The following is a 57,671-nucleotide window of genomic DNA, read 5'->3' as shown; positions in this document are numbered from 1 at the left end:
ACAGCGGCAGGTTCACGTTGCGCACGCCCGGCAGCTCGACGTCGGGGCCCTCCAGTTTCTGGTCGGCCGCGTTGCGGAAGTCGAAGATCGTGTGCAGCCCCAGGGAGGCGAGGAACGCGGCGTCCTCCTCGGTCGCGTGCGCGAGGTGACCGCTGCGGAACAGCACCCCGTGGCGCACCCGACGCCCGTCCACCGTCGGCAGGCCGCCCACATCGCGGAAGTTGCGCACTCCGGCCAGCTCGGGCTCGGTCGACGGTATCTGCTGCGTCACGGGGGCTCCTCCCAGTCGGCTCCGCCGTCGCGGCTCGTCGACGGGCACCTCTCGACGATACGACACGGGTTCCTGAGGCAATGAGTTGTCCACAGGCGTTGCCGACAGGGCCCGCGGACGTTGATGATGTTGCTGCGTGATCGCACCTGTTCGAAACTGTGGGGGTTCGATGCTGGAGATCTCCGACGACGGCCGTACCTGGGTTCTTTCCGGGCCGGCCAGCAGTTACGCCGTCCACCTCACGGCCGACGACGAGCTCCTGCACCTGCACTGGGGGCCCCGGATCGCCCTGGCGGACGCGGAGGCCCTGGCCGTCCGCCCGCTGCCCGACTACCGGCCCTTCGAGTCCCCGCTCGACGGGCGCGAGGAGTACCCGGTCGAGGGCGGCGCGCGCTTCACGCGCCCCGCGCTGTCCGTGCGCACCGAGGAGCGGCGCGGCACCGAGTGGCGCTTCGAGGGCCACGAGGAGGACGACCGGGAGGGCGAGGGCGACGGCCTGCGGCTGCGCTTCCGGGACGACGGCCTGACGATCACGCTGCACTACCGCATGCGCGGTGACGTCGTCGAGCGCTGGGTGCGCCTGGACAACCAGGGGCCGGCCGTGGAGGTGCTCCGGGCCGACGCCGCCACCTGGACCCTGCCCGACCGCGAGGGCTGGCGCCTGTCGCACCTGCACGGGCGCTGGGCCGCCGAGTCCCGGCTGACCGGCGCGCCGCTCACCCACGGCGAGAAGGTCCTCGGCAGCCGCCGCGGTCACACCGGCCACCAGCACCTGCCCTGGGTCGCCCTGGACACCGACGCCACCGAGGAGCGCGGCGAGGTGTACGGCTGCGCGCTCGGCTGGTCCGGCTCGTGGCGGATCGCGGTGGCCCAACTGCCCGACGCGCGCGTGCAGATCACCGGCGGCGCCGGCTACGACGACTCCGGCCTGCTGCGCCTGGAGCCGGGCGATTCGTACGAGACCCCCGTCTTCGCCGGCCTGTGGAGCGAGGGCGGCTTCGGCGGCGCCAGCCGGGCCTGGCACGCCTACCAGCGCGCGTACGTCATCCCGGACGCGGAGCGGGACCGGCCCGTGCTGTTCAACTCCTGGGAGGCGACCGAGTTCGACATCTCCGAGGAGCAGCAGGGCGTCCTGGCGCGCCGGGCCGCGGCGATCGGCGTCGAGCTGTTCGTGGTCGACGACGGCTGGTTCGGCAAGCGCACCAGCGACCGGGCCGGCCTCGGTGACTGGACGCCCAACCCCGACCGCTTCCCGGGCGGCCTCAAGCCCCTCGCGGACTACGTGCACGCCCTCGGCATGCAGTTCGGTATCTGGGTCGAGCCCGAGATGGTCAACCCGGACAGCGACCTGTACCGTGCGCACCCCGACTGGGTGCAGTTCCAACCGGGACGAAAGCGGACGGAGTTCCGCAACCAGCTCGTTCTGAACCTCGCCCGCGAGGACGTCCAGCAGTACCTCTGGGAGCAGCTCGACGGACTGCTCTCCAGCGCCCCCGTCGACTACGTGAAGTGGGACTTCAACCGCTGCTTCACCGACGCCGGCTGGCCCGGCGACGCCTACCCGCAGCGCCTGTGGGTCGACCACGTCCGCGCCTTCTACGCTCTGCTGGACCGGCTGCGCGCCGCCCATCCGCACGTCGCCTTCGAGTCCTGTTCGGGCGGCGGCGGACGCATCGACCTCGGTGTCCTCGGCCGTACGGACCAGGTGTGGACCTCCGACAACACCGACCCGCTCGACCGGCTCGCCATCCAGCACGGCTTCAGCCAGATCCATCCCGCGCGCGTGATGGCCGCCTGGGTGACCGACAGCCCGAACACCCAGCTCAACGGGCGGGGCAGCTCGCTGCGCTTCCGCTTCGTGAGCGCCATGGCCGGCGTGCTGGGCGTCGGCGGGGACCTGTCGCGGTGGACGGAGGAGGAGCTCGCCGAGGCGGGGGAGTGGGTGTCCCTCTACAAGGAGATCCGGCCCCTCGTCCAGCACGGCGACCTCTACCGCCTGCGGCCGCCGCAGGGCGGGCTGAGCGCCGTGCAGTACGTCCGCGGGGACGAGACGGTCGTCCTCGCCTGGCTCCAGGCGCAGAGCTACGGCGAGCCCGTACCGGCGCTGCGGCTGCGCGCCCTCGACCCCACGGCATCGTATGAATGCCTCGAAACGGGCGAAACCCACAGGGGTGCCGTCCTGCTGCATCACGGACTGCGGACCGGGCTGCGCGGCGATCTGGATGCGACGGTTCTCCGGCTGCGCCGCATCTGAGCGTTCTGTCCGAATTGGCGCCTTGATTGGATTTCATTCCAACTCGCTCTGGAGTAAAGGACGCTGGAGCAGCGTCACGTGAGGAGCGTCATATCCGTGACCGTGCGTGGCGCGTCATGTTCACGTAATCCGCGCGGTTTTTCAGGGTGATTGGAAAAACGACCATGACGCTGATTCACGGAGGGTGACCGCGAATTCCCGAAAGGGATCAAGGGAAAGGCATTCACAGGGAACCGTCACTTGTCCCTTTGCGTCGTGGTCGCTTACGTTCGCCACCAATCCGGACGGACGCCCAATCCTGCCGCCGCCCGGAGACCGCACCACTCACCCGTGACGGCAGGAGCGGGGGACCCACAGGTACGACCGCCTGTTCCGGTTCCCGGAACGGCTAGGGGTTAAGCCGCGTCCAGGCGCGGCCGGGCATCTCCAGCCCGCACCCGACAGCTCACCTCGCAGGCGCCGGAGAGGAATTCGTCATGCCCGCGAAGGGTAAGCACCGCCGTCCGAAGACCCAGCGCCTCACCCGCTCGATAGCCGTCGCAGGCACCGGCGGGGCCGCGCTCGCCCTCCCCCTGATGGGGGCCGCCGGCGCCCACGCCGCCACTTCCCAGTCTGTTTCGGAAAAGGCCGTCCAGGCCCTTCCGGCGACCCAGAAGGCGACCGCCGAAAAGAAGCAGTCGACCGCCGGCTCCGGTGTGCGCACCTATTCCGTGCGGACCGGTGACTGCCTCGCGAAGATCGCCGACGAGCAGCACGTGGCCGGCGGCTGGAAGAAGCTGTACGCCGACAACCGCCAGGCCGTGGGCGACGACCCCTCGCTGATCCACCCCGGTCTCAAGCTCAGCATCGGCAAGAAGGCGACGACGGGCACCACCAAGTCGTCGACCCCGTCCTCCTCTTCGTCTTCGTCGTCCTCCTCGTCCTCGTCCTCCCGGACGTCCTCGAAGGACACGACCACCACGCAGTCCGCCCAGTCGACCAGCTCCTCCAGCGGCTTCACGCTGCCGGTCGCGGGCGGCACCATCGGCACGGGCTACCACGTGGCCGGCAGCATGTGGTCCAGCGGCTACCACACCGGCGTCGACTTCGTCGTGCCGACCGGCACCACCGTCAAGTCCGTCGGCGCGGGCACGGTCGTGACCGCCGGCTGGGGCGGCGCGTACGGCAACCAGGTCGTCGTCCGGCTCGCCGACGGCTACTACGCGCAGTACGCCCACATGTCGCAGCTCTCCGTCTCGGTCGGCCAGACCGTGACCGCGGGCCAGCAGCTCGGCCTCTCCGGCGCGACCGGCAACGTGACCGGCCCGCACGTGCACTTCGAGATCCGCACCACGCCGGACTACGGCTCCGACGTGGACCCGGTCGCCTACCTCCGCTCCAAGGGCGTCGCCGTCGGCTGACCCCACCGACCGAGCGCCTGACACGCTGCCGAAGGCCGGACCCCGATCCCCGGGTCCGGCCTTCGGTGTGCTCGCGGTGTCGACAGACGGGGGCGGGTGAGGGGAGAGTGATCCCCACCCGAGTGAAAGCGCTTGCTATCCGCGCTCGCTGTCCTCTCCTCCGAAGGAGCCGTCCGACGTGACGACCACGCGCAGAGCCTTCGCCGCCCTCGCCACCGGCGCCGCCCTGACCGCCCTCGCTCCCGTGCCGGCCGCGCACGCCGCCCCGCGCCGCCGGGGCCGGCTGATCGCCCACGACGACTTCCGGCACGGCCTCGGCCAGTGGGTGACCGAACTGCAGGACGGCGGCACCGTCACCGCCTCCCGCGGGGTCCTGGAGATCGACGTGCCCAGCGGCGCGACCGTCTGGTTCAGGAAGCGGCTCGAAGGGCCGTACGTCCTCGAATACACCGCCACTCCCGTCTCGGCGGGCGGGGCCGACGACCGCGTCTCCGACCTGAACAACTTCTGGAACGCGACCGACGTCCGCTCCCCGGACGACCTCTTCGCCATCCGGCGCGGCGGGGCGCTCGACGAGTACGACTACCTGAGGACCTACTACGTGGGATACGGCGCCAACTACAACACCACGACCCGGCTGCGCCGTTACGTCGGCGAGGCAGGCGTCCGCCCGCTCGTCTACGACTACACCGAGCCGCTCCTGGCAGCCAACGAACCCAACCGCGTCCGCATCGTCTCCGACGGCTCCACGGTCCGCTGGTGGAACAACGGGCGGCTCGTGTTCGACTACGCGGACCCCGAGCCGTACACCGGTGGGCACTTCGCCTTCCGCACGGTGTGGAGCCACTTCCGCATCACCGGGTTCCGGGTGTGGTCGACGCCTCAACAGCCCTGACAGGACACCTATTCCTGGCTTGGTGAATCTTTTGTCAGTGGCTTATGTCACCACTCGTCAAGCCCTCCTTACGGTCGCGTAGGTCACATTGAAAGGTGAATCATGACCTGCTGTGGCAGACGATTCGAAGAGTGACAGCAGAGCAGTGATCGGGTCGTACGTCGCGGTGGGGGACAGCTTCACCGAGGGCGTCGGCGACCCCGGCCCCGACGGGGCGTTCGTCGGCTGGGCCGACCGGTTCGCGGTGCTGCTCGCCGACCGGCGGCCCGAGGGCGACTTCAGCTACACGAACCTCGCCGTGCGGGGCAAGCTGCTCGACCAGATCGTGGCGGACCAGGTCCCGCAGGCCATCGACCTCGCGCCGGACCTGATCTCCTTCTGCGCGGGCGGCAACGACATCATCCGGCCCGGCACCGACCCCGACGAGGTCGCCGAGCGCTTCGAGCGGGCGGTCGCGCGGCTCACGGAGGCCGCCGGCACCGTCATGGTGACGACCGGCTTCGACACCCGGGGCGTCCCGGTGCTCAAGCATCTGCGCGGCAAGATCGCCACCTACAACGGTCACGTCCGGGCCATCGCCGACCGGTACGGCTGCCCGGTGCTCGACCTGTGGTCGCTCAAGACCGTCCAGGACCGCCGGGCCTGGGACGACGACCGGCTGCACCTCTCGCCCGAGGGGCACACGCGCGTGGCGCTGCGCGCGGGGCAGGTCCTCGGCCTGGAGGTGCCGGCCGACCCCGACCAGCCCTGGCCGCCGCTTCCGCCGCGCGGCACGTTCGAGGTGCGGCGGGACGACGTGCACTGGGCGCGCGAGTACCTGGTGCCGTGGATCGGCCGCCGGCTGCGCGGTGAGTCGTCGGGCGACCACGTCACGGCGAAGGGCGCGCTGTCACCGGACGACATCAAGATGCGGATCGCCTCGGTGGCGTGAGCGGGAACGCGCGGGGGTGGGGTGAGACGCGGGTGCCCAGCGTTTCGCGGGCTGTCAACGCCGCTTACGGCAGTCCCAGTTCGCGGGCGAGTGCCTCGTCCACCCACTCCTGTGCCCGGGTTCGTGAGACCGCGCCCGCGTAGGACGTCAGCTGCACGGCGAGACCGTCGAGCAGGGCCGTCAGCCGCAGGGCCGTGGCGGCCGGGTCGGGGCAGTGGAACTCGCCCGCGGCGACGCCCTCCGCGATGACCTCGGCCAGCGCCGCCTTCCACCGCCGGTCGAGGTCCCGTGTGACCTCCCGCAGCGCCGGCTCGCGCAGCGCCGCCGCCCAGCCCTCGATCCACAGCCGCCAGCCCTTGGCCTGGCCGGTCGGCGCGTACCAGCGCACCGCCGAGCGCAGTCTGCGCAGCGCCGTCGTGCGGCGGCCGAGCAGCTTGCGCAGGTGCGCGAGGTCGTCCTCGGCCGCGTAGGTGAAGGCGGCGGCGACCAGCTTCTCCTTGGTCGAGAAGTGGTAGAGCACCAGCGCGTTGCTCACACCGAGCGCCGAGGCCACGTCGGCGATCCGCACCGCCGCCACGCCGCGCGCCTCGATCTGCTCGATGGCGGCCCGCAGCAGCTCCTCGCGCCGCTCGGCCACGCTCAACCGCACTCTCGCCACGCCGTCACCCTATTGCGTCCCCGCCGGGGCCGCCGTGGCGGGCAGCGCCCCGGCGCCGACGGTCAGACGAGGTCGACCTGGTACAGGTCGGTCCGCTCGACGGCCGCGTCCCGTTCACCGGCCAGCGCGGTACGCCGGTCGTCGGCCATGAAGGCGTCGTACCCCGCCCGCGTGGCGAACTCGATCAGCTGGACCTCGTCCGGCCGTCCGTCGGCGCCGTCCGCGCGGGCCCGCTGCACCAACCGACCGCCGTGCTCCGGCAGCAGCGCCGGCACCTTGTCCTCGTACGAGGCGAGCGCCCGGGCGGCACCGGGCCGCGCCCACAGCAGCACACAGAGCTGAACCGTCATGCCGCCGGACTCCACTGGTGGCCCGACAGCACGGCGTGTGCCTCCATGCCGAGGGCTGCGTCGGCAGTGGGCTGGTCCCCGGCCGGGGGCCAACATGGTGTCCCCCAAGGGCGGTTCGGCCGTCACCGGTACCAGCCGAAGCGCTCGGCGATCACCGGCAGCCGGTCCGCGGCGATGGCGTGCGCGGCGGCCCGCGGAGTCGTCCCGTCGGCCTCCGCGCGGGTCAGCATCCGCTCGGTCAGGGCGCGCATCGAGCGGCGCGTGTGGGCGAACGCCTCGTCCGCGTCGGCGCCGATGTCGCCGAAGAGGGTCCACCACCACCAGGCGTTCGTCCCGGAGTTGACCACCACGTCCGGCAGCACGGTCACCCCGCGCGCGGTCAGCAGCTCCTCCGCCTCCGGCAGGACGGGCATGTTGGCCGCCTCGGCGATCCAACGCGCCCGCACCCGCGCCTGGTTGCCCGTGTCGACGGCGTACGACACGGCCGCCGGCACCAGCACCTCGGCCTCGGCGGACAGCCAGGCCTCGCCCGGCAGTTCACGGTCGCCGGGGCGCAGCGCCGAACGGTCCACCGTGCCGTACGCGTCCCGCGCCGCGAGCAGCGCCTCCACGTCGAGGCCCGCCGGGTTGGCGATCGTGCCCTTGATGTCGGCGACCGCGACGACCGTGAGGCCCGCCCGCGCGAGGAACCGGGCCGTCGCCCCGCCCATCGTGCCCAGGCCCTGCACGGACACGCGCGTGCCGGCGTACGGCCTGCCCGCCCGGTCCAGGGCGGTCAGCACCGCCTCGGCCACCCCGCAGCCGCCCACCAGCTCGTCCAGCCCGATGCCGTCCACCTCGACGGCGAACGCGTCCGCGAGCCGCCGCCGCGCGGCCTGCTCGTCGTCCAGCAGCGGATACACCGCCTGGACCGACGACACCAGCCCGGCCTCCGCCGCCGCCCGGTCCACCAGGTCCTGGGTCAGGCCGAGGTCCTCGCCCGTGGTCCAGAACGTCTCCACGTACGGCTTCATCGCGCGCAGATAGCGCACCAGCAGGCCGTACGCCCCCGGGTCCCGCGGATCGCAGTCGATGCCACCCTTGGCGCCGCCCAGGGGGACGTAACGCCCTTCGGGGTTGTAGTGCAGTGCCTCCTTCATCGTCATCCCGCGCGCCAGACCGGCGACCTCGTCGAGCGTGCAGCCCGCCCGCATCCGCAGCCCGCCGCTGGAGACGCCGCGCACCAGCCGGTCGACGACCAGGTAGCCGTTGCGTCCGGTGGCGTGGTCCGTCCAGGTCAGCGACAACAGGGGCGCGGTCATGCGGTCTCCTCGGTCGTGCGGGCTTCTCGGCGGTGCGGTGTCTTCGGCAGCGGACTGCGGGCATGTCCGCCGGCACATTCTTACTGAACCGCTGGTCAGTATGGGAAGGCGGGTGTGTCCGTCTCCTCTGGCTCCCGCCGGCTCCTCCTTTGGGTTTTCCTTGGAATCCGCACGCCGGGGCGGGGACGATCGGGTGTTGTCAGAGGGGCGGACCATAATGGAATGCCTCACCGACTCCACCTGGAGGTACCGTGTCCGGTTTCCGTTCCCTGAGCTCCGGGCTCCGCGCGCTGCAGCCCGCGGCCTTCGGCGCGGACCCGAGCGGCGAGCGCATGGCGCGCATCCGCAGATCACCGCACTTCAAGGACGGGGTCTTCCAGAATCCCGGGGGCACCGCGCGCACCCGGCCCGACGGCTCCATGCTCGACTTCGCGAAGGTCTTCTTCGACAAGGACGAGCGTCCCCGCCGCGGCCCCCAGGGCACGGTGCCGGTGCATCCGACGACGCTCGCCGACATCGCCCGGCCGCCCGCGACCGGACTGCGACTGACCTGGATGGGTCACTCCAGCGTCCTCGCCGAGATCGACGGGCAGCGCGTGCTCTTCGACCCCGTCTGGGGCGAGCGCTGCTCCCCGTTCTCCTTCGTCGGACCCAAGCGGCTGCACCCCGTTCCGGTGCCGCTGGCCGCGCTCGGCCCGGTCGACGTCGTCGTCATCTCGCACGACCACTACGACCACCTCGACATGCCCACGATCAAGGCGCTGGCCGGCACGGACACCCTGTTCGCCGTGCCGCTCGGCGTCGGCGCCCACCTGGAGCACTGGGGCGTGTCCGCCGACCGCCTGCGCGAGCTGGACTGGCACGAGGAGACCAAGGTCGGCGGACTCACCCTCACCGCCACCCCGGCCCGTCACTTCTGCGGCCGCGGCCTGCGCAACACCCAGCACACCCTGTGGGCCTCCTGGTCCGTCGCCGGTGCCGAGCACCGCATCTACCACAGCGGCGACACCGGGTACTTCGAGGGCTTCAAGGACATCGGCGCCGCGCACGGCCCGTTCGACGCCACGATGATCCAGATCGGTGCCTACTCCGACTTCTGGCCCGACATCCACATGACGCCCGAGGAGGGCATGCGGGCCCACCTCGACCTCCAGGGCGGGCAGCCGCACGGCGTGATGCTCCCCATCCACTGGGCCACCTTCAACCTGGCGACCCACGCCTGGGCCGACCCCGGCGAGGGCACCGTCACCGCCGCCCGCGCGGCCGGCGCCCGCATCGCGCTGCCCCGTGCCGGCGAGCCCTTCGAGCCCACGGCCGAGTCGGTTCCCGCCACCCCGTGGTGGCGCGAAGCAGCCAAGGCGCCGGCGGGCGGCTGGCCCGTGACGGACGCGGTGGCGGGCGCGGCCCTGAAGGCGACGGCGGACTCGGCGTCACGCGACCAGGCCGACACGGCGGAGGACACCGGGGAGCCGGAGACGGTGGCGGCCGGCTGACGCAGGCCGTTGCCTGGTCGGTGCCGCGGCCGCCACGATCCGGTGCGCCGGGCGTCCGACCGGGGTGGGGCGGTCGGCACGGCGTTGTGGTGGAGGCTTGCGGGGTGGTGGTGCGGGAGAGCGTGACGGTCGGGGTCGATCTCGCCGCCAGTGCGCGGCGGACGGCCGTGTGCCGGCTGGGCTGGGCGGCGGACGGGAGTCTGTCGGCGGTCGAGTTCCCGGTGCCGGACGGGGACGAGGCGCTGCTCGACCTCGTGCGGGCGGCCGACAAGACCGGCCTGGACTGCCCGCTCGGCTGGCCGTCCAGCTTCGTGGCCACCGTCCTCGCCCACCACGAGGGCCGCCCGCTGCCCTCCCCGGCGCGCTTCGGGGAGCGCGCGGACGGCAGACCCGGCCTGGACGCCCTGCGGTTCCGGCTGACCGACGACCTCACCTGGAAGACGACCTCGACACGGCCGCCGCTGTCGGTCTCCACCGACCTCCTCGGCGTCGTGGCCCTGCGCGCCGCCCGCCTCCTGGACGCCCTCGGGGCGAGCGGCACTCCCGTGCCCCGGGACGGCTCCGGAGCGGTCGCCGAGGTGTACCCCGCCGCGGCCCTGCGCCTGTGGGGCGTCCGGCTCGGCCGCAGCTACAAGAACGGCACTGCCGAAGCGCGCGCGGTACGGGAGGAGGTGCTCCGTCCGATCGAGACGGGCCTCGCGTGCCCCCTTCCGCCGTCGGCGCGGTCGCGGTGCCTCGACAGCCACGACCATCTCGACGCGTTCGTCTGCGCCCTGGTCGCCCGCGCCGTCCTGGTCGGCGACACCCGATGGCCGCAGACCGGCGACGAGCGTGCCGCCGCCCGGCAGGAGGGGTGGATCCATCTGCCCGGACCGGACCTCGCCGCACTGCGCGGGAACTGACCACTCGCCGGCCGACGTTCTCGCCGGTCTTCTTCCGCTGGAGGTCTCGGTTCCTCCGTTGAAGCGACCGATTCCCGGTCAACACGCTCAGTGACGTTCAGGGGAAGGCCAGTAAGAGGGCGAGAGGCGCCGAAAACGGTCCCGGAAGGGCCGCGAGCGGACAAGCGACGGTCGTCGACGAGGAGCGGCGCCGCCGGTCTCCGTCCTCTCCGATGCCCGCTCGCGACCGCTTCTGACCAGCTCTGATCGGCGCACCGTCCGACAGGATCGTATGCCTGCGCGGTTTATCGGTCTGTCGTGCGAGCTCTCATACCAGAGCGGGACGCTCTCCGGGGGACTTTGTCAACTGCCCACCGCACGTGATGCCTTGGCGACTACTGTGAGTGTCCGTTGGGCGACGGGAGGCCGAATTCCCGGCTCCGGCGACCGACACCGCGACGCATGCCCGAACGGCGCAGACCGCGCCCCGGCACCGACGGACCAGTACGAGGACACCGATGTCTCACCTCCGCGCACCGGCCGCACGCGCAGACCGCCGCGAGGGCGGCCGGCACGGACGGCCGGTCGCCCACCCCGCTCCCTCGCTGCCCGAGGCCCGGATACGGCCCCAGCTGCTCCGGCTCGCCGTACTGCCGCCGGTCGCGGTCGCCCTCAGCGCCTGCGCGGCCGTCCTGTTCACGGTCCGCTCCACCGGGGCCCGGCCCGGCCTCGCCCTGTGGGGCGTCCTCACCGGTGCCGTCACCGTGACCCTCGCCGGCATCGTCATCGCGGCCGTCGCCGCCGATCGCGCCGCCCGCTGCGTCAGCGACCGCATCGGCGCCCTGCGCCGCAGCACCGCCCGCGGCGAGGCCGACCTGCGGGCCCTCGTCGAGGCGCTGCGCCGGGGCGAGGGCCCGCCGAAGCGCAAACCCCGTGGCGGACCGCCCGAGGACGCCGACGACTTCGAGCTCCTCGCAGCCGACCTCGCCCGCGCCCACGACGGCGCCGTCAGCGCCGTCGTCCAGGCCACCCAGCTCTCCAGCCAGGCGGGCAGCGAACAGAAGCTGGAGGTCTTCGTCAACCTCGCCCGGCGGTTGCAGTCGCTGGTGCACCGCGAGATCTCCATCCTCGACGAGCTGGAGAACGAGATCGAGGACCCCGACCTGCTCAAGGGCCTCTTCCACGTCGACCACCTCGCCACCCGCATCCGCCGCCACGCCGAGAACCTCGCCGTGCTCGGCGGCGCCGTCTCCCGGCGGCAGTGGAGCCACCCCGTCTCCATGACCGAGGTGCTGCGCTCCGCCATCGCCGAGGTCGAGCAGTACTCCCGGGTCAAGCTCGTGCCCCCGATCGACGGCGAGCTGCGCGGGCACGCCGTCGCCGACGTCATCCATCTGCTGGCCGAACTCGTCGAGAACGCCACCGTGTTCTCCGCCCCGCACACCCAGGTCCTGCTGCGCGCCAACCTCGTCACCTCCGGACTGGCCGTCGAGGTCGAGGACCGCGGGCTGGGCATGCCCGTCGGCGAGCAGAGCCGGATGAACGCGCTGCTCGCCGACCCGGACCAGGTGAACGTCGCCAGCCTGCTGGCGGACGGCCGCATCGGGCTGTTCGTGGTCTCCCAGCTCGCCCGCCGACACGGCATCACGGTCCGGCTGCAGACCAACATCTACGGTGGTGTGCAGGCCGTACTCGTCGTCCCGCAGGGCCTGTTGGGCACCGGCCCCGATGTCCCCGGCGCCCTGCCGCAAGCGCACGGCGGCAGCGGCGGGCCGGGACAGCCGCGGCCCGGCGGAACGCCGTCGCCCCCGCTGCCCTACGCCCCACCCGGCCCCGGCACGGGCAGTCAGCCCGTCGTCACCCCGCACAACGGGGCATCCGTGCAGAACGGCGCCGCCCGCCCCGGCGGCGCACCGGCCCCGCCGCTGCCGGTGCGCGGCACGCACGAGGGCCGGCCCACCCCGGCGGAGGCGGTGCCCGGCATCAGGCCCGACGACCGGCGTCTGCTCGCGCAGAACACGGACGCACCGCCCATGCCCCGCGCCGGCACCGTCCGCGGCACCATGGGCAAGCCGCAACTGCCCCGGCGCCGCGCCCAGGAGCACATCGCACCCCAACTCCGCGACGGCCCGGCGCCCCGCCAGGACTACGAACCCACCGCCGGCCACGACCCCGGCCTCATGGCGGCCTTCCAGCGCGGCATCACCCTCGCGGAGGCCCAACAACACATGGAGGCGGACCACATGGTGGCGGACCACGCGGGGGCGGACCACATGGAGGCGAGCCACGTAGAGGCAAGCCACGTAGAGGCAAGCCACGTAGAGGCAAGCCACATAGAGCCGCCCCACACCGCCGCCTCCCGCCACCCGGATCCGGACCCGGCCCCGGACCCGGACCACATGTCCGCACCCCCCATGTCCGCATCCCCCATGCCCCCGTCCCCCACGTCCCCGTCCCCCATGTCCCCAGCCCCCACCTTCCCGTCCCCACCGCTGTCCTTCACCCCCATGCCCGCGCCCGCCGGGCACGAGGCCCGTACCGCGCACGACACCGCTCACAGGCACGACAACGCGCCCGGTACCGACCACCCCATCCGGCACGACGGGAGCACACCGGCCGGATGACCAGCCCCGTTCCCACCCCCGCCCCCAGCGCTCCCGCAGACCTTCGTAACCCAAGGAGTCGATCCACCATGGCGAGCGATGCGCCGACCGGCCATGTATCCGATCTCGACTGGCTGATGAGCGGCCTCGTGCAGCGCGTCCCGCACACCACCAGCGCGGTCCTCCTCTCCTGCGACGGACTGGTGAAGTCGGTCCACGGACTCGACGCCGACAGCGCCGACCACATGGCCGCGCTGGCCTCCGGCCTCTACTCCCTCGGCCGCAGCGCCGGAGTCCGCTTCGGCGACGGCGGGGACGTCCGGCAGGTCGTCGTCGAGCTCGACTCGACCCTGCTGTTCGTGACCACCGCCGGCTCCGGCACCTGCCTCGCCGTGCTCGCCGGCCGCGAGGCCGACGCCGCGGTGCTCGGCTACGAGATGGCGATGCTGGTCAAGAGCGTCCGCCCCTACCTGGTGACCGCGCCCCGCCAGCAGGCCGTCGAACCCACGGCGATGAGGCCTTGAGCGTGGCGGCGGCCGGCGACGGGCCCTGGCTCGACGACGCGGCCGGACGGCTGGTGCGCCCCTTCACGGTCAGCAACGGCCGCACCCGGCCCACCATCGCGCTGGACCTGATGTCGCAGGTGATGGCCACCGGTGTCACCCCGCTCGGTTATCTCGGCCCGGAACACGCGCAGGCGCTCGACCTGTGCCGCGCGCCCGTCCCGGTGGCCGAGGTCGCCGCCCATCTGAAGCTGCCGGCGGCCGTCACCAAGGTGCTGCTGTCGGACCTCGTCGACTGCGGGGCGCTGACCACCAAGCCCCCCGCGTTCCACGACAACCCCACTGACCGGGCTCTTCTGGAGGCAGTGCTCGATGGACTACGACGACAGCTCTGACCCGTTCCCCACCGCGCTGAAGATCCTGGTCGCGGGCGGGTTCGGGGTGGGCAAGACGACCTTCGTGGGCGCGGTCAGCGAGATCGCGCCGCTCAGTACGGAGGAGCTGCTCACCACGGTCAGCGCCGCGACCGACAGCCTCGACGGGATCGAGAACAAGCTGGAGACGACGGTGGCCATGGACTTCGGCCGCATCACGCTCGATCCGGAACACGTCCTGTACCTGTTCGGCACCCCCGGACAGGAGCGGTTCTGGTTCATGTGGGACGAGCTCTCCGAGGGGGCGCTCGGCGCGGTGATCCTCGCCGACACCCGGCGGCTGGAGGAGTGCTTCGCCGCCGTGGACTTCTTCGAACAGCGCGGCCTCGGCTTCATCGTCGCGATCAACGAGTTCGACGGCTCGTACCGCTACGACCCCGAGGAGGTCCGCGCCGCCATAGACCTGCCCCCGGACGTCCCCGTCGTGCGCTGCGACGCCCGGATCTCCAGTTCCGGCGTGCAGACCCTGCTCACCCTCGTCCGGCACCTCATCGCCCACGCCCCGGCGCCCGCGCCGAGCCACGGCGCCCACATGTGATCCCCGCACACCCGCCACGGAGCCCGTATATGACACGCGTCCACAGGGACGGAGCCCGCGCATGAGGTACGACCCGTCGCGCCCGGCCGGTCGTCTGCTGCTCACCCCGGAGGACAAGGAGGCCCCCGCCCGCACCGGGCGCCTTGGCCAACTCGGCCTCGGCGGACGCCCGGACCCGGACCTGGACGGCTACGCGGACCGCCTCGCCGAGCTGACGGGAGCGCCGTACGCCATGGTCAACTTCATCCACGAGGACCGGCAGTTCTTCGCGGGCCTGCATGTCCCGGAGGGTGGGTCGCCGGTGGTGCGGACCGACGGCACGAGACCGGAACTGGGGCGCGAGCTGCCGCGCGACCATGGGTTCTGCCCCCATGTGGTGGTCCGACACAAGGCGCTGGTCCTGGAAGACGTCTTCGACTACCCGCGGTTCGCGGGCAATCCGGTCGTCGACGAGTTCGGGATCCGTTCCTATCTGGGCGCGCCGCTCATCGACAGCACCGGGATGGTGCTGGGCACCGTGTGTGTCGCCGACGTACGGCCCCGGCCGTGGGGGAAGGCCGGTCTGGAGACCATCAAGGCGGCCGCGGCGGAACTCGTGGCGCGGTTGGAGCGCCGGGCGGCGGACGGGCTGCCGCTGTGAGGCGGCCTGCCGCCCTGATACGGACCCGCCGTACGAGCGGACTAGTCGACCGGTCTAGTACGACCGTAGACTCGCGGGCATGGGACGCACGAGTGACGCCAAGGAGAAGATCCTCGGCGCCGCGCGCTCGCTGATCGAGGAGCGCGGCTACTCGGCCCTCGGCGTGGCCGAGATCTGCAAGGCGGCCGGCGTGCCGAAGGGCAGCTTCTACTACTTCTTCGAGTCCAAGGAGGCCCTCGCGCTCGCCGTGGTCGACGAGCACTGGGCGGCCCAGCGGCGCGAGTGGACCCGCGCCCTGGGCGGTGACGCGGGGCCGCTGGAGCGGCTGCGGCGGCTGTGTGAACAGACGCAGGCCGCGCAGCGGGTGGTGCGGCAGGGCTGCGGCACCGTGTCGGGCTGCCTGTTCGGGAACCTGGCACTGGAGCTGAGCACCCGGACCGAACCGGTCCGCCGGCGGTTGCAGGAGATCTTCGACGCGCAGGTCGACCTCGTCGAGGCGGTCGTCGCCGAGGCTCGCCGGCGCGGCGAGGTGACCGTCACCGATCCGCGTGAGGCGGCCCGCGCCGTGGTCGCCCAACTGGAGGGCCAGGTGATGTTCGCCAAGCTCTACAACAGCACCGGGCCCCTCACGCCGCTGTGGGACAACTGCCGCGCCCTGCTGGGCGCCACCACCGCCTGAGCGCTCCGACTGCGAGTGCCGCGACCGGCGATCGCCCGCCGGCGGAAGCGTCACAGCCGATCGCGCCCGCGCGGCGGCGGCCGTGAACCGCCGCGGTCCCGCCCCCTCAGGGCGCCGCCGGAACGCGCAGCGGAGCCCGCCGCAGCCGCCTAGTAGCCGCGCCAGACGTTGTCGAACGCGGCCTCCTCGATCTGGCGCCGCTGCCGTACGGCCTCCAGCTCCATGACCGCGTTGCCGACCGCGGCCAGCACCGTGGTGACCGCGTCGCCGGCCAGGGCCTCCGGGGCCTCGTCCGGTTCGTCGCCGACGCCGGCCGCCGCCGCGAGGGCGACCAGGACGGGGTCGCCCGCCGCCCAGCGTTCCTCGGCCCGGCGCCGGGCGTCGGACTCCACCAGCTCCGCCCGCCCGCCGCGCAGCGGGATCAGGCGGCCCCGCGGCCGGTCCGCCAGGCCCACCCGTTCGAAGTCGTCGACGTAGGCGGTGGCCAGCCCACGGCCCCGGCGCCACAGCCAGTCCTCGACCGTCTCGTACGGCTCCCGCCGCAGCAGCGCGGCGACGGCCTCGTCCAGCAGCCGGTCACCCGTGGGGGCCTGGGCGTTGGGCAGGAGACGGTCGTCGTCCAGGGTGACGGCCTTGGCGTCGACCAGGTCGAGCACCTCGGCGCCGGCGAGCGCGAGCGACAGGTCGCCCTGCTCGAGCGGACGCTCGGACGTCACACCCAGCGCGACGATCGCGAGATCCCTTGCGTTGTTCATCGGTGGCTCCCCTTGGTGGGCCGGGAACGGACGTGCCTACGCCGATTCTCGCTGGCGGGCGAGGCCGGCGGGGCGCACTGCGCGCATGTGGTGCGGGAAGCCGATCCGCAGCACGGCGGCGGCCGCCGCGGCTGCGAGCACCACGAGGGCCGCCAGCGCCAGCGCCGGCCGGTAGCCGTGGTGCAGCAGCGGGGCGACGGCCGGCGGGCCGAGGATCTGCCCGACGGAGTAGCCGGCCGTCAGCAGCGCCACCGAGCGCGGGAAGCGCAGCTCCGCTCCCGTGGCCAGGGCGAGGGTGCACACGCCCAGGAAGGTGGCGCCGAACAGGACCGCGCAGACCAGGGCCGCCGCCACCGAGCCGGTCAGGGCGGGCAGGGCGATGCCGACCGCCTGCACCACCAGCGCCGCGAGCAGCAGGCCCGGCCGCGACCAGCGGTGTCCGAGCCGGGCCCACAGCGCCGACGACGGTACGGCGGCCAGCCCCACCAGCACCCACGCGCCGCTGCCGATCCAGCCGGGGGAGCCCTGCCCGACGGCCGCCACCAGGAAGGTCCCGGCCACGATGTAGCCCACGCCCTCCAGGGTGTAGGAGAGCAGCAGCACACCGAACCGGCGGCGCGTGCGGGCGCTCGCCCCGGCACCGGAGGCCGGTGCGGCCGAGGGCGCCTCCTCCGGCCGTAGCCGCCAGGCGACGGCCGTCAGGACCGCGGACAGCACGGCCGACGCCCACCAGGCCGCCCGCCAGTCGGCGACCGGACGCACCGCGAGTACCAGCAGCCCGGACAGCGTGATCCCGGCGCCGACACCGCCGAACGCCCAGCCCGGCAGGTGCGCCGGCCGGTCCCGCAGATGGTGCAGGAGGGAACCCGCCGCGACGACGAACACCAGGGCGCTCGCCACCCCGGCCAGCAGCCGCAGCGCGATCCACACCGTGGTGACGCGGGTCGCGGGCATCGCCGCGAGGGTGGCGGTCAGCACCAGCAGCGAGCCGCGCAGCACGGCACGCGAACGCACCAGCGCCGGTGCCAGGATGCCCGCGAGTGCCCCGGCGAGGTAGCCGGCGTAGTTGGCGGTGGCCAGGTCCGCGCCGGCGCCCGTAGACAGGCCCGCCTGCGCGTGCATCAGGGGCAGGATCGGCGTGTACACGAAGCGGCCGATCCCCATGCCCGCCGCGAGCGCCGCCGCGGCCCGGGCGACATGGGTCCAGGCGGAGCGGGCGTTCACCGGGCGCCGGCGACCCGGCCCGGGTCGTTGGGGTGGGACTCCAGCGGGGTGACGCGCACGCTCATCCACGGCCGCAGGGGCAGCGTGCCCAGCACCTTCTCGTGCAGCTCCGCCTCGTCGGCGGCCCGCCACACGCCGATGCTGCGCTTCTCGCCCACCGGCCGCCACAGCCGCGCCAGGTGCCCGGCGGCGGCCGGTTCCGCGGCCCGCACGGCCTCGGCGGCGCGCCGCCGGCCGGCCTCGTCGGGGCCCGTGCCCTCGGGGACGGTGGTGGTGATCTCGACCAGGAACTCCCGCATGACGCCTCTCCGTTCGGTCGTCGCCGGTGCTGCGTCCTCATCGTGCGTCTGCCACCAGCGGCGATGCCACGACCGGCTTCCTCGCTGCTGAGAGGCGCAGCCTCCCAGCGCGCGTACCATGACGGGCGTGGAGCTGCGTCAGTTGCGGTACTTCGTCGCCGTCGCCGAGGAGCTGAACTTCGGCCGGGCCGCCGAGCGGCTCCTGATCGCGGGTCCCTCGCTCTCCCAGCAGATCAAGGCGCTCGAACGGGACCTGGGCGTCCGGCTGTTCGACCGCGACCGCCGCTCGGTCTCGCTCACCCCGGCCGGCGCCGCCCTGCTCCCGCACACGCGGGCCCTGCTGGAGCGGGCCGACGACCTCAGACGCCGCGCCGGCCGGCTGGCGGGCTCCCGGACGGTTCGCCTCGGCTACGTCAACTGGCTTCCGCCGGACCTGAGTTCGCGTACCGCGGCGGTGGCCGAGGTGCACCTCGACGCCTGGGTGGCGCCCTCCCACACGCAGGCCGCCCGGGTCGCCGACGGCAGCCTGGACCTCGCCGTGTGCTGGGCGCGCACCGAAGACCTCGAACGGCAGGGGCTGCGGGCGCGGCTCATCGGCGCCGACCGGCTCTACGCCGTCGCCACCGGCTCCGAGACCGGTGACGTCGACGCCCGCGAGACGGTCGTACTCCTCGACGACGACACGACGGCGTGGTGGTCGTGGAACGTGTACGCCGAGGAGCTGGCGGAGGCGACCGGGGCCCGTGCCGAGCGGATCTCCGACGGCGGTGTCACCGGCCCCGCCTTCTTCGACCACGTCCGCCGCAGCCGCCGCCCGGTCGTCAACTGCCCCAAGGGACAGACCGCTTCGCTCCCGCCCGACCTGGTCCGGCGGGAGATCGTGCGCCCGAGGACCTACTGGACGTGGTCCCTCGTGTGGCGCGAGACCGAGGACCGCCCCGGCGTCCTCGCCGTGGCCGACGCCCTCTGCGACGGCGTCGGCGACCTCGGTCTGCACGCCCCCGACGCCTGGCTGCCGGCCGGCGACCCGTACGCCCTGCCGGGCTGAGCGGCCTGGGAGCCCGCGCCTCCCAGCCAGGAGGAAACCGATCCTTCCGCCACCCGGCGCGTCGGCCTACCTTCCGAATAGTCGACCGGTCGGCTAGTGACCGGTCAGCCTCTCGGAAGAAGGCCGTCATGAGCACTCGGAACCAGAAGACCGCGATCGTCACCGGCGCCTCGCAGGGCATCGGCGCCGCCCTCGTCGAGGGCTACCGCAAGCTCGGCTTCGCGGTCGTCGCCACCTCGCGCACCATCGCCCCCGCCGACGACGCCGACGTCCTGACCGTCCAGGGCGACATCGCCGACCCGGCGACCGCCGAACGGGTCGTGGCCGCCGCGATCGAGCGGTTCGGGCGGATCGACACCGTGGTCAACAACGCGGGCGTCTTCGTCGCCAAGCCGTTCACCGACTACACGGCCGAGGACTTCGCGACCGTGACCGCCGTGAACGTCGCCGGCTTCTTCCACCTCACCCGGCAGGCGGTGCCGCACCTGCTCGCCCAGGGCGGCGGGCACATCGTCAGCGTCACCACCAGCCTGGTCGACGCCGCGGACTCCCGCGTCCCCTCCGTCCTGGCCTCGCTCACCAAGGGGGGTCTGCAGTCCGCCACCAAGTCCCTCGCCATCGAGTACGCCACCCGTGGCATCCGCGTCAACGCCGTGTCGCCCGGCACCATCAAGACGCCCATGCACCCGCGGGAGACGCACGACTTCCTCGCCGCGCTGCACCCGGTCGGCCGCATGGGCGACGTGAGCGACGTCGTCGACGCCGTGCTCTTCCTGGAGCAGGCCCCGTTCGTCACCGGCGAGATCCTGCACGTCGACGGCGGTATGAGCGCCGGACGTTGACACGCCGTCAGACCGATGACTCAGGAGCGGACATGAGCACCACCCCCGACGACGAGGCGATCCTCGGCGCGGTCCTCGACCGGTGGAAGGCGGCCGTCGACGCGCACCAACCCGAGCGCGTCGCCGACCAGTTCACCGAGGACGCCGTCTTCCAGGGCCTGCACCCCTACAGCGTCGGACGGCAGGGCGTCGCCGCGTACTACGCCTCCCAGCCCCTCGGCATGCGGGCGGGGTACACGATCCTGGAGACCAGACGCCTCGCCGACGGTCTGGTCCTCGGCTACCTGGACGTCCGGTTCTCCTTCACCGACCGCCCCCCGCTCGACGTCAGGCTCTCCGTCCTGGTGACCCGGGAGGGCGACGACTGGCACATCGCCCACTACCAGGTCTCCCGGGCGTGAAGCGGATCTGCGGCGCGGGTTAAGAAATCCTCGATGGACCGCGGGAGGGGCCGTAGGGCAGATTGCTACGCGATCCCACCCCTCTTCCCGGACGCGGGCCTTCTCGGCGTGCCCGCGCCCGGGGTCTCACCGTCAGGAGCCGTAGCGTTGAAGGCGCTGGTCAAGCAGAAGGCGGAGCCCGGGCTCTGGCTCGTGGACGTCCCCGAGCCCGCGATCGGGCCCGGCGACGTACTGATCAAGGTGCTGCGCACCGGCATCTGCGGCACCGACCTGCACATCCGGTCCTGGGACGGCTGGGCGCGGCAGACCATCCGCACCCCGCTCGTGGTCGGGCACGAGTTCGTCGGCGAGGTCGTCGAGACCGGCCGCGACGTCACCGACGTCAAGCCCGGCGACCGGGTCAGCGGCGAGGGACACCTCGTCTGCGGCAAGTGCCGCAACTGCCTCGCCGGCCGCCGCCACCTGTGCCGGGCCACCGTCGGCCTCGGGGTCGGCCGCGACGGTGCCTTCGCCGAGTACGTCGCCCTGCCCGCCGCCAACGTGTGGGTGCACCGCGTCCCCGTCGACCTCGACGTCGCCGCGATCTTCGACCCGTTCGGCAACGCCGTGCACACCGCCCTGTCCTTCCCCCTGGTCGGCGAGGACGTGCTGATCACCGGCGCGGGCCCGATCGGCCTGATGGCGGCCGGGGTGGCCCGGCACGCGGGCGCCCGCAACGTCGTCGTCACCGACGTCAGCGAGGAGCGGCTGGAGCTGGCGCGCAAGATGGGCGTCAGCCTGGCGCTGAACGTCTCGAAGGCCCGGATCGCCGACGGGCAGCGGGAGTTGGGGCTGCGCGAGGGCTTCGACGTCGGCCTGGAGATGTCCGGACGGCCCGAGGCGCTGCGGGACATGATCGCCAACATGACGCACGGCGGCCGTATCGCCATGCTCGGCCTGCCCGCCGAGGAGTTCGCCGTCGACTGGGCCCGGATCGTCACCTCGATGATCACCATCAAGGGCATCTACGGCCGTGAGATGTTCGAGACCTGGTACGCGATGTCGGTGCTGCTCGAAGGCGGCCTCGACCTCACCCCCGTGATCACCGGCCGCTACGGCTACCGCGACTTCGAGGCGGCGTTCGCCGACGCGGCCGGCGGCCGTGGCGGCAAGGTCATCCTCGACTGGACCGCGTGATTCCTTAGGAGCTTCTGGAATGTTCGACTCCGTGCGCGACGACCTGCGCGCCACCCTCGACGAGATCCGCGCCGCCGGTCTGCACAAGCCCGAGCGCGTCATCGGCACCCCGCAGTCCGCGACCGTGCACGTCACCGCCGGCGGCCGCCCCGGCGAGGTCCTCAACTTCTGCGCCAACAACTACCTCGGCCTCGCCGACCACCCCGAGGTGATCGCCGCCGCCCACGAGGCCCTGGACCGCTGGGGCTACGGCATGGCCTCCGTCCGCTTCATCTGCGGCACCCAGGAGGTCCACAAGCAACTGGAGGCGCGCCTGTCCGCCTTCCTCGGCCAGGAGGACACGATCCTGTACTCCTCCTGCTTCGACGCCAACGGCGGTGTCTTCGAAACCCTGCTGGGCCCCGAGGACGCGGTGATCTCCGACGCCCTCAACCACGCCTCCATCATCGACGGCATCCGCCTGTCCAAGGCCCGCCGCTTCCGCTACGCCAACCGCGATCTGGCGGATCTGGAAACGCAGTTGAAGGCCGCGTCCGACGCGCGCCGCCGGCTGGTCGTCACCGACGGCGTCTTCTCCATGGACGGCTACGTGGCCCCCCTGCGCGAGATCTGCGACCTCGCCGACCGCTACGACGCCATGGTCATGGTCGACGACTCCCACGCCGTCGGCTTCGTCGGCCCCGGTGGCCGCGGCACGCCCGAACTGCACGGCGTGATGGACCGCGTCGACATCGTCACCGGCACGCTCGGCAAGGCCCTCGGCGGGGCCTCCGGCGGCTATGTGGCGGCCCGCGCGGAGATCGTCGCCCTGCTGCGCCAGCGCTCCCGGCCCTACCTCTTCTCCAACACCCTCGCCCCGGTGATCGCGGCCGCCTCCCTGAAGGTTCTCGACCTGCTGGAGTCGGCGGACGACCTGCGCGTCCGGCTCGCCGGGAACACCGCGCTGTTCCGCCGCCGGATGACCGAGGAGGGCTTCGAGATCCTGCCCGGCGACCACCCCATCGCGCCCGTGATGATCGGCGACGCGACCAGGGCGGGCCGCCTGGCCGAGCTGCTGCTGGAGCGGGGCGTGTACGTGATCGGCTTCTCGTACCCGGTCGTCCCGCAGGGGCAGGCGCGCATCCGCGTCCAGCTGTCGGCGGCGCACTCCACGCAGGACGTCGACCGTGCGGTGGACGCCTTCGTGGCGGCCCGGGCGGAACTCGAAGGCTGACCCGGTCCGGCCACCCGGGACATATTGCGATAATCGATCCCATGATCGAAGCGCGGCGGCTCCACATCCTCCGTGCGGTGGCCGACCACCGCACGGTGACGGCGGCGGCCGCCGCGCTGTACCTGACCCCCTCGGCGGTCTCCCAGCAGCTCACCGCCCTGGAACAGGAGACCGGCCACCGCCTGGTGGAACGCGGCGCCAAGGGCGTACGGCTGACCCCGGCCGGCGAGATCCTGCTCAGCCACACCAACGCGGTCCTCGCCCAGCTGGAGCGGGCCGAGGCCGAGCTCGCGGCCTACGGCTCGGGGGCCGCCGGCACGGTCACCGTCGCCTCCTTCGCGACCGGCATCGCCCAGGTCGTCGCCCCCGCGGTGGCCCGCCTCGCGGCCTCGTCGCCCGGCATCCGCATCCGCGTCCAGGACGCCGAGGGCGACGCGAGCCTGCCGATGGTGCTGGACCGGCAGGTCGACGTCGCGGTCGCCGTCGAGTACCGCGGCGCGCCGCCGGCCGACGACCTGCGGCTGGCCCACGTCCCGCTGTACGCCGAGCCCTTCGACGCGGTCGTGCCCGTCAGCCACCGGCTGGCCGACGTGGAGGAGGTGCCGCTGGCGGAACTGGCCAAGGACCCGTGGATCGGCCCCTACCCGGGCAACCCCTGCCACGACGTCGTCGTCCTGGCCTGCGAGAGCGCCGGCTTCCAGCCCCGGCTCGAACACTCCTCGGACGACTTCCGCGCGGTCGTCGCGCTGGCGTCGGCGGACGCGGGCGTGGCGCTGGTACCGCGCTCGGCGCTGCGCGGCATGGACCTGGCCGGTGTGGTCGTCCGACCGGTCGACGGGATCGCCCCCACCCGGCGGGTCTTCGCGGCCGTACGCAGAGGCGCCGAGGAACACCCGCTGATCCGGCCGGTGTTGGAGGCGCTGGCGGAGGCGGCCGGGGAGTGAGCCTTCGGTAACCCGGCCGTTTCATATCCGGGATATCGTCCCGGATATGAAACACATGGACGGTGGTGTGCACACGCCGGACCCGGTGGACGCCCGCCTGGGCGCCCGGCTCGCCGAGCTGCGGGCCGAACGCGGCTGGTCCCTGGGCGAGTTGGCGGAACGCAGCGGCATCAGCCGCTCCACGCTCTCCCGCGCCGAACGCGCCGAGATCAGCCCCACCGCCTCGCTCCTGAACCGGCTCTGCGCCGTCTACGGCCGGACCATGTCCCGGCTGCTCAGCGAGGTCGAGGCGGAGCCCGCCCTGCTCGTCCCGGCCGCCGAGCAACCCGTCTGGGAGGACCGGGCCTCCGGTTTCCTGCGACGATCCGTCTCGCCGCCGCACGCCGGGCTGCGCGGCGAACTCGTCGAGGGACGGCTCACCGCCGGCGCCGACATCGCCTACGACCGGCCCCCCGTCCCCGGCCTCGAACAGCACATCTGGGTCCTGGAAGGAGCGCTCGACGTGACGGCGCAGAACGTGGAGCACCACCTCGGCACCGGCGACTGCCTACGCCTGCGGGTATGGGGGCCGACCCGGTTCCGGTGCGCCGGAGCCCACGACGCGCGGTACGTGCTGGCGGTGGTGCTGCCGTGATCGTCCGCCGACTGGAGGGCGACGACATGCTGGCCTGCCTGGACCAGTTGAGCGACCTGCTGGTCGACACCGTGGACGGGGGCGCCTCGGTCGGCTTCCTCGCACCGCTCGACCGGACGCAGGCGCTCGCCTGGTGGCGGGGACGGGCCGCGGGGGTCGCCGCCGGGCAACTGGCCGTATGGACGGCCCACGAGGGCGGCCGGGTGCTCGGCACCGTCGGCCTGGCCTTCCCGGACAAGCCCAACAGCCGCCACCGCGCCGAACTCGTCAAGCTGATGGTGCACCGGGACGCGCGCGGACGGGGACTGGGGCGCCGGCTGCTGACGACCGCCGAAGCGGCGGCCGCCGCGGCGGGAGTCACCCTGCTCCACCTGGACACCGAGACCGACAGCCCCGCCGAACACCTCTACACCTCGGCCGGCTGGACCAGGGCCGGAGTGATCCCGGACTACGCCGCGGACCCGGGCGGCACGCTGCGGCCGACGACGCTCTACTACAAGCGCCTGGCGGACGAGCACATGGCGGCGGCCTCCGGCCGGTGACTGTCAGTGCCGGCGGCTACCGTGCGAGGCATGCAGGATGCCGAAGACGTACGCAGAATCGCCCTGTCCCTGCCGGACACGACCGAGAAGATCGCCTGGAGCATGCCCACCTTCCGGGTCGCCGGGAAGATGTTCGCCACGCTGCCCGAGGACGAGACGTCCATCGCCGTGCGCTGCCCCAAGGAGGAGCGCGACGAACTGGTCCTGGCCGAGCCGGAGAAGTTCTGGATCGCCGACCACGAGGCGCAGTTCGCCTGGGTGCGGGTGCGGCTGGCCGCACTGGAGGACGAGGGCGAACTGCGCGACATCCTCGCCGACTCCTGGCGCCAGGCGGCCCCACCCCGGCTCGTCGACGCCCACCCCGAACTGGGGCTGCCGGCCGGGCAGTGAAAACGGCTCGGGCGTTGTCAGTGCCCCGTGGCATGATCCGAAGACGGGCGTGAGAGCCGGGGCGGAGGGGACTTCGGCACTCGCGTGCGGCCGGGACGGGACGTGGGGGAGGGGTAAGCGGTGGGCGGAGGGTCGTCCGACGGCGTCGCCGGATCGGGTGCCGCCGTGACCGAGGGGGCACGGGGCTACTGGTCGCGGGACTTCGCACTGTTCTTCGTCGCCCGCGCCGTGGCCCGGCTCGGCGACACGATGCTGCCCGTCGCCCTCGCCGCGGGCCTGCTGCAACACGGGTACGGCGCGGGCGCGGTGGGCCTGGCGATGGCCGCCACCTCCGTCGCCTTCGCGGGGTTCGTGGTCTTCGGCGGGGTGATCGCCGACCGCTTCAGCACCCGGAAGCTGATGATCGGCGCCGACCTGGTGCGCCTGGGCACCCAGTCCCTGGCCGCCGGGCTGTTCTTCTCCGGGCACGTGGTGCTGTGGGAGATCTGCGCGATCGGCTTCGCCAACGGCGTGGCCGGCGCCGTCTTCCAGCCCGGCGTCGCCAGCACGGTGCCCCGGCTCGCCTCCGACGTCCAGGGCGCGAACGGCGCCATACGCATCGCGGAGTCCGCCGCCCAGCTCGCCGGCCCCGCCGTCGCCGGTGTCCTCGTCGGCTTCGCCTCACCCGGCGGTGTCTTCGCCGCCCACGCCGCGACGTACGCGGTGAGCGCCCTGTGCCTCCTGCTGCTCCGCCTGCCCCCGCCGGCGGCGGGCCACGGCTCCGGCGGGCCCGGCCGCAGCGCCTTCCGGGCCGATCTGGTCGAGGGCTGGCGGGAGTTCAGGTCGCGCACCTGGCTGTGGGGCGTCATCGCGGTCTGGTGCGTGTACATGATCGCCGTATGGGGTCCGACGGTCCCGCTGGTGGCCACGGAGGTGGTCCAGCAGCACGGCGCGCGCGCCTACGGCCTGGTCAACTCCGCCCTCGGCGCGGGCACCGTCGTCGGCGGCTTCCTCGCCCTGCGGCTGCGCCCACGCCGCATGCTGCGCGCCGGCGCGCTCTCCCTGTTCCTCTTCGCGGGCTTCCCGGCGACCGTCGGGGCGGGTCTCGGCGTACCGGCCATGGCCGCGGGCTCCGCCCTGGCCGGCGCCGGGATGTCGTTCTGGGGCGTGATGTGGGCGACCAGTGTGCAGACGCAGGTGCCGCCGGACGTCCTCAACCGCATCCACGCCTACGACGTCGCGGGCTCCCTCGCGATGATGCCCGTCGGCCAGGCCCTGGCCGGCCCCGCCGCCGGGGTGCTCGGCGCCGACCACGTCCTGCTGGCCGCCGCTGTCATGAGCCTGGTCGTCCCCGTCTCCCTGCTGTCGGTGGCCGCGATACGCGACCTGGTCCGCGCCGACGCCCCCCGGCCCGCGCCGACGGCGGAGCCGATATGCGGGCGGGAGCCCTCGGCGAGCACGTGACGTGGGACGCGGACACGGCCGTATGAGCGGCGGTTCGGGCTGACCACGGCCACGCTCGCTCTCAGGCGCCCGCCGTGATCCGCTCGCCGGCCCCCGCCACGAAGCCGTCGATCCGCTCCCGCAGGGACCGCGCGTCCAGCCCGTGCGCGGCGATGTGCTCGTCGATGGTGCCGTACCGCCGCAGCTCACGGCGGGCCACGCCCAGTCCCAGCACCCGGTGGGGCAGGTCGGCGAGCGCGTCGTTGGCGGCGGCCGTCGAGGTGCCCGCCAGGTACGGCTCCACGAGGACGACGTCGGCCCCGGCCGCGCCGGTGGCCCGGCGCAGCGCGGCCGCGTCGAAGGGCCGTACGGTCGTCGCGTACAGCACGGTCACGTCCAGCCCCTCCGTGCCGGCGAGCACCGCGTCCAGCATCGGACCCACGGCGACCACGACGCCGCGGCGGCCCTCGCGGACGGTGCGGAAGCCGCTTGCGCCGACGGGACGGGCCTCCGCGTTGGCCTGGACGGACAGCCGCACGTACACCTTGTCGTCGCCCGCGGCCACCGCGTGCCGCAGCAGCGTCTCGGCCTCGTCCGGATGCCCCGGCACGTGGACGGTCCAGCCGTCCAGCGTGTCGAGGAGGGCAACGTCGCCGGGAGCCATGTGCGTGTACCCGCCGGAGGGCCAGTCGAAGGACGCGGCGGCGCTCACCAGCACCGCGCCCACGCCCTGGTGCCCCAGATCCAGCTTGACCTGTTCGAAGGGCCGTTCCACCAGGAAGCTGGCGAAGGTGTGCACGACCGGTCGCAGCCCCGTCAGCGCCAGCCCGGCGCCGGTCCCGATCAGCAGCTGCTCGCGGATGCCGACGTTGACGACCCGGTCCGGATGCCGCCGCTGCGCCTCGACGAAGCCGTCCCTGCCGATCTCGGCGAGGACGACCGCGACCCGGGGGTCCTCGTCCAGCAGCCGGGAGACGACGGCGGCGAAACGGTCACGCATGGTGTCCATGGGAACCCTTCCTGACATCGATGGGGAAGTGAGGGTGGTCGAGCCGCTCAGGCCCACTTGGGCTCCACCCGGGCCACGACCACGTGCGGGCGGCCCGGATGCGGTGCGGTGAAGGCGGCGTACAGCGCCTCGTGGTCCCGCCCGTCGACGGTGGCCACCGACCAGCCGGCGGCCTCGAAGCGGGCCGCGATGCCGCCGGGCCGGGCGTGGCTGGCGGAGGAGTTGTCGATCACGACGGTGTGCAGCCGGTCCAGTCCGGCGGGACCGGCGAAGGCGATCGCCTCGTGGTTGCTGCCCTCGTCGAGCTCGGCGTCGCCGACCAGCACCCAGACGCTCGGCTCGTGCAGCCCCTGGGCGCGTAGGCCCAGCGCCGTACCGACCGCGATCGGCAACCCGTGCCCCAGCGACCCGCTGCCGATCTCGGCACCCGGCACCAGCACCCGGTCGGGGTGGTGCCCCAGGGGCGACTCGTAGGAGCCGAAATCCCGCAGCCAGGCCGCGGGCAGGAAGCCCTTGGCCGTGAGCACCGCGTAGTAGGCCATCGGTCCGTGCCCCTTGGACAGCAGGAACCGGTCCCGTCCCGGATCCTCCATCCGCTCCGGGTCGACCCTCAGCACCCGGTCGTACAGCACCCACAGCACGTCCAGCGTGGACGTCGCCGCGGGCCCGTGCTTCTCGTCGCCGGTCATCAGCTCCATGAGCCCCGGCAGGTCCGCGTACGCGTACGCGCGCCGTTCCGCCACGGCGACCGTCTGTTCCTCGTTGATCGTCATGTGGGCGATCGTGCAACCTCAACCAAACTTGAGGTCAAGCGCAAAAGCGGTGCGCGACCACCGACCCGAGTGCGGTATTGTTTCCCTGCACGTTCGGCCCGGGGAAAGCCCAGGTCAGACGGCACCGGGACGTGGCGCAGCTTGGTAGCGCACTTGACTGGGGGTCAAGGGGTCGCAGGTTCAAATCCTGTCGTCCCGACCATGGACGAGCAGGTCCAGGGTTTCCGGAGCGGCGCCCTTCCTCGTGAGAGGGAGGGCGCCGTTGCCGTGGAGGGGAGAACCGGACCGCTTCGGACAAGGGCCGACGGCCCCGGTCTGTGGCGGAGGGCCCGGTCCGCGTCTACGTCTGCTGTCCCAGGCCCTGGGCGAAGTCCTGCCACATCTGCGCGTAGTACTGGGCCAGGCCCGCGATGACGGCCGCGGTGTGCGAGGGCACCGAACTCACCAGTTCCCCCCAGGCGTGTGGCGCGATCGCATTGGTCTGGAGCAGGCGGAGCAGCCGGCGCCCGGACTCGCTGTGGCGCAGCGACGGATCCCGCAGCAGTTTCCCCAGGACGGCCGTCGGCGGTGGGGATATCGCTTTGCGGTGCGTCGAGCCCGAACCTGTCGCTGGTTTCGCCGGAATATCAGCGGTTCCGGTGGTGCCGGAGCGGGAGGAGCCGGGATGTTCGCCGCGTTCCAGTCGTTGCCGGACGTCACGTACGGTTGACGGAGACACTTTCGCGACCCGGGCCACTTCGCGCAAAGACGCTTCCGGGCGTTCCGTGAGCACGGCCACGACGCGCCTGCGGCCGGGCTCCCCGTTCAGCGGCCGGACCCTGCCGTCCTTTCCTATCCGCGTGCCGGTCTGTACGTCGGCGCGTGCCGTACGCCGGCGGATGGCCGCGACGGTCTTGTCCGTCAGGCCGGTCGACTGCGCGATCACGCCGTCGGAGAACTGCGGGTGCGAGGCGATGATCCTCGCGGCCGCGGCCCGCCGGTCCGCCGCCGACAGGGGCAGGCCGTGCCTGACGTTGAGCTGCACGGCGCGCAGGAAGCCGTCGGCCGGGCTGCCGTCGAAGAACTCGACCTCGATGGTCTCCTGGCCCTTCATCACGGCGGCCAGCAGGCGGTGTGCTCCGTCGATCACCCGCATGTCGCGCCGGTCGACCAGGATCGGCGGCAGCGGCGCCTCCACCTGGGTGAGCCAGACGACGTGCTCCTTGTCGTGACCGTCCAGTCGCGGTGATTCCCCCAGGCGCAGTGCGGAGACCGCGACGGTCGCGTACGTGTCCTCTGCCGTACTCGCGCCTTCTGCCGCACCCGTGCGTTCTGCGGTACCCGTGTCCGGAAGAACATACGCAATTTGCCGCCGACTCGGAGACTGAGAGACCCCGTCAGTCTCATGTCGAATCGCAGCGGGAATTGCGTCGACCATGAAAACTCCTCTCATTGAAACCTATATCACGGAAACCTATATGACGAAAAAAGGCGCACCGGCGAAATTATTCTTCTGCGGTGCACCCAGTCTGCATAGGTGGCGGTCAGTTGAAATAGGTGGTGGATAATTGAGAGGTGATGTCGGCAGTAGAGACACACGTGGGGCCCATAGTAACGGTAGTGGTTAAAACACTAACGGGAAGAGGAAGCGGGCTGAACCCCTAGTCGCCCCTAGCGTCGCGAGTCGTTAGTACGCCTGCAGTAGATGGTGATCGTCGACTGTCATATCCGCAGGTGCGTCCGCGGCTTCTGCTCGTATGGCCGTCTGGCGAATCAACGACTCGGAAGGCTGTCGGTGGACCGATGGCACCCCCCTGGTTCCGGACACGCGGTGGACGACCGTGCCGGTGTGCACGGGCTGTTCGGCCGCTGCCATCGAACGCCGTGCCGCGTATGCTCGAACACGCATAGCGGCCAGTGAGCCGGTCGCTGCCTTGCGGGCGCAGTGTGCAACCGGTGCAATCTCCGGACTCGAACAGTAGGGGGACTCCTGGGCGGAATCGGCTATTCCCCATAACCGGACTCCTGCATTCCCGCATAGGGGCTCGCTCGGGAACCTGGTCATGGGTGGGTCATTTCCAGAGTCCTCGCCGCTCGGGGACGGCGATATGGGGGCAGGATGGACCTCGTCGAACGTGATGCGGAAACTGCCTTACTCGGAGAGAAGATCACCGATTGCCTGCTGGGAAACGGTTCCATAGCCGTGATCCGCGGCGCCGTGGCGAGCGGCAAGACCGCCTTGCTGCTGAACGCCGGCGAGCAGGCCACCGCCTCCGGCGCGCTCTTCCTCACCGCGACCGCGTCGCACCTGGAACGCACGGTGGAACTGGGTGTCGTCCATCAGCTGCTGCGCAGCCACAACGGGGAACTGCCCGCCCTCGGCGATGAGCGGGTGAGCGCGCTCCTCGGCGGAGAGGCGGCTGCCGCCCTGGCGCGGACGCGGGATTCCGCCGTGATCGCTCCCGCGGCGGCCCGCCTGTTCGAGGATCTGTGGAATCTGCTGCGCGACCTCTCCGAAACCCAGCCGCTCGTGATCGGCGTGGACGACATCCAGTACGCCGACGTGGTCTCCGGGCAGTTCCTCGCCTATCTCGCCCGCCGGACCAGGGACTCGCGCGTCTTCATGGTGCTGACCGAAAGCACGCAGGCGCTGCCGCCGGACCGCCTGCTGCACACCGAGGTCCTCTGCCGGTCGAACTGCCACTGCATCGCGCTGCGCGGGCTGTCGCGACGCGGCGTGGCAGACCTGCTGCAGGCCCGACTGCCCGGCGCCGACCGGCAGTTGGCGGGCTCCTGCCATCGGATCAGCGGGGGAAACCCGCTGCTCGCGCAGGCCCTGACAGAGGACTACCGCGCTTCAGGCGGCGAGGCCGCGCACGTCATGGTTCCGGGGGCGGCCTTCCGCCGGGCCGTCTGCGTGTGTCTGTACCGCTGCGATCCGGTCGTCGTCGAACTGGCCCGGGTGCTGGCGGTCCTGGAAACCGTTCCTCCCGCCGAGATCCTCGGCGAACTGCTCGACCTCGGCCCGGAAACGGCCGAGAAGGCTTTCCGCATCCTGACCGCGGTCGGCATCCTCGACGGCGGACGCTTCCGGCACGAGGACACCCGGAAAGTCGTCCTCGACAGCATGAGCGCCGACGAACTCGCCGCGTTGCACTCGCGGGTGGCGCGCGTCCTCTACCTCGCCGGAGAGGCGCCGGTCACCCTCGCGAGACACCTGCTCGCGGCCAACAGCACCGAAGCGTCGTGGGCGGTGCCGATGCTGGAGGACGCCGCCGCGGACGCACTGGCCGCCGGGCAGCCGGAAGCGGCCGTCGGCTACCTCAGACGGGCCTATCGCGAGAGCGTCGACGAGAAGCAGCGAGCGGCGATCAAGGCCGCTCTCGCCGGAGCCGAGTGGTGCCTCGCCCCCGCCAACGCCGCACGGCACCTCCCCGAGCTGGTGATCGCCGCGCAGCGCGGGCTCCTCGACAGCCGCCAAGTCGGTGACCTCGTGTACCACTTGCTGTGGCACGGCTCTACGGAGTACGCCGTCACCGCGCTGCAGTCGGTCGGCGATGACGAGGCCGACCCCTACCGGCAGGAACTGGCGGCCCTGCTGCGGCCGTGGCTGGGCTTCTTCTTCCCGCGGCTACGCGGGCACCTCACGCACCTGTCCGGCGAGCACGCGGCGGACACCGCCCCCGGAGGTACGCCGCCGGGAGGCAGCGTGCCGGAACTCCTGGTGAGCGCGACGGGGCGCAACGAGGAGGAGATCCTGAGCGTGGCGGAACGTGTCCTCGAGAGACAGACCCTCGAAGACCCGTCCCAGGCCCAGGTCATCACGGCGTTGATGGCGCTGCTCTGCGAAGACCGCGTGGACCGGGCGGCCTTCTGGTACGACGCGTTCCAGCGCGACGCCATAGCGCTGGACATCCCGTTGTGGAGCGCGATCTACGCCGCTTTCCAGGCGATGATCGAAAACCGGCGGGGCAACGTGGCCGCGGCCGAGCACCATGCCCGTACCGCGCTGACCGTGCTCGGTCCCAAGGGCTGGGGCGTGGCGGTCGGCTGCCCGCTCGCCGGCGCGATCTTCGCGGCCACGGCCGCACGCAGACTGGAGGACGCCGCCGCCTACCTGCGGTCACCCGTGCCCGAGGCCATGTTCGGCACGCCGTTCGGACTCCTGTACCTCCACGCCCGCGGAAACTACTACCTCGCAACCGACCGCCTGAACGCGGCGCTGGACGACTTCCAGTCGTGCGGCGCGCGGATGCGGGCCTGGGCACTCGACCTGCCGGCCTTCGTGCCCTGGCGGACCGCGGCGGCACAGGTCTGCCTGAGAACGGGCGACACGGCCACGGCACGCGAACTCGCCGCCGAACAGCTGGCGATGCTCCGGCCGTGGCACGTCAGAACCAGGGGCGTCTCGCTGCGGGTGCTGGCCCTCACCGAGCACCCCGCCCAGCGTCCCCTGCTGCTCCAGCAGGCCGCCGAGGCGCTGCGGGAGTCCGGGGACCGACTGGAACTCGCCCAGGTGCTCGCCGATTTGAGCGGCACCTACGCGGAACTGGGCGACGGCGGCAGAGCCCAGACCCTCGCCCGGCAGGCCGAGGTGCTGGCGGGACAGTGCGGGGCCGACGTCCTCAAGGACGCGCCGCCGGTCAAGGCGGACCACGGCCGGCCGGCCGCACCCTCCGGCTTGGATCCCTTCGGGGAACTGAGCGGCGCCGAACGCCGGGTCGCGGAGTTCGCGGCGCGCGGATACACCAACCGGGAGATCGCCGGGAAGCTCCACGTCACCGTCAGCACCGTCGAACAGCACCTGACGCGCGTCTACCGCAAGCTCGGCGTGAACTCCCGGGCCGACCTCCCGGTGGACCCCTCGACCGACCTCGCCGAGCCCTGACATCGCGCCTAGGGGCCGTGTGTCGGGGTGGGGCTAGGGGATGGTAGGGGGTTCCCCGGGATCAAGCGCTTCTTTACAGTCGCTCAAGGTGAGTGTGCACTCCACGCTCCCCGTACAGGAATTCTCTGCATTCACGGACCGCGCGCGAGTGAAAGAATGCGGGAATATCCGGCGTCAACAGCTTCCTGTAGGAACCCCCGCATTCGCGCACAGAGGTCGAGGTTCGCAGTGAGGTATGAAATCTTGGGTCCACTCCGGGTGATCGACTCAGGTCACAGTCGAGCGCTCAGCGCCAGAAAAGTCGAGATCGTCCTCGCGGCCCTTCTCATTCGCTCCGACCGCGTCGTGGCGGCCAGTGAGCTGATGACCGAACTCTGGGGAGAATCCCTCCCCCGCCGGGCGGCCGCCGGCGTGCACGTGTACATCTCCGAACTCCGCAAGTTCCTGCGCGACTCCGCCGGACCGCAGAGCCCGGTGATCACCGAGGCGCCCGGATACATGCTCTGCATGGGATGCGACGAGCTCGACTGCCACGCCTTCCTGCGGCTCATGGACAAGGGGCGCGAACACGTCCGGGAGTTCCGCGACGAGGAGGCGGCCCGCTGCTTCGAGGAGGCGCTGGCGTTGTGGCGCGGTCCGGTGCTGGCGGATCTGGGGGACGGCCCGATCCTCAAGGGATACATGACCTGGCTGGAGGAGCAGCGTCTGGAAGGCATGAAAATGCTGATCGACGCGAAACTCAGACTCGGCTGCCACCGCGAACTCGTCGGCTGGCTCTATTCGGTGACCTCCGAATACCCGCTGCACGAGGAGTTCTACCGCCAGCTGATGCTCGCGCTGTACCGGTCCGACCGTCAGGCCGACGCCCTCGCCGTGTACCGGTCGGTCCGGAAACTGCTCCGGGACGAGCTGGGTCTGGAGCCGTGCCAGACGCTCCAGGACGTCCAGCGGGCCATTCTGGCCGGAGAAGAACTCGTCGACGCATGCGCCTGATTTCCCTGATTCCAGGAGTGAGATGAATGAGCGACTTCAGGGTCGATTCCCGCGATGACGGCCGAGGCACCATCCGAGTGGCCCTGGAAGGAGGCCCTTCCGACATTCCCTCCCAGATGACCCTGGAGCACAGCGTGCTCGACGACGGGAAGGTCAAGGTCCGCTACCTCGGGGGATACGAGCACTTCGAGCTGGTCGACGAGCGTTCGCCGGCGGCCGACGACATGCCCGTCTTCCGCTGGACCATGAGGACCAAGGTGGCCGAATAGGCACCCTCCCGTATCCGGTCCGCTCCGTGCTCCACGGCCGGCTCCGCACCCTCTGGGCACCCGCTGGTCGCAGCGGGACACAGAGGGAGGGGCCGGCCGGCGGTCCGTCTCACCGGGCGCCGTACCCGGGCTACACCACGATGGGCAGCCGGGCCGGCCCGTGCAGGCTGATCCTGCCGTTCCACGTCACGTCCGCGCCGGGGTCGAACGCGAGGCCCGGGAAGCGCTGCAGCAGCCTGGTCACCGCGATCCGCCCTTCGAGCCTGGCGAGGGCGGCACCCAGGCAGTGATGCGGTCCGCCGCCGAAGGCGACGTGCTGCCGGGCGTTCGGCCTGGTGAGGTCGAGTTCCTCGGCGGTCGGCCCCCAGAACGACTCGTCGTGATTGGCCGAGGCCAGCATCGCGATGACGAAGGTGCCCGGCGGGATCACCCGGTCCCGTACGGCCCACGGCTCGACGGTGATCCGTCGGCTCTGCTGCACGGGATTGACGTAACGCAGCAGTTCCTCCACCGCGTTGGGGGCCAGATCCGGGGTGTCGCGCAGCAGGGCGAGCTGCGCGGGATGCCGCAGCAGCGCCTCCACCCCGCCGGAGATCAGGTTCACCGTGGTCTCGTGACCGGCGACGAACAGCAACTCCACCTGCGCGACGACTTCTTCGTCGGTGAGCCTGTCGCCCTGGTCCTCCGCCTCCACCAGCGCGGTGAGCAGGTCGTTCGCGGGATGCGCGCGCTTGCGGGCGATCGCGTCGGCGACGATCGCGTCGAGTTCGGCCGTCGCCTGTTCGATGGTCTTGAACTCCCTCTCGTCCGCGACGACGTCGAGCGTGCGGACGATCTTGCCGCTCAGGTCGCGGATGTGCGCGGTGTCGGTCTGCGGCATGCCGAGCATCCGCGAGATCACCTCGAACGGCAGCGGGAACGCCAGCGCGTCGACCAGGTCCGCCCGCCCGTCGCGGGCGATGCGGTCGAGCGCGTCGTCGACGAGGCCGGTGACCAGCGGCTCCAGCGCGGCGATCGAGCGCCGGGTGAACACCTTCGACACCAGCGAGCGCAGTCTGGTGTGGTCCGGCGGGTCCCGGTCGAGCATGGACAGCGCCCGCCCCTCGATGAGCCGTACGCTGAACGGGCCGTCCACCATGTTGTGCGGGTCGACGGAGAGCTGCGACCGCAGGAGCGTCACCACGTCCGCGTAGCTGCTGATCAGCCAGACGCCGATGGGGGATTCGTGCACCGGTTCCGCCTGGCGCAGCTTCCGGTAGGCGGGATAGGGGTCCTCGGCGAATCCCGGCTCGAACGGGTTGAACAACAGCTCTGAATTGCGCATCGTGATGGCCCCCGGGCCTTGAGTCAGCTCGAAGTGTGCGTAACCGTTGCCGCCCCTTGAGCGTCGGTGATCGGGCTAAAGCAGCGCTAACACGCCGGGAGCGCCGAGAGGCCGGCTCAACTGCCCGCGTTTGGTGCTGCTTTAGAGCCGCCGCAGACAGTGGGACCGCCGGGCGGCCCCCGGGAACGCCGCCTGTCGCGGTGCTCTGTCGGAAGCGGACTCGGGCTGTGATGGACCGCGCTAATGGCTGGGTGACCTCTCATGGCGACTGAACAGCAGCTGGTCGATTACCTGAAGCGGGTTGCGGCGGATCTGCACGACACGCGGCAGCGGCTGCAGGAGGTCGAGGAACAGCACACCGAGCCGGTGGCCGTGGTCGGCATGGCCTGCCGCTTCCCCGGCGGCGTGCGCTCGCCGGAGGACCTGTGGGAGCTGGTGTCCTCGGGACGGGACGCGATCGCCCGGTTCCCGGAGAACCGCGGCTGGGACCTGGAGAACCTCTACCACCCGGACCCTGACCACCCCGGCACCTGCTACGTCCGCGAAGGCGGTTTCCTCGACGGCGCCGACCAGTTCGACGCCGCGTTCTTCGGCATCAGCCCGCGCGAAGCGCTCGACGCCCACCCCCAGCAACGGGTGCTGCTGGAGACGACGTGGGAGGCTCTTGAGCGGGCCGGGATCGATCCCGCCTCGCTCAAGGGCAGCACGACCGGCGTGTACGTCGGAACGGCGACCACCGGCGACGGCGTACGCGGCAAGGAGGCGATCGAAGGCTACGCGGGGAACGCGCCGAGCGTTCTCTCGGGCCGCATCGCCTACACGCTCGGGCTGGAAGGCCCCGCCCTGACGGTGGAGACGGCATGCTCGTCGTCCCTGGTGGCGATCCACCTCGCGGCCCAGGCCCTGCGCCAGAGCGACTGCACGCTCGCCCTGGCCGGCGGCGTGACGGTGATGGCGACGCCCGAAGTGTTCACCGGGTTCTCCCGGCAGCGTGGCCTTGCCCCGGATGGCCGGTGCAAGTCGTTCTCGGCTTCGGCGGACGGTACGGGGTGGGGTGAGGGTGTCGGTGTGGTGCTGTTGGAGCGGTTGTCGGACGCGCGGCGCAACGGGCACCGGGTGCTGGCGCTGGTGCGGGGCAGCGCGGTCAACCAGGACGGCGCGAGCAACGGCTTCACCGCGCCGAACGGCCCCTCACAGCAGCGGGTGATCCGGCAGGCGCTGGCGAACGCGCGCCTGGCCGCCTCCGAGGTGGACGCCGTGGAGGCGCACGGCACGGGCACCCCGCTCGGCGACCCGATCGAGGCCGACGCGCTGCTGGCGACCTACGGGCGCGACCGGTCGCCGGAGCACCCGCTGTGGCTCGGATCGGTCAAGTCCAACATCGGACACACCCAGGGCGCCGCCGGCGTCGCCGGCCTGATCAAGATGATCATGGCTGTCCGGCACGGCGGGCTCCCCGCCACCCTGCACGCCGACGACCCCACCCCACACGTGGACTGGTCCGCCGGCACGGTACGGCTGCTGACCGAGGCCCGCGCGTGGCCGCGCACGGGCCGACCGCGCCGGGCGGCGATCTCCTCGTTCGGCATCTCGGGCACGAACGCGCACGTCATCGTGGAGCAGGCCGACGAGGAGCCACCCTACGAGCCCTCCCCGTCAGGCGATGCGGTGCCGTGGGTGGTGTCCGCCCGGGACCCGAAGGCGTTGCGGGATCAGGTGCGTCGGCTGGGTGAGTTGGTCGGCTCTGGGAGGGGGTTGTCGGCGGTTGAGGTGGGGTGGTCGCTGTTGCGGTCGCGGTCGTTGATGGAGCGCCGGTTGGTGGCGGTGGGGTCGTCGTGTGCGGAGTTGGTGGGGGCCCTGGAGGGTGCCGTTGCGGTGGGTGCGGCGGTGGGCGAGTTGGTGTGGTTGTTCAGTGGTCAGGGCAGTCAGCGGGTGGGGATGGGTGCGGGGTTGTATGCGCGGTTCCCGGTGTTCGCCGAGGCGTTCGACGGGGTGTGCGCGCTGCTGGATCCGTATCTTGGACGTTCGTTGCGGCAGGTGGTGTTCGAGGGTCCGGGTGAGGTGCTGGATCACACCACCTATGCGCAGAGTGGGCTGTTCGCTCTTCAGGTGGCCATGGCCCGTTTGTTGACGTCGATGGGTGTGTCCCCTGCGGTGGTGGTCGGGCATTCGATCGGTGAGGTGGCCGCCGCGTATGTGGCGGGGGTGTTCGAACTGCCCGAGGCCTGCCGTCTGGTGGCCGCGCGGGCCACGCTGATGGGTCGGCTCCCGGCGGGCGGCGCCATGGCCGCGATCCAGGCGGAAGCGTCGGAACTCGACGGCACCCTGCCCGACGGCGTCGGCGTGGCCGCCCTCAACGCGCCGAACAGCACGGTGATCTCCGGCCCGGCCGACCTCGTGGCGCAGGCTGAGGCCGAGTGGCGCGGCCGGGGCCGCAAGACCAGGAAACTCAGCGTCAGCCACGCCTTCCACTCGGCGCTCATGGACCCGATGCTGGACGACTTCGCGGCGGCCGTCGGCGACCTCGCGTTCCGCGAGCCGGCCATCCCGTTCGTCAGCACGCTGACCGGACGGACCGACCAGCAGCAGGTCGCCACGCCCGGCTACTGGGTACGGCAGGTGCGCGAACCGGTCCGCTTCCACCAGGCCGTCGCCTCCCTCGCGGACCGGGCCGGAACCTTCCTGGAACTCGGCCCCGACCCGGTGCTGGCCACCGCCGCGCAGCACACCGTCGGGGACGCCGACGCCCTGGCCGTGCTCGACGGGCGGCACCCCGACACCCTCGCCTTCGGACGCGCGCTCGGACACCTCCACGCCGGCGGGACCGACGTGGACTGGAGCCCCTGGTTCCCGACCGAACCGCCGCCCCGCCTCGTCGACCTGCCGACCTACCCCTTCCAGCACCAGCGGTACTGGCCGTCCGGCTGGCAGCAGGACCAGGACGCGGCGGCCCTCGGGCTCAGCCCGGCCGAACACCCCCTGCTCGGTGCGGCCGTGAAGCCGGCGGGCGGTGACACCTTCCTGCTGACCGGCCGGCTCAACGGCTCGACCGGCTCCTGGCTGAACGACCACGTCGTCTCCGGGACCCCGGTGGCGGCCGGCGCGGTCCTCGTCGAATGGGCGCTGCGGGCCGCCGACGGCGTCGGCTGCGCGGCCGTCGACGACCTCACCCTGCGGGCACCGCTCGTCCTTCCGCGCACGGGTGGGGTCCGCGTCCAGGTGGTGGTCGGTGCCGCCGACGAAGACGGCCGCAGAGACCTGCACATCTACTCGCAGCCGGAGGACGAGCAGGCCGGCGACGCGTGGGAGGCGCACGCCTCCGGGACCCTCGGCCCGCACGCCGAGCCCGCCGACGTACCGGCACAGGCATGGCCTCCGCCGGGGGCCGAACCGCTGGAGACCGCGGAGTTATACGAGCGGGCCGCGCGGGCCGGATACGCGTACGGCCCCGCCTTCCGAGCGGTGCGCGCGGCCTGGCGGGACGGGGACGACCTGCTGGCGGAGCTGGAACTGCCCAAGGCGGCCGGGGACGAGGACGGGTTCGGCATCCATCCGGTGCTGCTCGACGCCGCACTGCACCCGGCGCTGCTCGCCGACGGTCCCAACGACGGCTCCGAAGCGGGGCGGCTCTGGGTCCCCTTCGTCTGGAACGGCGTGTCGCTCCACGCCGTCGGGGCCACGACCGTACACGTACGCCTCTCGCCGCAGGAGGACCGGGACAGGCGGACGCTGCGCCTGGAGGTGACCGATCCGGCCGGCCAGACGGTGCTGCGCGTGGCGGAGTTGTGGATGCGACCGGTGGACGGCCGCCGGTTCACGACCGCTGTGCGGGGCACCGCGAACGGCCTGTACACCCTGGACTGGACGCCGGTGTCCCCGGCCGGGGGCGATGCGGAACCCCTCGCGGTGCTGGGACCCGAGCCGGTGGGCCCGGAACTGGTGCGAACGGCGCTGCGGGCCGGGCCTGTGCCCCGCTCCGTGATGCTGGCCGAGGTGCGCGGGCCCGGGGGCGCCGACGCCGCCGACGACGGACGGGCCACGGTGGAACGCGTGCTCGACACGGTCAAGGCGTGGCTGGCCGAACCGGAGTTGACGGATGTGCGGCTGGCCTTCCTCACCCGAGGCGGCCTCGCCGAGGCCGGGGTGTGGGGACTGGTCCGCAGCGCGCAGGCCGAGCACCCGGGCCGCTTCGCCCTCGTGGACACCGCCGACGTGAACGCGAACGACGTAACCGACACCGGCGTAACCGGCACCGACGCGACTGGCACCGCCATGGTGGACGCCGTCCGGCGGGCCCTCGGCACCGGCGAGGAACAGGTCAAGCTGTACGGCGGCCAGGTGCTGGTCCCCCGTCTCACCCCGGCCGCGGGCGACCCCGGCGAGGAGCCCGGCACCGCGCCCGCCGCCGACGGCACCACCCTGGTGACCGGCGGCACCGGCATGATCGGCGGACTGGTGGCCGAGCACCTGATCCGGCGGCACGGCGTGCGCCGCCTGCTGCTGCTGTCCCGCCGGGGCGCGCAGGCACCCGGCGCGGCGGAACTCCGCGAGCGCCTGACCGCGGCCGGCGCACAGGTCGACGTGGTGTCCGCCGACGTCGCCGACCGGGCAGCGCTGGCACAGGCGCTCGCGTGCGTCCCGGCCGAGCACCCCCTCACCGCGGTCGTCCACGCGGCCGGCACGCTCGACGACGCGATCCTCACCTCGCACGACCCGGAACGCCTGGAGCGCGTCTGGGGTCCCAAGGCCCGAGGCGCCTGGAACCTCCACGTCCTGACCCGAGACCTGCCGCTGCGGTCCTTCTGGGTCTTCTCCTCGGCCGCCGGAGTCATCGGCAGCGCCGGACAGGCCGGTTACGCGGCGGCCAACGCGTTCTGCGACGCGCTGACGGCCCACCGCCGCGCCCACGGCCTGCCCGGCATGGCCGTGGCCTGGGGCCTGTGGGCGGGCGACAGCGGCATGGCCGCCAACCTCACCACCGCCGACCTGGCCCGGCTGCGCGGGGTGCGTCCGCTGTCGGCCGAACGCGGCCTGGCACTGCTCGACGCCGCCCAGCGCCTGGACCGGGCCGGAGTGGTGGCCGCCGACGTCAGCGTCGCCGGCATGACAGCCGACGAACTGCCCCCGGCGCTGCGCCACCTCGCCGGGCGCACCCGGCGCCGGGCGGCGGCGGACGCCGGTGCGCCCGCCCTGGCCGCACGGCTGGCGGGACTGGACGCCGACGCCCGCGCCGACGTCGTCGTGGACATCGTGCGCCGGCACGTCGCCGACGTCCTCGGCCACGCCTCCCCGGACGAGGTGCCCGCGGACACCAACTTCGACGGGCTCGGGTTCACCTCGCTGACGGTGCTGGAGCTGCGCAACCGGCTCGCCGCGGCGACCGGGCTGCGCCTGCCGACCACGCTCGCCTTCGACCATCCCACCCCGCGGTCGCTGGCCCGGTACCTGACCGCGCGGCTGGACGGCGAGACGACGCGGACCGTGCCCGCCCGGGCGGCCGTGCGGGCCACCGATCCGGTCGCGATCGTGGCGATGGCCTGCCGCTATCCGGGCGAGGTGCGGTCGCCGGAGGACCTGTGGGAGCTGGTGTCCACGGGACGGGACGCCATCGGCCGGTTCCCGGACAACCGCGGCTGGGACCTGGAACGGCTCTTCGCCCCGAATCCCGACCAGCCCGGCGCCAGCGCCACCCGCGAAGGCGGATTCCTCTACGACGCGGGGGAGTTCGACGCCGCGTTCTTCGGCATCAGCCCCCGTGAGGCGCTGGCCGCCGATCCGCAGCAGCGGCTGCTGCTGGAGGTCACCTGGGAGGCGCTCGAACGCGCCGGCATCCCCCCGGAGGCGCTGCGGGGCACGCCGACCGGCATCTACACCGGCGTCATGTACCACGACTACGCCCACGGCGCGGCCGACGAGGACGCGCGGCTGGAGGGCTACGTGATGCCCGGGATGGGCAGCGCGATCCCCGGCCGGGTCGCCTACACGCTCGGTCTGGAGGGGCCGGCGGTGACGGTGGACACGGCGTGCTCCTCGTCGCTGGTCGCCCTCCACCTGGCCTGCCACGCGCTGCGACAGGGCGAGTGCGATCTCGCCCTCGCTGGTGGCGTCACCGTGATGGCGACGCCCGGACTCTTCCCCGGGTTCTCCCGGCAGCGGGGGCTGGCGTCGGATGGCCGGTGCAAGTCGTTCTCGGCTTCGGCGGACGGTACGGGGTGGGGTGAGGGTGTCGGTGTGGTGCTGTTGGAGCGGTTGTCGGACGCGCGGCGCAACGGGCACCGGGTGCTGGCGCTGGTGCGGGGCAGCGCGGTCAACCAGGACGGCGCGAGCAACGGCTTCACCGCGCCGAACGGCCCCTCGCAGGAACGGGTGATCGGGGCGGCCCTCGCGTCCGCCGGCCTCAAGGCGTCCGAGGTGGACGCGGTGGAGGCGCACGGTACGGGGACGACGCTGGGCGATCCGATCGAGGCGCAGGCGCTGCTGGAGACGTACGGCAAGGAGCGTGGCGCGGACCGGCCGTTGTGGATCGGGTCGGTGAAGTCGAACATCGGGCACACGCAGGCGGCCGCCGGGGTAGCCGGGGTGATCAAGATGGTGATGGCGATGCGGCACGCAACGCTGCCCGCCTCGCTGCACATCGACGAGCCGTCACCGCACGTCGACTGGACCTCCGGACACCTACGGCTGCTGACGGAGCCGCAGACGTGGCCCGCGCCGGGCCGTCCGCGCCGGGCCGGGATCTCCTCCTTCGGCGCGTCCGGGACCAACGCGCACGTGATCGTGGAGGAAGTCCCGCAGGAGGCACCGAAACCGGCGCCGGAACCCGAAGGGGTGGTGCCGTGGGTGGTGTCGGCGCGCGATGAGGCGGCGCTGGGGGAACAGGTGCGTCGGCTGGGTGAGTTGGTCGGCTCTGGGAGGGGGTTGTCGGCGGTTGAGGTGGGGTGGTCGCTGTTGCGGTCGCGGTCGTTGATGGAGCGCCGGTTGGTGGCGGTGGGGTCGTCGTGTGCGGAGTTGGTGGGGGCGCTGGAGGGTGCCGTTGCGGTGGGTGCGGCGGTGGGCGAGTTGGTGTGGTTGTTCAGTGGTCAGGGCAGTCAGCGGGTGGGGATGGGTGCGGGGTTGTATGCGCGGTTCCCGGTGTTCGCCGAGGCGTTCGACGGGGTGTGCGCGCTGCTGGATCCGTATCTTGGACGTTCGTTGCGGCAGGTGGTGTTCGAGGGTCCGGGTGAGGTGCTGGATCACACCACCTATGCGCAGAGTGGGCTTTTCGCTCTTCAGGTGGCCATGGCCCGTTTGTTGACGTCGATGGGGGTGTCCCCTGCGGTGGTGGTCGGGCATTCGATCGGTGAGGTGGCCGCCGCGTATGTGGCGGGGGTGTTCGAACTGCCTGAGGCCTGCCGTCTGGTGGCCGCGCGGGCCACGCTGATGGGTCGGCTCCCGGCGGGCGGCGCCATGGCCGCGATCCAGGCGGAAGCGTCGGAGCTCGACGGCACCCTGCCCGACGGGGTGAGCGTCGCCACGCTGAACACCGCCGACTCCGCCGTGGTGTCGGGTCCGCACGACCTCGTGGCCCGCGTCGAGGCGGAGTGGTCAGGGCGGGGACGTAAGATCAAGAGGCTGAGCGTCAGCCACGCCTTCCACTCGGCGCTCATGGACCCGATGCTGGACGACTTCGCGGCGGCCGTCGGCGGCCTCGCGTTCCGCGAGCCGGCCATCCCGTTCGTCAGCACGCTGACCGGACGGACCGACCAGCAGCAGGTCGCCACGCCCGGCTACTGGGTACGGCAGGTGCGCGAACCGGTCCGCTTCCACCAGGCCGTCGCTTCCCTCGCGGACCGGGCCGGAACCTTCCTGGAGCTTGGCCCCGACCCGGTTCTGGCCACGGCGGCCGTCCACAGCGCGGAGGACGCGCGGACGGCGGCCGTGCTGGACGGCGGCCTCCCCGACGCCGTCGCCTTCGGACAGGCCCTGGGACAACTGCACGCGGGCGGACTGGACGTGGACTGGAGCCCCTGGTTCCCGACCGACCCCCCGCCCCGCGTCGTCGACCTGCCCACCTACCCCTTCCAGGGCCGCACCTACTGGCTGGCCGCCGCCCGGGCGGGCGCGGGCGACCCCGTCGGCCTCGGCCTGGACCCGGCCCGGCATCCCCTCCTCGGCGCGGCGATCCGGCTGGCGGACTCCGACACGCACGTGCTGACCGGACGGCTGCCGGGAGCCGGCGGCGACGGCTGGCTCGACCAGCACCGCGTCCTCGGCACCGTCCTCGTCCCGGGCACCGTCCTCGTCGAGTGGGCCCTGCGGGCAGCCGACGAAGTGGGCTGCGCCGGCGTGGAGGAGCTGACCCTGCGGGCGCCGTTGCCGCTGCCCGCCTCCGGCGGCCTGCCCGTACAGGTCGTGGTGGACCCGGCGGAGGACGACGGCCGCAGGCCGGTGCGGATCCACTCCCGTTCCGAGGCCGGATGGGTCTGCCACGCCGAGGGCCTCCTGACACCGGAACCCGCCGGCACGGCGGCACTGCTGGGCGGCCAGTGGCCCCCGGCCGGCGCCGAACCGATGACGGTGGACGGCTTCTATGAGCGTGTCGCGGCCGCCGGTTACGCGTACGGGCCCGCCTTCCAGGGCCTGCGGGCGGCCTGGCGGCACGGCGCGGACCTGCTGGCGGAGGTCGTGCTGCCCGAGGAGGCCGGAGAAGCGGCCGGATTCGGCCTCCACCCGGCGCTGCTCGACGCCGCCCTGCACCCGGCGCTGCTCGCCGGGGCGGCCGGCGGCGACGGCGTGTACCTCCCCTTCGCCTGGAGCGGGGTCTCCGTGTGGGCGCGGGGTGTGACGAGCGCCCGCGTCAGGCTGTCCCCGGTCGGTTCGGACGGGCTCGGCGTGACGGTGACCGACGCCGCCGGGTCCCCCGTCCTCGGCGTGGAGCACCTGGTGATGCGCCCCGTCGACCCAGGGCAGTTCCGTACGCGCGGCACGGACGGTCTGTTCGCGGTGGAGTGGACGCCGGTCGCCGATCCGGTCGCCGTGTCCGCCGACGAGTTCGTGGTGGCCGAGGCGGGCACGGCGGACGAGGCGCTGCGCCGCGTGCAGGACTGGCTGGCGGGCTCCGGCGCCGACGACCGACGGCTGGCGATCGTCACGCGCGGGGCGGTCGGCGAGGATCCGGCCCCGGACGCGGCGGCCGTGTGGGGTCTGGTGCGGTGCGCGCAACTGGAGCACCCCGACCGGTTCGTCCTGGTCGACCTCGACGAGGGAGCCGATCCCGGCGAGGCGGTCCGGTACGCGGTGGAACCGCAGGTGGCGATACGTGACGGCCGGGTGCTCGTACCGCGTCTGACGCGGTGCGGCGCCTCCCCGCACCTCACGGGCCGGGCGGGGGAGCGGGCGTGGCGGCTGACCGCGGCGGACGCCACGACGCTGGAGGACGTGTCGGTCGAGGCGTGTCCCGAGGTGCTCGAACCGCTCGCCGCCGGGCAGGTGCGCATCGACGTCCGCGCGGCCGGGATCAACTTCCGGGACGTGCTGATCGCGCTGGGCATGGTGCCGGGGCACGGCGGCATCGGCGGCGAGGGCGCCGGAGTGGTGACCGAGGTCGGAGCGGGGGTCACCGGCGTCGCGGTCGGCGACCGGGTGATGGGCCTGTTCGGCGGGGCGTTCGGCCCGGTGGCGGTCGCGGACGCGCGGTCCCTGGTCGCCGTACCCGAAGACTGGGACTTCCGGGACGCGGCCGGCATCGCGGTGGCCTTCCTGACGGCCTGGTACGCGCTGGTGGACCTGGCCGGCGTCAAGCCGGGCGAGTCGGTGCTGGTGCACGCGGCCACCGGCGGTGTCGGCCGGGCCGCGGTGCAGATCGCCCGGCACCTGGGGGCCACGGTGTTCGCCACCGCCGGTCCCGCCAAGCAGGCCGTGCTGGAGGAGATGGGGATCGACGCGGCGCACCGCGCCTCCTCCCGGGACCTGGAGTTCGAGGCGGGGTTCCGGGCGGCCACCGAGGGCCGGGGCGTGGACGTCGTACTCAACAGCCTGGCCGGGGAGTTCACCGACGCGTCGCTGCGGCTGCTGACCGGCGGCGGCCGGTTCGTGGAGCTGGGCAAGACCGACATCCGGCAGGAGCCGGACGTCTGGTACCGGGCGTTCGACCTGGCCGGTGACGTGCCCCCGGAGCGGATCGCGTCGATGCTGGCCGAGCTGCGCGAGCTGTTCGTCGCCGGGCGGCTGCGGCCGCTGCCCGTGCAGGCGTGGCCGCTGGACCGGGCGCGCGAGGCGCTGCGGTTCATGAGCCAGGCACGCCACACCGGCAAACTGGTCCTGGACGTCCCCGCCGCGTTCGACCCCGACGGCACCGTCCTCATCACCGGCGGCACCGGGGTCCTCGGGGCCCTGGTCGCCGAGCACCTGGTCCGGGACTGGGGGGCGCGGCACCTGGTGCTGGTCAGCCGCCGCGGGCCCCGGGCACCGGGCGCGGCGGAGCTGGCCGAGCGCCTGGCGGCCCGGGTCACGGTCGTGGCGGCCGACGTCGGCGATCCGGCGGCGGTGCGGGATCTGGTGGCGGGGATCGATCCGGCGCATCCGCTGACCGGGGTGATCCACGCGGCCGGCGTCATCGACGACGGCCTGGTCACCGACCTGACCGCGCAACAACTCGCCGCTGTCTGGCGGGTCAAGGCCGGTGGCGCGGCCCACCTGGACGCCGCGATGGCCGGGACACGCCTGAGCTTCTTCACGGTGTTCTCGTCCGCGGCGGCCACCTCGGGCAGCCCCGGCCAGGCCAACTACGCCGCCGCCAACGCCTACTGCGACGCCCTGATGCTCCGGCGCCGTGCGGCCGGACTGCCGGGACAGTCCATCGGATGGGGGCTGTGGGAGTCCGCCAGCGGCATCACCGGCGAGATGAGCGACACCGACCTGCACCGCATGCGCAGCAGCGGCATCACCCCGCTCGGCGACAAGCAGGGACTGGCGCTGCTCGACGCCGCGTACGGTCACGGGGCGGCGCACCTCGTCGCGGCCGACCTGAACGTCACCGGCCGGGCCGCGGACACCCTGCCGCCGCTGCTGCGCGCCCTGGGCTCGGCCGGCGGTGACTCCGGCCGGGCCGCCGCGAACGGGCACCGGCGCATCGACTGGGCCGGGCAACTCGCCGGTCTGAGCCCCGAGGACCAGCACTCCCTGCTGCTCGGCCTCGTACGCACGCACGCGGCGGCCGTGCTCGGGCACGCCGAGGCGGACACGCTGCGGGCCGACACCCAGCTCAAGGACCTGGGGTTCGACTCGCTGACCGCCGTGGAACTGCGCAACCGGCTGACGGCGGCCACCGGGCTGCGGCTGCCTCCCGCGCTCGCCTTCACCTACCCCTCCCCGGCGGCCATCGCCGGTCACCTGCGCGAACGGCTGGTGCCCGCCGAGGCGGACCCGTCGGCCCCCGTCTTCGGCGAGGTGGACAAGCTGGAAGCGGTGATCGAGCGGTTCGCGCCGGACGGGGACACCCGCACCCGGCTGGCGAAACGCCTGGAGTCCCTGCTGTGGCGGCTGGGCGCATCCGGTGACGGCGTCACCGCCGTCGACGGCGAAGGGCTGGAGGCCGCGTCCGACGACGAGATGTTCGCGCTCATAGACCGGGAACTGGGCTCCTCCGACGGCGATGGGGACTGATGTCCACCGAAGACAAACTCCGCGAGTACCTCAAGCGCGTCACCGTGGATCTCGGCAGGACCCGCCGGCGCCTGCGCGAGGTCGAGGAGCGGTCCCGGGAGCCGCTGGCCGTGGTGAGCATGGCCTGCCGCCTCCCCGGCGGGGTGGGCTCCCCCGAGGACCTGTGGGAGCTGGTGTCCGCGGGGCGGGACGCGATCGACGCGTTCCCGGCCGACCGCGGCTGGGACCTGGACCGGCTGTTCCACCCGGACCCCGGCCACCCCGGCACCAGTTACGTGCGGCACGGCGGGTTCCTCGCCGACGCCACCGGGTTCGACGCCGCGTTCTTCGGGATCAGCCCCCGAGAGGCCCTGGCCATGGAACCGCAGCAGCGCGTGCTGCTGGAAACCGCGTGGGAACTGCTGGAAGCGGCCCGCATCGACCCGGACACCCTCCGGGGCAGCGACACCGGAGTCTTCGCCGGCATCTCCAGCCAGGACTACCACGCGGGCGTCGGCGCGCCCGGCGAGGTGGAGGGCTACATCGCCACCGGCAGCCTCGCCAGCGTCGTCTCCGGCCGGGTCGCCTACACGCTCGGTCTTCAGGGGCCGGCGGTGACGGTGGACACGGCGTGCTCCTCGTCGCTGGTCGCCGTCCACCTGGCCTGCGCCGCGCTGCTGCGGGACGAGTGCGAACTCGCCCTGGCCGGAGGCGTCACCGTGCTGGCGACGCCCGGCGCGTTCGTGGAGTTCTCACGGCAGCGCGGCCTGGCCCCGGACGGCCGCTGCAAGGCGTTCGCGGCGACGGCGGACGGCACGGGCTTCTCCGAGGGCGTCGGCCTGGTCCTGCTGGAGCGGCTGTCGGACGCGCGGCGCAACGGGCACCCGGTGCTGGCGCTGGTGCGGGGCAGCGCGGTCAACCAGGACGGCGCGAGCAACGGGCTCACCGCGCCCAGCGAGACCGCGCAGCGGCGGGTGATCCGGCGTGCCCTGGAGGACGCCCGGGTCAAGGCGTCCGAGGTGGACGCGGTGGAGGCGCACGGTACGGGGACGACGCTGGGCGATCCGATCGAGGCGCAGGCGCTGCTGGAGACGTACGGCAAGGAGCGTGGCGCGGACCGGCCGTTGTGGATCGGGTCGGTGAAGTCGAACATCGGGCACACGCAGGCGGCCGCCGGGGTGGCCGGGGTGATCAAGATGGTGATGGCGATGCGGCACGCAACGCTGCCCGCCTCGCTGCACATCGACGAGCCGTCACCGCACGTCGACTGGACCTCCGGACACGTACGGCCGCTGGCGAAGCCCGTCCCCTGGCCCGAGACGGGCCGTCCGCGGCGGGCGGGCGTGTCGTCCTTCGGCATCTCCGGCACGAACGCCCACCTGATCGTGGAGGAGGCCCCGCGGGAGACGACGGAACCGGCACCGGAGCCCGGGGACGCGGTGCCGTGGGTGCTGTCGGCGAAGTCGGCGCCGGCGCTGCGGGCGCGGGCAGGGCAACTCGCCGAACACCTCGCGGCCCACCCCGAACCGACGGCGGCCGAGGTGGGCTGGTCCCTGCTCCGGACGCGCACCGCCTTCGAGCACCGGGCGGTGGTGACCGGCGCCGGCCGGGAGGACCGGCTCGCCGGCCTGCGAGCGCTCGCCGACGGTGGCCCGCACCCGGAGGTGACCGCCGGCCTGGCGGACCCGGGCGGGGTCGGACCGGTGCTGATGTTCCCCGGGCAGGGCTCGCAGTGGGCCGGGATGGGGGCCCAACTCCTCGACGAGTCGCCGGTGTTCGCCGCCCGTATCGCCGCGTGCGAGCAGGCCCTCGCCCCGCACGTGGACTGGTCGCTCACCGACGTCCTGCGCGGGGACGGGAGGGAGTACGCGCGCGTGGACGTGGTGCAGCCCGCGCTGTGGGCGGTGATGGTGTCGCTCGCCGCGGTCTGGGAGCACCACGGCGTGCGCCCCGCCGCGGTGATCGGGCACTCCCAGGGCGAGATCGCCGCCGCCTGCGTGGCGGGAGCGCTGTCCCTGGAGGACGCCGCGAAGATCGTCGCCCTGCGCGGCCGGGCCCTGCGCGCCCTGTCCGGCCACGGCACCATGGCCTCCCTGCTGACGGACGAGCAGCAGGCCGCCCGGCTGCTGGCCGGCGCCGAGGACGTGACCGTCGCCGCGGTCAACAGTCCGTCGGCCGTGATCGTCTCCGGCCCCACCGCCCAGGTCACGGCGGTCGTCGCCGCCGCCGGGGAGCAGGGACTGCGGGCCCGGGTGATCGACGTGGACTACGCCTCCCACAGCCCCCAGGTCGACCGCATCACCGACGAACTCACCGACGCCCTGGCCCGCATCACACCCCGGGCGGCGCGCACGGCGTTCTACTCCACCGTCACCGCCGCCCCCTGCGACACCGCGGCCCTCGACACCTCCTACTGGGTGCGCAACCTGCGCCGGCCCGTCCGCTTCGCCGACACCGTCACCGCCCTGCTCGCCGCCGGTCACCGGGTGTTCGTCGAGGCCGGGCCCCACCCCGTCCTCACCCCGGCCGTCGAGGAGTGCGCCGACCACGCCGGCACCCCCGCCGCCGTCGTCCCCACCCTGCGCCGCGACCGCGACGACCAGGCCCAGCTCACCCACGCGCTCGCCCGGGCCTGGACCGCCGGCGTCCGCGTCGACTGGCACCCCCGCCACCCCGACGACCCCCCGCCCCGCACCACCGACCTGCCCACCTACCCCTTCCAGCACCAGCGGTACTGGCTTCCGGACGTCACACGCTCACCCGCGGCGGCCGGACCGCAGGACGAGGCGGAAGCGAGGTTCTGGACGGCCGTCGAGCAGGAGGACGTGACGGAGGCCGCCGGGACGCTCGGGATCACCGAGGCCGACCACGAGCAGACCTCCCTCGCCACGCTCATGCCGGTCCTGTCCCGGTGGCGGCGGGAGCGCCGGGAGCTGTCCGCGGTCGACTCCTGGCGCCACCGGATCGAGTGGCGGCCGGCCGCGTCCGCGCCCGGCGACCGCGCACCGGGCGGAGCCTGGCTCGTGGTCCGGCCGACGGGCGTTGCCGAGGAGTGGGCCCGCACCTGCGCGGCCGCGCTGGAGACGGGCGGTTCTCCGCTACGACACCTCGTCATCGACCCGCTCACGCCGCGGGCCGACCTCACCGCCACCCTCCGGGCGGAGCCGGCGCCCGCGCGGGTGCTCTCGCTCCTCGCCCTCGACGAGGGAGACGCGGACGACGACGGCTACCCCGGGCTCGCGGGCACCCTCACCCTGCTCCAGGCCCTGCTCGACGCCGGAATCCGCGCGCCGCTGCGGGTCCTGACGCACGGCGCCGTCTCGCTCGGCGGCGACGGCGGCCCGCAGCGTCCCCTTCAGGCGCAGGCGTGGGGGCTCGGCCGGGCCGCGGCCTTCGAACACCCGGCGGTCTGGGGCGGGCTGCTGGACCTGCCGGCCACGCCGCGCCACCTCGACGCGGAGCAGCTGCGCGCCGCGCTCACCCGCGAGGACGGCGAGGACGAACTGGCCCTGCGCCCGGCCGGTGTCTTCGCACGCCGCCTGGTCGAGGACCCGCTCGGAAACGATCAACCGCACCGCGACTGGCGCCCGCGCGGTCCCGTCCTCGTCACCGGCGCGCTGGACGGGCCGGCCCGGTGGGTCGCCCGCTGGCTGGTGGAACGGGGCGCCGAGCGCGTACAGATCCTCGCTCCCGCCGGGACATCGGCCGCCGAGCCGCCGCCGGGCGTCACCATTGTGGACTCGGTCGGCACCGACGCCGGCATCGCCACCCTCGTCCACGCCGGACCGCCCGGCACGCTGGCGCCGCTCGCCGAGACCACCCCGGCGGCGCTGGCCGAGGCGATCCACGCCGGCCTGGACGGCGTCCGCGAGGCCGAGCGGAACTGCGGCCTGCGACCCGGGGCCACCGTCGTCTACTTCACCTCGGTCGCCGCCGTCTGGGGCGGCCGGGACCACGGCGCCCACGCGGCCGCCGGCGCCTTCCTGGACGCCCTCGCCCAGCGCCGCCGCGCCGAGGGAACGCACGCCATCACCGTGGCCTGGAGCCTGTGGGACGTACCCGACGACGAAGGGGCGTCGCGACCTCACCTGGACAACGCGCGGCGGCAGGGGCTGGCGCCCCTGGACCCCCGGCTGGCGTTCGCCGCGCTGCACCAGGTCCTGCGCCGGGACGATCCGTCCGTCGTCATCGCCGACATCCGGTGGCAGCGGTTCGCGCCCCTGTTCGCGCTGGCCCGGCGGACCCGATTGTTCGACCAGATACCCGCGGCGACAGCGGTGCTGCGCGTCGAGCCGGAGACCGACGACGACGCCGCGGAGACGACCGAGGCGCTGCGCCGGCAGCTCGCGGCACGCCCCCGGGCCGAACGGCACGCCGTGCTCCTGACGCTCGTACGCTCGCACGTGGCGGCCGTGCTGCGGTACGCGGACGCCCAAGAGGTGGACCCGCAGCGTCCGTTCACCGACCTGGGCTTCGACTCGCTGACCGCCGTCGAGCTGCGCAACCGGCTGCGCGCCGCGACCGGGCTGCGGCTGCCCTCGACGCTGGTGTTCGACCGGCCGCGCCCCGACGCCCTGGCGCAGTGGCTGCTGGAGGAGGTGCTGCCGCAGGACGCCGGAGCGGCGTCCCCGGCGCTGGCCCGCCTGGACGACCTGGAGGCGGCGCTGGCCGGTGTGCCGCCGGAGGAGGCACGGCGCGCCGGCCTGGTCGACCGGCTGCAGGAGCTGCTGTGGACGTACGCGGACGCCCCCGCCGCCGGTCCCGACCCGGAGGACGAGGCGGAGCTGGCGGGGGCGACCGCCGACGAGCTGTTCACGCTGATCGACCGCGAGCTGGGCGCCTGATCACACGGCGACGTCCCGCGGCTGCCCGGCGGGCGCGTCGCCCAGCGTCAGATCGGTCATGCCCCAGAACGCCCGGACGTGGAAGCCCAGGCCCTCCTCGTTGAACTCCACGATCCCGATGATGTGCAACTTCATCACCGTCGGGCTGCGCAGGACCACCTTGCTGGACGTGACGACGAACCGGTCGCACATGGACGTCACCGATATCTGGGGCGTCTCGTGGACCTGGTGCTCCACGGACATGACCAGGTGCCGGCGCAGGGCCTCCTTGCCCACCGTCGGCGTCCCTCCCACCGGGTCCTCGAAGACCACGTCGTCGGTGAACAGGGCGAGGACGCTCTCCACGTCGCCCGCGTTCAGCCGTTCGGCATACTGCACGGACGTCGCCTTGCGAAAGGCCTCGTCGGGCATGAGCACCTCCAGGACGAGTCGGCCGGCCCGGACGGGTCAGCCGGTCACTTCGAGATCGGATGTCCCCCAGAACGTCTGCGCCTCGCGGATGAGGCCGGCCTCGTCGACCCGCAGCAGCCGCATGTAGGTGAGCCGCAGCCGCTTGCCGGCCGGGTCGGGGGGCGGCACCAGCCAGCCCCGCTCGGCGAAGACCGGGCCGAGGGGGAGGTAGTCCATGACGGCGGTGACGGGAAGCAGGGTGTGCGCGCCGTCCTGCCCGGCGACCGGATCGCCGGGAACCTCCCGCAGGTGCGCGGCGACCCGCTGCTCGAAATGGGCGCGCAGGGCGTCCCGGCCGGTCTGCCGCTCCCACCCGACGGGATCGGCGAAGGCCACGTCGTCGCCGTACAACTCCAGGATCGCCTGCACGTCCCCGGCGTTCACCCGACGGCAGTGGTCCAGGGCCAGCCGCTTGCGGTCGCGCTCACTGGTCAGCGTTCTGTCCAACGGTCTCTCCCCTGTTCGTGCCCCGTCCGAGGTCACGGTCGATGAACTCGAAGAGCTCGTCGGCGCCGGCCGCCGCCAGCTGCGCGGCCGCGGTCGCCTCCGCCTCCTGCCCTTGCGTCCCCGTGCCCGCCTCCGGGACGCTCCCGTGGGCCTCCAGCCGCAGCAGCGTGTCCCGCAGCCGCCTGGCCAGCGTCTCCTGGGCCGCCGCGCCGTCCCGGGCCGCGACGGCCAGCAGGGAGCGTTCCAGCCGCTCGACCTCGCCCAGCACCGGGGCCAGCGGATCGGCCTCGGACAGCTTGAGCTCGCCGAGCAGGTGGCGGGCGAGGTCCACCGGGTCACGGTGGTCGAAGACGAGCGTGGCCGGCAACCGCAGCCCGGTGGTGGCCTGCAGACGGTTGCGCAGCTCGATCGCGGTCAGCGAGTCGAACCCCAGGTCCTGGAAGCGCTGTTCGGCGGTGACGGTGTCGGCGCCGTCGTGGCCGAGGACCAGGGCCGCGTTGGCGCGCACCAGGTTCAGCAGCGTCTGCTCGCGCTCGGCCTCGGACTGGGCCGCCAGCCGGCGCAGCAGGTCCGACGGGGTCGGGCCGCCCGCGCGCAGCGCCACACCGCGGATGAGGTGACGCAGCACCGCCGGCGCCTCGTGGGTCTCGGCGTTGCGGCGGATCTGGGCCAGGTCCAGCCGCACCGGCGCCAGCAGCGGACGGCCGCCGGCCAGCGCGGTGTCGAACAGGGCCAGGCCCTGCTCCACGCTCATCCCCACGAGGCCGTCACGTGCGTGCCGGGCACGGTTCGCCTCGCCGACCCGGCCCCACATGCCCTCGCTCTGCTGCCACATGCCCCAGGCCAGCGACGTGGCGGGGCGGCCCAGGGCGTGCCGGTGCTGGGCGAACGCGTCGAGGAAGGCGTTGGCCGCCGCATAACAGCCCTGCCCGCCGCCGCCGATCAGACCCACGACCGAGGAGAACAGCAGGAACGCCGACAGGTCGAGGTCACTGGTCAGCTCGTGCAGGTGGACCGCCCCGTCGGCCTTGGTCCGCAGCACGGCGTCGAGCTGGTCCGGCGTCATCGACTGGAGCGTGGCGTCCCGGACGATGCCGGCCGCGTGCACGACGGCGGTGAGGGGATGCCGGTCGGGCACGGCCGCCAGCACCTCGGCCAGTGCGGCGCGGTCGCCGATGTCGCAGGAGGCGACGGTGACTTCGGCGCCCTGGGCGGCCAACTCGGCGACCAGGTCGGCGGCTCCGGGCGCCTCGGGCCCGCGGCGGCTGACCAGCAGCAGCCTGCGCACACCGTGCCGGGTCACCAGGTGGCGCGCACACAGCGTGCCGAGCCCGCCGGTGCCGCCGGTGATCAGGACCGTGCCGTCCGGATCCAGCGGCGCGGCGGGAGCGGGCTCGTCCTGCCGGTCGTGGCGGACCAGACGCGGCACGAACGCGCTCCCGTCACGCAGCGCCACCTGCGGCTCCCCGGACGCCAGCGCCTCACCCACGGCGCGGTAGGAGGCGTCCTCCCCGTCGACGTCGAGCAGGACCAGCCGGCGCGGGAACTCGATCTGCGCACAGCGCACCAGCCCCCACAGGGACGCGGCGGCCAGGTCGCCCACGTCATCGTCGGGACGCACGGCGACCGCCCGGTGCGTGACGACGACGAGGCGCGCGTCGTCGCAGCGGGGGTCGCCCACCCAGTCCTGAAGGAACGACAGCAGCGCGCCGCCGGTCCAGCGCAGCCGCTGCGGCAGAGCGTCCCCCTCCGGCGCGACGGGCGCGACGGCGACGACCGTGCCGGGCAGCTCGGCCCCGTCCGCCGCGGCCGCGCGCAGCGCGTCCAGATCGGGGAAGGCGGGCGCCTCCGGCCGGGCGCGGACCAGCGCGTCGCCCTCGGGGGCGAGCACCGCGTAACGCTCGCCGGACACCGTGGCGGACCCGGCGAGGGGCATCCACTCCAGCCGGAAGAGCGCGTCGTCGTTGCGGGCCCGGGCGATCTGCTCGGCCGAACCCGGCCGTACGATCAGCGACTCCAGGGTCATCACCGGCGCACCGGTCGGATCGGCGGCGGTCAGCGAGAGCCGGTCCGGTGCCTCGCGGGACATCCGCACCCGCAGGGAGGTGGCGCCGGTGGCGTGCAGGCGCAGCCCGTTCCACGCGAACGGCAGCAGGATCTCGCTGCTCGTGCCGACGTCCAGCAGCAGGGCGTGCAAGGTGGCGTCGACGAGGACGGGATGGATGCCGTACGCGCCGGCCCGGTCCCGTTCGCCCTCGGGCAGGGCCACCTCGGCGTAGATGTCGTCGCCGAGCCGCCACGCGGCGACCAGCGCCCGCGACGCCGGGCCGTACTCGTGGCCGCGCGCCGCCAGTTCGTCGTACGGATCGCCCGTGATCACCGGCTCGGCGCCCGGCGGGGGCCACGCGCCGTCGAGGCCGGCGGCCGCCTGGCCGGGCGGTTCGGGCGCGAGCAGGCCGGTCGCGTGCCGCGTCCAGGACGGCTCGTCGTCGTACCGGGAGGAGGGCCGGGAGTGGACGCCGACCGGCCGCTGCCCGCTCTCGTCCGGCGGCCCGACGCTCACCTGAAGGTCCACGGCGCCGTCGTCGGGCAGCACCAGCGGGCTCTCCAGGGTGAGCTCGGCGAGGTGGTCGCAGCCGGCGCGGGTCGCGGCGTACAGGGCCAGTTCCGCGAAGACGGAGCCGGGCAGCAGCACGCTGCCCAGCACCCGGTGCTCGGCCAGCCAGGCCGGGGCCTGCTGGGACACCCGGCCGGTGAGCAGCAACGTCTCCTCACCCGCGGGCTCCACCGTCGCGCCCAGCAGCGGATGCCCGGCACCGGCCAGACCGAGACCGGCCGGGTCGCCGCTGATGACGAGGGGCGCGTCCAGCCAGTAGCGCCGCCGCTGGAAGGCGTAGGTGGGCAGCGGGACGGTGCGCGGTGGCGGGTCGGCGGGGAAGCGGTGGGTCCAGTCGACGGGGGTGCCCGCGGTGAAGGCCTGGGCCAGTGAGCGGATGAGCTGGCGGGGGCCGTCGTGGTCGCGGCGGAGGGTGGGGACGACCACGGCCGGCGTGGCGGTGTGGTCGGCGCACTCCTCGATGGCCGGGGTCAGGACGGGGTGGGGGCTGGCCTCGATGAAGGTGCGGTAGCCGTCGGCGAGCAGGGCGGCGACGGTGTCCGCGAACCGCACGGGCCGGCGCAGGTTGGTGATCCAGTAGGCGGTGTCGAGGGCGGAGGTGTCCTGCGGGGCGGCCGTGACGGTCGAATAGAAGGTCACTTTCGCGGACTCGGGGGTGATGCCGGCCAGCGTGTCGGCCAACTCCTCGGTGATCTCGTCGATTTGAGGACTGTGGGAGGCGTAGTCGACGTCGATGATCCGCGCGCGGATGCCCTCGTTCTGGGCGGTGGTGACGGCGGTCCTGACCTCGTCGGGCGGCCCGGAGATGATCGTGGTGGCCGGGCTGTTGAGGGCGGCGACGGTGAGGGCGGGGGCGTCCGCCAGCAGGTCGGCGGCCTGCTCGGCTCCGGTGGCGAGGGAGGCCATGGCACCGTGACCGGAGAGGCGGCGCAGGGCTTTGCCGCGGACGGCGACGATCTTGGCGGCGTCCTCCAGCGAGAGCGCGCCGGCGACGCAGGCGGCGGCGATCTCGCCCTGGGAATGCCCGATGACGGCGGCGGGAGTGACGCCGTGGTCCTCCCATACGGCGGCCAGCGCCACCATCACCGCCCACAGGGCGGGCTGCACCACATCGACGCGCGCGTACTGCGCCCCGTCCCCGCGCAGCACATCGGTCAGCGACCAGTCCACGTGCGGGGCGAGGGCTTGCTCGCACTCGGCGATACGGGCGGCGAACACCGGCGACTCGTGGAGGAGTTGGGCCCCCATCCCGGCCCACTGCGAGCCCTGCCCGGGGAAGACCAGCACGACTCCCGCGCCGGTCGTGTCGGCCACGCCCGTCACCACGCCGGCGTCGGGCTCGTCGTCGGCCAAGGCCCGCAGCGAACCGAGGAGTTGGTCGCGGCTGTCGCCGGTGACCACCGCGCGGTGGTCGTGCGGCGAGCGGCTCTTGATCAATGACCAGCCGATGTCGACGGGGGTGCTCTCGGGGTGGGCGGTGACGTGGTCGGCCAGTTGGCGGGCCTGGTCGCGCAGGGCCGCGTCGTTGTGGCCGCAGACGACCCAGGGCACGGGGCGGTCGTGGGCGGGCGGTCGTGCTGGTTCCGTCTGCTCCGGTGCCTGTTCGAGGATGAGGTGGGCGTTGGTGCCGGAGATGCCGAAGGCGGAGACGCCGGCGCGGCGTGGGCGGTCGGAGCGGGGCCAGGGGCGGGGTTCGGCGAGGAGGCGTACGGCGCCGGACTTCCAGTTGACGTGG

Annotated in this window: 41 protein-coding genes, 1 tRNA gene and 1 riboswitch (1 of these 43 running past the window's edge); of the genes, 28 read left to right on the top strand and 14 right to left on the bottom strand. The window is 73.1% G+C overall.

Annotation, left to right across the window (positions count from 1 at the left end; translation table 11 throughout):
• A protein-coding gene (locus ACYF6T_RS21960) for a tyrosine-protein phosphatase (protein ID WP_461698503.1) crosses the window boundary here: on the bottom strand, window positions 1–271 show its start. 527 nt of this gene lie to the left of the window's left edge; only the first 271 of its 798 coding nucleotides appear in the window; it begins with the start codon at window positions 269–271; its stop codon lies off the left edge, out of view.
• Window positions 272–440: 169 nt separating this feature from the next.
• Between ACYF6T_RS21960 and ACYF6T_RS21955 the strand changes: the two genes are divergently transcribed.
• From ACYF6T_RS21955 to ACYF6T_RS21940, 4 genes are all read left to right on the top strand, one after another.
• On the top strand, window positions 441–2,525 hold the full coding sequence (locus ACYF6T_RS21955) for an alpha-galactosidase (RefSeq protein WP_461698502.1): 2,085 nt from the start codon (window positions 441–443) through the stop codon (window positions 2,523–2,525).
• A gap of 315 nt (window positions 2,526–2,840) precedes the next feature.
• Window positions 2,841–2,997: riboswitch (cyclic di-AMP (ydaO/yuaA leader) on the top strand.
• Window positions 2,998–3,001: 4 nt separating this feature from the next.
• A complete protein-coding gene (locus ACYF6T_RS21950; RefSeq protein ID WP_461698501.1) occupies window positions 3,002–3,925 on the top strand; it encodes a M23 family metallopeptidase in 924 nt (307 codons plus the stop codon).
• Window positions 3,926–4,103: 178 nt separating this feature from the next.
• Window positions 4,104–4,820, top strand: coding sequence for a DUF6250 domain-containing protein (locus tag ACYF6T_RS21945; RefSeq protein WP_461698500.1), 717 nt, complete (start codon window positions 4,104–4,106; stop codon window positions 4,818–4,820).
• Between the two features lie 145 nt (window positions 4,821–4,965).
• Complete coding sequence (locus ACYF6T_RS21940; protein WP_461698628.1) at window positions 4,966–5,751, top strand: SGNH/GDSL hydrolase family protein; 786 nt, start codon at window positions 4,966–4,968, stop codon at window positions 5,749–5,751.
• Window positions 5,752–5,815: 64 nt separating this feature from the next.
• On the opposite strand, the gene ACYF6T_RS21935 is transcribed toward ACYF6T_RS21940, so the two are convergent.
• From ACYF6T_RS21935 to ACYF6T_RS21925, 3 genes are all read right to left on the bottom strand, one after another.
• Window positions 5,816–6,409, bottom strand: a complete 594-nt coding sequence (locus ACYF6T_RS21935) for a TetR/AcrR family transcriptional regulator (protein WP_461698499.1) — start codon at window positions 6,407–6,409, stop codon at window positions 5,816–5,818.
• A gap of 62 nt (window positions 6,410–6,471) precedes the next feature.
• Entirely contained in the window at window positions 6,472–6,759 is a 288-nt protein-coding gene (locus ACYF6T_RS21930) for a hypothetical protein (RefSeq protein WP_461698498.1), read from the bottom strand.
• A 122-nt stretch (window positions 6,760–6,881) separates the two neighbouring features.
• Entirely contained in the window at window positions 6,882–8,060 is a 1,179-nt protein-coding gene (locus ACYF6T_RS21925; protein WP_461698497.1) for a glutamate dehydrogenase, read from the bottom strand.
• A 251-nt stretch (window positions 8,061–8,311) separates the two neighbouring features.
• Here ACYF6T_RS21925 and ACYF6T_RS21920 point away from each other — a divergent pair, with 251 nt between their 5' ends.
• The 8 genes from ACYF6T_RS21920 (at window position 8,312) to ACYF6T_RS21885 (ending at window position 15,831) form a co-directional block, all read left to right on the top strand.
• Window positions 8,312–9,553 (top strand): MBL fold metallo-hydrolase, encoded by a 1,242-nt coding sequence (locus ACYF6T_RS21920; RefSeq protein WP_461698496.1) that lies wholly within the window; start codon window positions 8,312–8,314, stop codon window positions 9,551–9,553.
• 122 nt (window positions 9,554–9,675) lie between these two features.
• Window positions 9,676–10,455 (top strand): DUF429 domain-containing protein, encoded by a 780-nt coding sequence (locus ACYF6T_RS21915; RefSeq protein WP_461698495.1) that lies wholly within the window; start codon window positions 9,676–9,678, stop codon window positions 10,453–10,455.
• Between the two features lie 497 nt (window positions 10,456–10,952).
• On the top strand, window positions 10,953–13,058 hold the full coding sequence (locus ACYF6T_RS21910; RefSeq protein ID WP_461698494.1) for a sensor histidine kinase: 2,106 nt from the start codon (window positions 10,953–10,955) through the stop codon (window positions 13,056–13,058).
• Between the two features lie 68 nt (window positions 13,059–13,126).
• Window positions 13,127–13,561 (top strand): roadblock/LC7 domain-containing protein, encoded by a 435-nt coding sequence (locus ACYF6T_RS21905; protein WP_461698493.1) that lies wholly within the window; start codon window positions 13,127–13,129, stop codon window positions 13,559–13,561.
• Window positions 13,562–13,563: 2 nt separating this feature from the next.
• Window positions 13,564–13,935, top strand: coding sequence for a DUF742 domain-containing protein (locus tag ACYF6T_RS21900; protein WP_461698627.1), 372 nt, complete (start codon window positions 13,564–13,566; stop codon window positions 13,933–13,935).
• Entirely contained in the window at window positions 13,913–14,512 is a 600-nt protein-coding gene (locus ACYF6T_RS21895; RefSeq protein ID WP_461698492.1) for a GTP-binding protein, read from the top strand. The genes ACYF6T_RS21900 and ACYF6T_RS21895 overlap by 23 nt, the downstream gene beginning before the upstream one ends.
• Window positions 14,513–14,573: 61 nt before the next feature.
• Window positions 14,574–15,152, top strand: coding sequence for a GAF domain-containing protein (locus tag ACYF6T_RS21890; protein ID WP_461698491.1), 579 nt, complete (start codon window positions 14,574–14,576; stop codon window positions 15,150–15,152).
• A gap of 79 nt (window positions 15,153–15,231) precedes the next feature.
• The gene (locus tag ACYF6T_RS21885; protein ID WP_461698490.1) at window positions 15,232–15,831 is read left to right on the top strand and encodes a TetR/AcrR family transcriptional regulator; all 600 of its coding nucleotides are present in this window, start codon (window positions 15,232–15,234) and stop codon (window positions 15,829–15,831) included.
• A gap of 149 nt (window positions 15,832–15,980) precedes the next feature.
• Here ACYF6T_RS21885 and ACYF6T_RS21880 read toward each other — a convergent pair whose 3' ends face one another.
• Genes ACYF6T_RS21880 through ACYF6T_RS21870 form a run of 3 tightly spaced genes read right to left on the bottom strand, consistent with a single transcriptional unit; the run spans window position 15,981 to window position 18,109 of the window.
• The gene (locus ACYF6T_RS21880; protein WP_461698489.1) at window positions 15,981–16,586 is read right to left on the bottom strand and encodes a GPP34 family phosphoprotein; all 606 of its coding nucleotides are present in this window, start codon (window positions 16,584–16,586) and stop codon (window positions 15,981–15,983) included.
• Window positions 16,587–16,622: 36 nt separating this feature from the next.
• Entirely contained in the window at window positions 16,623–17,810 is a 1,188-nt protein-coding gene (locus tag ACYF6T_RS21875; RefSeq protein WP_461698488.1) for a YbfB/YjiJ family MFS transporter, read from the bottom strand.
• Window positions 17,807–18,109, bottom strand: a complete 303-nt coding sequence (locus tag ACYF6T_RS21870) for a muconolactone Delta-isomerase family protein (RefSeq protein ID WP_461698487.1) — start codon at window positions 18,107–18,109, stop codon at window positions 17,807–17,809. The genes ACYF6T_RS21875 and ACYF6T_RS21870 overlap by 4 nt, the downstream gene beginning before the upstream one ends.
• A 118-nt stretch (window positions 18,110–18,227) precedes the next feature.
• Between ACYF6T_RS21870 and ACYF6T_RS21865 the strand changes: the two genes are divergently transcribed.
• The 10 genes from ACYF6T_RS21865 (at window position 18,228) to ACYF6T_RS21820 (ending at window position 26,742) form a co-directional block, all read left to right on the top strand.
• Window positions 18,228–19,157, top strand: a complete 930-nt coding sequence (locus ACYF6T_RS21865; protein WP_461698486.1) for a LysR family transcriptional regulator — start codon at window positions 18,228–18,230, stop codon at window positions 19,155–19,157.
• Between the two features lie 128 nt (window positions 19,158–19,285).
• Window positions 19,286–19,999 carry an SDR family NAD(P)-dependent oxidoreductase gene (locus ACYF6T_RS21860; RefSeq protein WP_461698485.1) on the top strand — a complete coding sequence of 238 codons (714 nt, stop codon included), beginning with the start codon at window positions 19,286–19,288 and terminating at the stop codon, window positions 19,997–19,999.
• Between the two features lie 32 nt (window positions 20,000–20,031).
• Window positions 20,032–20,400, top strand: a complete 369-nt coding sequence (locus ACYF6T_RS21855) for a YybH family protein (protein WP_461698484.1) — start codon at window positions 20,032–20,034, stop codon at window positions 20,398–20,400.
• 147 nt (window positions 20,401–20,547) lie between these two features.
• Window positions 20,548–21,576, top strand: a complete 1,029-nt coding sequence (gene tdh, locus ACYF6T_RS21850) for an L-threonine 3-dehydrogenase (protein WP_461698483.1) — start codon at window positions 20,548–20,550, stop codon at window positions 21,574–21,576.
• 19 nt (window positions 21,577–21,595) lie between these two features.
• Window positions 21,596–22,789: a glycine C-acetyltransferase gene (locus ACYF6T_RS21845; protein WP_461698482.1), complete on the top strand. Its 1,194-nt coding sequence runs from the start codon at window positions 21,596–21,598 to the stop codon at window positions 22,787–22,789.
• A gap of 41 nt (window positions 22,790–22,830) precedes the next feature.
• Window positions 22,831–23,733 (top strand): LysR family transcriptional regulator, encoded by a 903-nt coding sequence (locus tag ACYF6T_RS21840; RefSeq protein ID WP_461698481.1) that lies wholly within the window; start codon window positions 22,831–22,833, stop codon window positions 23,731–23,733.
• Between the two features lie 55 nt (window positions 23,734–23,788).
• On the top strand, window positions 23,789–24,367 hold the full coding sequence (locus ACYF6T_RS21835; RefSeq protein ID WP_461698626.1) for a helix-turn-helix domain-containing protein: 579 nt from the start codon (window positions 23,789–23,791) through the stop codon (window positions 24,365–24,367).
• Window positions 24,364–24,909 carry a GNAT family N-acetyltransferase gene (locus tag ACYF6T_RS21830; protein ID WP_461698480.1) on the top strand — a complete coding sequence of 182 codons (546 nt, stop codon included), beginning with the start codon at window positions 24,364–24,366 and terminating at the stop codon, window positions 24,907–24,909. Before ACYF6T_RS21835 ends, ACYF6T_RS21830 begins: the two co-directional genes overlap by 4 nt.
• Before the next feature lie 30 nt (window positions 24,910–24,939).
• Complete coding sequence (locus tag ACYF6T_RS21825; protein ID WP_461698479.1) at window positions 24,940–25,299, top strand: MmcQ/YjbR family DNA-binding protein; 360 nt, start codon at window positions 24,940–24,942, stop codon at window positions 25,297–25,299.
• A 165-nt stretch (window positions 25,300–25,464) separates the two neighbouring features.
• Window positions 25,465–26,742: an MFS transporter gene (locus tag ACYF6T_RS21820; protein ID WP_461698478.1), complete on the top strand. Its 1,278-nt coding sequence runs from the start codon at window positions 25,465–25,467 to the stop codon at window positions 26,740–26,742.
• Between the two features lie 61 nt (window positions 26,743–26,803).
• Here the strand turns inward: ACYF6T_RS21820 and ACYF6T_RS21815 are convergent, their stop codons facing one another.
• Both ACYF6T_RS21815 and ACYF6T_RS21810 read right to left on the bottom strand, forming a co-directional pair.
• Window positions 26,804–27,730 carry a transketolase family protein gene (locus ACYF6T_RS21815; RefSeq protein ID WP_461698477.1) on the bottom strand — a complete coding sequence of 309 codons (927 nt, stop codon included), beginning with the start codon at window positions 27,728–27,730 and terminating at the stop codon, window positions 26,804–26,806.
• Between the two features lie 47 nt (window positions 27,731–27,777).
• The gene (locus ACYF6T_RS21810) at window positions 27,778–28,503 is read right to left on the bottom strand and encodes a transketolase (RefSeq protein ID WP_461698476.1); all 726 of its coding nucleotides are present in this window, start codon (window positions 28,501–28,503) and stop codon (window positions 27,778–27,780) included.
• A gap of 125 nt (window positions 28,504–28,628) precedes the next feature.
• Between ACYF6T_RS21810 and ACYF6T_RS21805 the strand changes: the two genes are divergently transcribed.
• Window positions 28,629–28,705: transfer RNA gene (locus ACYF6T_RS21805), tRNA-Pro, on the top strand.
• Window positions 28,706–28,843: 138 nt separating this feature from the next.
• On the opposite strand, the gene ACYF6T_RS21800 is transcribed toward ACYF6T_RS21805, so the two are convergent.
• The gene (locus ACYF6T_RS21800) at window positions 28,844–29,920 is read right to left on the bottom strand and encodes a transcriptional regulator (protein ID WP_461698475.1); all 1,077 of its coding nucleotides are present in this window, start codon (window positions 29,918–29,920) and stop codon (window positions 28,844–28,846) included.
• 681 nt (window positions 29,921–30,601) lie between these two features.
• Between ACYF6T_RS21800 and ACYF6T_RS21795 the strand changes: the two genes are divergently transcribed.
• The 3 genes from ACYF6T_RS21795 (at window position 30,602) to ACYF6T_RS21785 (ending at window position 34,632) form a co-directional block, all read left to right on the top strand.
• A complete protein-coding gene (locus tag ACYF6T_RS21795) occupies window positions 30,602–33,370 on the top strand; it encodes an ATP-binding protein (protein ID WP_461698474.1) in 2,769 nt (922 codons plus the stop codon).
• Window positions 33,371–33,598: 228 nt separating this feature from the next.
• Window positions 33,599–34,363: an AfsR/SARP family transcriptional regulator gene (locus ACYF6T_RS21790; RefSeq protein ID WP_461698473.1), complete on the top strand. Its 765-nt coding sequence runs from the start codon at window positions 33,599–33,601 to the stop codon at window positions 34,361–34,363.
• Window positions 34,364–34,389: 26 nt separating this feature from the next.
• A complete protein-coding gene (locus ACYF6T_RS21785) occupies window positions 34,390–34,632 on the top strand; it encodes a DUF5988 family protein (RefSeq protein WP_461698472.1) in 243 nt (80 codons plus the stop codon).
• A 130-nt stretch (window positions 34,633–34,762) separates the two neighbouring features.
• Here ACYF6T_RS21785 and ACYF6T_RS21780 read toward each other — a convergent pair whose 3' ends face one another.
• Complete coding sequence (locus ACYF6T_RS21780) at window positions 34,763–35,956, bottom strand: cytochrome P450 (RefSeq protein WP_461698471.1); 1,194 nt, start codon at window positions 35,954–35,956, stop codon at window positions 34,763–34,765.
• Between the two features lie 261 nt (window positions 35,957–36,217).
• Between ACYF6T_RS21780 and ACYF6T_RS21775 the strand changes: the two genes are divergently transcribed.
• Both ACYF6T_RS21775 and ACYF6T_RS21770 read left to right on the top strand, forming a co-directional pair.
• Window positions 36,218–47,599: an SDR family NAD(P)-dependent oxidoreductase gene (locus ACYF6T_RS21775; RefSeq protein ID WP_461698470.1), complete on the top strand. Its 11,382-nt coding sequence runs from the start codon at window positions 36,218–36,220 to the stop codon at window positions 47,597–47,599.
• Window positions 47,599–52,422: a type I polyketide synthase gene (locus ACYF6T_RS21770; RefSeq protein WP_461698469.1), complete on the top strand. Its 4,824-nt coding sequence runs from the start codon at window positions 47,599–47,601 to the stop codon at window positions 52,420–52,422. The genes ACYF6T_RS21775 and ACYF6T_RS21770 overlap by 1 nt, the downstream gene beginning before the upstream one ends.
• On the opposite strand, the gene ACYF6T_RS21765 is transcribed toward ACYF6T_RS21770, so the two are convergent.
• From ACYF6T_RS21765 to ACYF6T_RS21755, 3 genes are all read right to left on the bottom strand, one after another.
• Window positions 52,423–52,833 carry a nuclear transport factor 2 family protein gene (locus ACYF6T_RS21765; protein ID WP_461698468.1) on the bottom strand — a complete coding sequence of 137 codons (411 nt, stop codon included), beginning with the start codon at window positions 52,831–52,833 and terminating at the stop codon, window positions 52,423–52,425.
• Between the two features lie 36 nt (window positions 52,834–52,869).
• A complete protein-coding gene (locus tag ACYF6T_RS21760) occupies window positions 52,870–53,319 on the bottom strand; it encodes a nuclear transport factor 2 family protein (protein WP_461698467.1) in 450 nt (149 codons plus the stop codon).
• Window positions 53,297–57,671 (bottom strand): type I polyketide synthase (locus ACYF6T_RS21755; protein WP_461698466.1); only part of this gene is annotated, 4,375 nt, incomplete at its 5' end. The genes ACYF6T_RS21755 and ACYF6T_RS21760, both read right to left, overlap by 23 nt.

This window comes from Streptomyces sp. 7R007 (assembly GCF_054850255.1).
This window is presented reverse-complemented; position numbering and strand designations above follow the sequence as displayed.

Coding starts and splice junctions, on each gene's coding strand:
- ACYF6T_RS21910 (WP_461698494.1), top strand. CDS start 10,953: ATGTCTCACCTCCGCGCACCGGCCGCACGCGCAGACCGCCGCGAGGGC.
- ACYF6T_RS21925 (WP_461698497.1), bottom strand. CDS start 8,060: ATGACCGCGCCCCTGTTGTCGCTGACCTGGACGGACCACGCCACCGGA.
- ACYF6T_RS21895 (WP_461698492.1), top strand. CDS start 13,913: ATGGACTACGACGACAGCTCTGACCCGTTCCCCACCGCGCTGAAGATC.
- ACYF6T_RS21815 (WP_461698477.1), bottom strand. CDS start 27,730: ATGGACACCATGCGTGACCGTTTCGCCGCCGTCGTCTCCCGGCTGCTG.
- ACYF6T_RS21905 (WP_461698493.1), top strand. CDS start 13,127: ATGGCGAGCGATGCGCCGACCGGCCATGTATCCGATCTCGACTGGCTG.
- ACYF6T_RS21865 (WP_461698486.1), top strand. CDS start 18,228: ATGACGGGCGTGGAGCTGCGTCAGTTGCGGTACTTCGTCGCCGTCGCC.
- ACYF6T_RS21855 (WP_461698484.1), top strand. CDS start 20,032: ATGAGCACCACCCCCGACGACGAGGCGATCCTCGGCGCGGTCCTCGAC.
- ACYF6T_RS21955 (WP_461698502.1), top strand. CDS start 441: ATGCTGGAGATCTCCGACGACGGCCGTACCTGGGTTCTTTCCGGGCCG.
- ACYF6T_RS21885 (WP_461698490.1), top strand. CDS start 15,232: ATGGGACGCACGAGTGACGCCAAGGAGAAGATCCTCGGCGCCGCGCGC.
- ACYF6T_RS21840 (WP_461698481.1), top strand. CDS start 22,831: ATGATCGAAGCGCGGCGGCTCCACATCCTCCGTGCGGTGGCCGACCAC.
- ACYF6T_RS21825 (WP_461698479.1), top strand. CDS start 24,940: ATGCAGGATGCCGAAGACGTACGCAGAATCGCCCTGTCCCTGCCGGAC.
- ACYF6T_RS21880 (WP_461698489.1), bottom strand. CDS start 16,586: ATGAACAACGCAAGGGATCTCGCGATCGTCGCGCTGGGTGTGACGTCC.
- ACYF6T_RS21775 (WP_461698470.1), top strand. CDS start 36,218: ATGGCGACTGAACAGCAGCTGGTCGATTACCTGAAGCGGGTTGCGGCG.
- ACYF6T_RS21770 (WP_461698469.1), top strand. CDS start 47,599: ATGTCCACCGAAGACAAACTCCGCGAGTACCTCAAGCGCGTCACCGTG.
- ACYF6T_RS21810 (WP_461698476.1), bottom strand. CDS start 28,503: ATGACGATCAACGAGGAACAGACGGTCGCCGTGGCGGAACGGCGCGCG.
- ACYF6T_RS21950 (WP_461698501.1), top strand. CDS start 3,002: ATGCCCGCGAAGGGTAAGCACCGCCGTCCGAAGACCCAGCGCCTCACC.
- ACYF6T_RS21800 (WP_461698475.1), bottom strand. CDS start 29,920: ATGGTCGACGCAATTCCCGCTGCGATTCGACATGAGACTGACGGGGTC.
- ACYF6T_RS21835 (WP_461698626.1), top strand. CDS start 23,789: ATGGACGGTGGTGTGCACACGCCGGACCCGGTGGACGCCCGCCTGGGC.
- ACYF6T_RS21930 (WP_461698498.1), bottom strand. CDS start 6,759: ATGACGGTTCAGCTCTGTGTGCTGCTGTGGGCGCGGCCCGGTGCCGCC.
- ACYF6T_RS21780 (WP_461698471.1), bottom strand. CDS start 35,956: ATGCGCAATTCAGAGCTGTTGTTCAACCCGTTCGAGCCGGGATTCGCC.
- ACYF6T_RS21765 (WP_461698468.1), bottom strand. CDS start 52,833: ATGCCCGACGAGGCCTTTCGCAAGGCGACGTCCGTGCAGTATGCCGAA.
- ACYF6T_RS21890 (WP_461698491.1), top strand. CDS start 14,574: ATGAGGTACGACCCGTCGCGCCCGGCCGGTCGTCTGCTGCTCACCCCG.
- ACYF6T_RS21845 (WP_461698482.1), top strand. CDS start 21,596: ATGTTCGACTCCGTGCGCGACGACCTGCGCGCCACCCTCGACGAGATC.
- ACYF6T_RS21795 (WP_461698474.1), top strand. CDS start 30,602: ATGGACCTCGTCGAACGTGATGCGGAAACTGCCTTACTCGGAGAGAAG.
- ACYF6T_RS21870 (WP_461698487.1), bottom strand. CDS start 18,109: ATGCGGGAGTTCCTGGTCGAGATCACCACCACCGTCCCCGAGGGCACG.
- ACYF6T_RS21785 (WP_461698472.1), top strand. CDS start 34,390: ATGAGCGACTTCAGGGTCGATTCCCGCGATGACGGCCGAGGCACCATC.
- ACYF6T_RS21860 (WP_461698485.1), top strand. CDS start 19,286: ATGAGCACTCGGAACCAGAAGACCGCGATCGTCACCGGCGCCTCGCAG.